Below are 57,671 nucleotides of genomic sequence, written 5' to 3' on the forward strand. Positions count from 1 at the left end.
GTAAATTGCCTATATCACCATTACTGAGTGCGTTGCTGAAAAAATAACCTGCGGGCGCCATAACCGCGAACAGTGTTACAAACAGCAGCGTGTTTCTTTTACTTTGTTTGTTGGTTAACAGGACAGTTGCCAGTGCAAAGGCGGCTGGAATGTGGTGCAGGGCTATGCCGTAAACCAGCTGGTCCTGGTTGCCCTGTGCAAGCGGCATACCCTCTAAAAAGGCGTGCAGGCATAAGCTAACCATAATTCCCAGCGGAAATACTACGTGGTCATGCTTGGGCTTGTGCATGTGGCCATGCTCAATTCCGTCCGAAAATTGTTCCAGTACTATTTGGAATAAAAAACCTATCAATATGAAAACGCCAACCAGGTTATCATTACCATGATAAGCATCAGGTATTAAATGCAGTACGGTAATACCAAACAGGTAAGCCCCGCTAAATGCTAATACCAGCTTAAGGGTTTTATGGTTATCGCCCTTAAAAAAAAATACGGAGGTGCCGCCACAAAAGGCACTCAAAAACAATAAAACAATTTTCCAGGCAGCCATTAAAAAGAAGGTTGTAATTTTTTAAATAAAAAGGCAAACAGAGCACCTATCAGGGCGCCATAAATTGCACCGCAGGTTACATCAACAGGGAAGTGTACCCCAACATATACCTGGGCAAAACTAATAACACCGGCCCATAATATGGCCCAAAACCATATCCACCGCCATTTTTTGAAAAATATCAGGCATAAAAACAGAGCCATGGCAAAATGATCTGTAGCATGGGTTGACGGGAAGCTATAGCCCGTACCACAGGGTACACGGCTAATGTCTGTTTGTGAAACTATGGGGTCGCGGCAGGGGCGCAGCCGTTTCACATTGTATTTGATGATGCTGGCGCTGGTAAAATCGGCAAAGCCGGCTGTAAGTGCCAGCAACACAATGATAATAGCGCCCGTTTTTTTATAACGGTATATACAAAAGCCGATGATGAATATATACAGCGGGATCCAGAACTTTGGGTTGCGCAGCAAAGGCATGATCCAGTCGAAAAAAGAGTTCGACAGGTAATGGTTTATAAAATAAAATAAATGCCGGTCGAGTTGTAAAAGTTGTTCAGGCATTGCTGTTATTTATGTAATTGGTAAAGCCGGGCTTTGTAGTATTCATAGTTCAATCGTCAAAGTTATCAATTAGTTTAAAACAACATTAACGCCGTATGGTTAATGCTCATAAATAAAGAGATAATTTACAATACAACTACATAATGTAGCTTTGTTGCATTTAAAAACAGTGCGTAAATGCGGGTTTTAACAAACGTTTGCGTGAAATTAGCCCGAAAATTGTACATTTATATTCACGGCTTATCATTTAAATATTTTTACTTTTGCCACTCAAACCATAATTATTTTGACACTCATAAAATCTATTTCGGGCATACGCGGTACTATTGGCGGTGCCGCAGGCGATGGTTTAACACCATTGGATATTGTGAAATTCACATCAGCTTACGGAGCCTGGGCTGTGCAAAAATCGGGTATTAAAAAAATTGTTGTAGGCAGGGATGCGCGCATTTCGGGTACAATGGTAAATAACCTGGTTGTGGGCACGTTGCAGGGTTTGGGTATTGATGTTATTGATCTGGGATTGTCAACAACACCTACTGTTGAAGTGGCTGTTACCGGCGAAAAAGCTGCCGGTGGTATCATACTTACCGCAAGCCACAACCCCAAACAATGGAATGCCCTTAAATTACTCAATACCGACGGCGAGTTTATAAGTGATGCCGATGGTAAGCAGGTATTGGAAATGGCTGAGAACAGCGATTTTAATTATGCCGATGTGAACGACCTGGGCAAAGTTACGCTTGATGAGAGCTGGCTGCAAAAACATATTGACCTGATACTGGCATTGCCTCTGGTTGACGTTGCTGCTATCAAAAAGGCCAACTTTAATATTGTTATTGATGGCGTTAATTCTACCGGTGGTATTTTTGTACCGGCTTTATTGAAAGCCTTGGGTGTGGAAACCGTTCATGAGTTATATTGCGAGCCTGATGGTAATTTCCCGCACAACCCCGAGCCATTGCCCGAAAACCTTACCGCGCTGTCAAAAGAAGTGCTGGCAAAAAGGGCACATTTAGGAATAGCTGTTGACCCCGATGTTGACCGCCTTTGTTTTGTTTGCGAAGACGGAAACATGTTTGGCGAAGAATATACCCTGGTTGCCGTGGCCGATTATGTACTGAAAAACAAAAAAGGCAATACAGTATCAAACCTGTCGTCAACCCGTGCGCTGCGCGATGTTACTGAAGATGCCGGCGGCGAATACCATGCTGCTGCGGTGGGAGAAGTGAATGTGGTGAATAAGATGAAGGAAGTTAACGCCGTTATTGGCGGCGAAGGCAATGGCGGAGTAATATATCCCGAACTGCATTATGGCCGTGACGCGCTGGTAGGCATCGCCTTATTTTTGACCCACCTGGCTAAATATGGCAAGTCGGTTTCAAATTTGCGTATGTCATACCCGGGTTATTTTATTTCAAAAAATAAAATAACACTCACGCCGGAAATGGACATAGACGCCCTTTTAAGCAAGGTTGAAGACAAATACCGCAAACAACCTTACAGTACTATTGACGGACTGAAAATAGAATTTGATAAAGAATGGGTACATTTGCGCAGGTCAAATACCGAACCCATTATCAGGATATACTCCGAAGGTAACTCGGAAACGGTTGCAAACGGACTTGCTAATAAAATAATAGCTGATATTAAAGAGATTCTGCAGGTGAATTGATTTAGGTAGTTTATCAGCTTCCTGAAATTGATAGTTTGGATTTGCCTGCCTAATAATTGTTGAAAAGATGCGTGTTTATTTTGATAATGCTGCTACAACGCCGCTTGATCCGGAGGTTTTAAAAGAAATGTATAAAGTTATGGAGAGCCATTACGGTAATCCATCATCCATTCACGCGCACGGTCGTGAGGCCAGAACGCTGATTGAAAGGGCCCGTAAAACCGTAGCTAACTTATTACATACTTCACCGGCCGAAATATTTTTTACCTCAAGCGGTACCGAAGCTGATAATACAGCCATCCGCTGCGGCATTGTTGATCATAACATTACACACGCCATCACCAGCCGTATTGAGCACCACGCGGTAATCCATACACTGGAAGCGATGGAAAAATCGGGTATTATTAAACTGAGCTTTGTTGATGTTGATGAGAAAGGCAACATTGATTACAAACAGCTTGAAACCTTGCTGAAAGATAACGAGCGCAGTTTTGTATCAATCATGCATGCCAATAACGAAATCGGCACCCTGTCAGACATGCAGCGTATCGGTGATTTGTGCGAAGCGTACAATGCTATTTATCATTGTGATACCGTGCAAACCATGGGGCACTACAAGCATGACCTGGGTCAGCTTAAAACGCATTTTTTGGTTTGTGCCGGGCATAAGCTTCATGGCCCGAAGGGTGTAGGTTTTCTGCATGTTAACCATCGAATAAAAATAAAACCGTTTATTTACGGCGGCGCGCAGGAACGCAATATGCGCGGCGGTACCGAAAATATTTACGGCATAGTTGGCCTTGCGAAGGCGCTTGAACTGGCTTACGCCGAAATGGAACAGCACCAGAACTACATCCAGGGCTTAAAATCATACATGATGGGTAAGTTAACCGATCAGATACCGGGTATTAGTTTTAACGGCGAAACCGACGCTGATAAAAGCTTATACACTGTATTGAACGTTGCTTTCCCGGAAATGGAAATGGGCGATATGTTATTGTTTAACCTGGATATAGCCGGTATATCGGCTTCCGGCGGCAGCGCCTGCAGCTCGGGCACCGATATTGGTTCGCATGTGCTTACCGCCATCGGCGCGAGCAGTTCGAGACCATCGGTAAGGTTCTCCTTCTCTAAATACAATACCAAAGAAGAAATTGATTATACCGTTGCCAAAGTGCGCGAGCTTTGTCCGGTAAACGCCTGAGATATTAAATAAATTTATTAAAGCCCGCTATCCGGTAAAATAAGGATAGCGGGCTTTTTTATTGTATTATTTCTGTAAATGGAAATTTATTTTCTTATTTAGATAAAATTGAAACAATATCGCAATAGTATAGGTTTATTAAATAACAGCTAAAATAAAAACCTATGATTACGAATAATGAAGAAACCTGGGATGCCCAGGATAATAATCGTAACGATTTCGAAAATGTCAACGGTTCTTTCGCAGGACAAAACGAAGATGCCTTTAATAATAATGAACTCGACGATGATGAGTTGAAAGAGGACGAAGATGATTATACTAATGATCTGAAACCAACGTTTAATCAGGAAGACCTGAATGATGAGGATGCCGAATATGAGCAGCCCGACGAACTGCCCGATGAAGGCGACGATAACGAGATACCCGAAGAAGGTGAATCAAAAAAAGAAGGTACTGGTTATCAAAGACAATCGGAAGTAAACCAACCCGATAGGGGTGCCGATACCTCTTATAGCGAGCAGAACGACGTGACGCCGCCCAATAAAAAAGAATTTCCATCAGAAGGTCCGGCCAAAACAGATTTTGAAAGTCGTCCGCAGGGACGTACTACTAGCCGTATGCTGGGGCACGAGCCCGGCACAGAGGGAATATAAACCAATTTAACCTACACATTATAAACATAAATAGGAGGATAAAACAATGAACGACTATTTAAAACCCGATGACAATCGGAACAGTAACCAACAGAATTATAGTAAAATGCACACAGGTATCAGCCAAAATGAAAGATACATTGAAAAATATGGACCTCATAGAGGACATTTCAGAGTATTGCATGAAGATGGCAGCCTGGCCGATCTTCCTGATTCGCACGCGGAAGGCGGTGGGGCATTAGCTGGTTGCATCACCAAATAATAATGCTTTACTTATTTATAAAAAGAAAGGCTTTCCAAAACGGAAAGCCTTTCTTTTTATATTTTTATGTATCTAAAAATGTTTAATTAGCCATCATTTTAATAAACGACGCCAATTTTTCTTTCATTTCCCTACGATCAACAATAAAATCAAGGAAACCATGTTCCTGCACAAACTCTGCAGTCTGGAAACCTTTGGGAAGATCTTTCTTAATAGTTTCTTTAATAACCCTTGGGCCGGCAAAACCTATCAGTGCGCCTGGTTCAGCAATATTAATATCGCCCAGCATGGCGTATGATGCGGTTACACCACCGGTTGTCGGATCGGTAAGTAAAGATATATAAGGTATTTTAGCCTGCGATAATAAAGCCAGCTTGGCCGATGTTTTAGCCATCTGCATTAAAGAGAAGGCCGCTTCCATCATGCGGGCGCCTCCTGATTTTGATATCATCAGGAACGGAACTTTGTTAGCGATACAATAATCAATAGAACGGGCTATCTTTTCACCCACTACTGATCCCATTGAACCACCTATGAAATTAAAATCCATACAGGCAATTACCAGGTCCTGCCCGTCAATTTTGCCTGCACCGGCACGTATAGCGTCTTTTAACCCGGTTTTAAACTGGGTTTCAGTTAACCTGTCGGTATATTTTTTTGTATCTTCAAAATGTAACGGGTCGCCTGATACCAGATCAGGAAACAACTCGGTAAATTCGTTATTATCAAACAGTACCGCGAAATATTCTTTTGAACCAATGCGCAGGTGATAGCCACAATAGTGGCAAACATATTGATTTTCAACCTGCTCAGAATAATGCAGGGGTTTCTTACAATTAGGGCATTTATTCCAGATACCATCGGGGGCTTCCTTCTTTTCCTCAGTAGTCGTAATTATCCCTTTCAACTCTCGTTTAAACCATGCCATATCTATGTCGAGCTCTTTCAATTGACTACAAAGAAACGAAAAATATTAAACAACTGGTAAGTTAATAAATGATGAGTTATGCATTGAGAAAATATTTTTATCAAACAAAGTGTATAAATTACAGTATGTGAGGAAATAAAGGGTTAAATCGTAACAAATAATCAGATAGTTATACCTAAAACAAAGAAATTTTATAACTTCGAGGCCCAAACAAAAGCTCATGGATTTAAAAAATTATAAAGGTGTTCTGCACGGCGATCAGGTGCAGGAACTATTTGAAGTAGCTAAAAAGCATCAGTTTGCTTTACCCGCAGTAAACGTTATAGGTACAAATACCATTAACGCGGTTATGGAAACAGCTAAGCTGGTAAATTCCCCCGTAATTATCCAGTTATCAAATGGCGGCGCGCAATTTTATGCCGGTAAATCATTGGATAATTCAAAGCTTCAGGCTTGTATTTTAGGTGCTGTATCAGCAGCAAAACACGTTCATTTACTTGCTGAGCACTATGGTATTGCGGTAATTTTACATACCGACCACGCTGCAATGAAGTTTTTACCATGGATAGATGGTTTGCTTGATCATGGCGAAAAATTCTTTGCCGAAACAGGTAAGCCGCTTTTCTCGTCGCACATGCTTGACCTTTCTGAAGAGCCTTTAGAAGAAAATATCGAAATTTCTGCAAAATACCTGGCACGCATGGCCAAAATGGGTATGACACTGGAAATTGAATTAGGCGTAACCGGAGGTGAAGAAGATGGTGTTGACAACTCTGATGTTGACAGCTCACGTTTATATACCCAACCGGAGGATGTTGCTTATTCTTATGAGCACCTTTCAAAGGTTAGTCCGCGTTTTACAGTGGCCGCCGCTTTTGGTAACGTGCATGGCGTTTATAAACCAGGTAACGTTAAATTGCAGCCGGTAATTTTACATAACTCACAGGAGTATGTTAAAAAACATTTTGGTTTAACCGCCGAAAAACCGATCAACTTTGTATTCCACGGTGGTTCTGGTTCAACCCAGGAAGAGATCCGCGAAGCCATTTCTTATGGTGCCATTAAAATGAATATTGACACCGATATGCAATGGGCATACTGGGAAGGGATAAAAGATTACTATAAATCAAAAGAAGGTTACCTGCAGCACCAGATTGGTAACCCTGAAGGTGAAGATTCTCCGAACAAAAAATATTATGATCCGCGTGTATGGTTACGCAAGGGCGAAGAAAGCTTTGTTAAAAGGTTATCAGCAGCCTTTGAAGACCTTAATTGCGTTGATGTGAACAGCAAGTTATAAGCCGGAATTTACACGCAACAAAGCGTCAGTACAGTTGTTGTATTGACGCTTTGTTGTTTATAATTGTGTAATAAAATCCGACTATGAAAATCCCGAAAAAGAAAAATTTATTTGAACGTTTTGCCAATTGGGCAACTATTGCCACCGGAAGCTCCGCTGCATTTATAACAGCTATATCTGTTATTATTGTATGGGGTGTTACGGGGCCTATATTTAAATATTCTGATACCTGGCAACTCATTATCAATACAGGCACAACTATCGTAACCTTCCTGATGGTTTTCCTGATCCAGAAATCGCAGAACAAAGATTCAAAGGCCATACATTTAAAGCTAAATGAACTATTGGCCTCGCACCAGGGAGCCAGTAACCGTATGGTTGATATTGAGGATATTACCGAGAAAGAACTTGACCAGCTGCATAAGTTTTATGTACAGCTGGCCGCATTGGCCGAACAAGAGGACGATTTGACCTGTACGCACTCTATTGATGCCGCGCAGGAAAACCACACCAGTAAATTGGAAATACTAAAAACTAAACCGCATTATAATGCCCACAAACTTAAAAGTAGAAAAAGTAACTGAACAAGCCGAGCTGGATAAAGTATTTGCCGTAAGGCGTGAAGTTTTTGTAGTTGAACAGCATTGCCCACCCGAGCTGGAATGGGAGTTTGAAGAAGAATCAAATCATTTTTTAGCCACAGTTGATGATGAACCGGCAGGAGCATGCCGTTGGAGAAAGACTGACAAGGGGTATAAATTAGAACGTTTTGCCGTGCTGCAAAAATTCCGGGGATTTGGAATAGGGCAGGCCCTGGTACAGGCGGTGTTAAATGATTTGCCTGCCGATGCCGGTTATGTTTATCTGCATGCACAGGTACAGGCTGTATCGCTGTACGAAAAATTCAATTTTGAAAAAACAGGTCCAGAGTTTGAGGAAGCCGGCATCAGGCATTATAAAATGATCAGAAAATAAAAAACCGGAGGATGCAACCATTTCGGGGCGATGATCGTCTTGAGGTAGTTACATTAATAAAACCTTATGAAAATCCGCAATCTGGTATCATTTAAAACCTTGTTAGCCTGTTCACTTAGCTTCATTGCTTTGCTTGGTAATGCGCAGGATAAAACAAAAACCATCGGCAATAAATCCCGCTCAGGAACAACTAATAATAGTTTTAATATTGTGCAGGGTGGCCAGGTAGGTATTAAGATGAACGCGGGCCGTAAACCGGTTGAATTGCTAAAGCTTACTTTTCATGTTGACAATTTGGGTAAGGATACCATCCCATTTAAAGTTAATGTGTATACCATGGGTGATAAATTGCCGGAGGATGACAACCTGATCAAGGAAGAAATAAAAGGATCAATAGTAAGGGAAAATGGTCCCAATACCCCGTTAATCAGTAATCAGTTGATCAGTGTTGACCTTTCAACTTACAAAATTGGGGTCAAAGGAGAGATAGTGGTTTCTGTTGAGTTTTTACGTACAATCCTTGGAAAAAACCTTGGCTTTTCATGTGGTTTGCTCAATGGGGGCACTTATTATAAAAAAGGCCCGGACGCCGAATGGAAAAAAATGCCAATAATTGGTGCTGATTTTAATGTACTTGTAAAGAAATTGAAACAGGATTAGTTATACATCTCCTGCTCATCTGTATAGTATGTTTTGCGCGTGCCGTCTTTTATTTTAATTTCTGAACCTTTGGGGCTGTGCGTTTTCTTTGAATTATGGATTTGCATAAAATCCCGTACCTCGCCATTAATGATGTCGGGATTGGCATGTAGAATAGCCTTTTCTGCATCCTTCAGCACTGAGTGAATGGCGCTAACCAGATCTTTTATTTTATCAGCGGGTATTTTGTTACCGGCCGAAAACGGTGAGATGCCTGCATGCCATAAAATTTCATCAGCATAAGCGTTGCCTATACCCCTGATGATCTTTTGATCAAGCAATATAGTTTTAATGTTTGTTTTGGTTTTTTGAAGCTTCGCCGTTAAATAATCAACGCCAGCTTCCTTTGACAGCGCATCTGGTGCTCCCTTATCTTCGGGATTGAGCGTTGGGGTGGCAATGCCCTGAAAATCTGTTAATACCAGGCCGTCGCCGTCGCTAAAGTGTAATTCAATAATGGCGTACTTATTTTCGTTTTTGCTCTCAAATAAAAACAGCTTACCATGCAGCATCAAATGCAGCCCGAGTACGTCGCCTTCAGAAAATTTCAGGTGTAGCTCTTTGCCCTCACGATATACCTTATCCAGCTTTTGACCTTCCAGCTTATCCTGAAGCTCTTTGTGCGTTACATTGAGCTTTTTGGCATTAATAATGGCAACTTGTTTAAGTGTTTTTCCGGCCAGTTTTTTGTCAAGATTGTGGCTGAATGCTTGCAGATCGGGTAATTCGGGCATGGTGTTTCTTGTTTAAATAAAGAAAACCAAATATAATACGATTAGTTTTAAAACAAGATCCGGTTAAGCGCTTGCCCGACCAAAGCCTACGGTGTCGCGGTACAATTGCGGCGACACATTGGTTTTAAAAAATCTGCTGAAATAATACTCGTCATCATAACCCAGCTCGTAGGCTATTTCCTTTATGGGCTTATTGGTTAAGTACAACTCGCGTTTAGCTTCAATTATAATGCGCTCGGCAATCAGGTTGCTGATGGTTTTGTTAAAATAGGCCTTAGTAACTCGGGCTAAAGCCTTGGCAGATATATTAAGCAGGTCGGCATAATCACTTGCGCTGTGTTTAGTTTTATAATGCGTTTCGATGGCTTCTTTCAAATCGTGCAATATAAAAGGTTCCTTGTTTACCTTATCTGGGTCCTGGTCAAGGGCCTGCTGTGCTGATTTTAAACGTGAAGCGGTAATCAGGAATATTTTAAGGTATGACACCAATATTTCGTACTGGGCCAGTGCCTTATTCTGCATTTCGGTCTTTATCTGGCTCAGCATCAAATTAAAAGTAGCGGCGCTGGCCTCGTCAATTTTAACATAGGGCGGATGATAAATATTGTCGAACAAAATGCCGCTGCACGATACCTCTTTATGATGTTTATGGATACAAAAAAAATCAGGATGGAATTGTATAACTACGCCGCTTAGTTTATTTTCGGTCGACAACATAAAGGGCTGATAAGGGGTAAACGCAAGTAAATTATCTTCCTCGAAATCATACTCCGAAAAATCAGATTTTAGTTTACCTGAACCTTCTTTGATCCATATTACCGAAAAATAATTATTACGCTGTAAATGGTCAAAATAACTATTACCTTCAAACCAAAACAATTTAAAGGCAAGGTTTCCCTTAACCGGGTCAATCATTGTAAACGTGTTCTGTATGTCTGTCATTTATTTTTTTGTAGTTGCGCTTTAAGCGCCGCATTTTCTGTTCTTAATTTATTAATATATTCATGCTGCGCCGTAAATTCATCCTGAATTTCTTCCAGTGTATATCTGGCGGTTATATGTTGCGGACAATTCCAATCATAGCCTTTTACCTTGAACAAAATAATTCTTTCGGGTTTGAATTTATAGTCAGCAGGAGCAAGTTTATCAAAAAGTTCGGTATTATCCTCTATAGATAACACGCTGGCCTCGGCAAATATTTTTAACCTCGCTTTGGCGGCCTGGTCAAGCAGGAACAGTGATACCTTATTATTGGTAGCTAAATTACCGGTTGATATATATTGCTTATTACCGCCAAAATCAACAAAGCCCAATGTTTCCTGATCAAGTACTTTCAGAAACCCCCTTGGGCCGCCGCGAAACTGGATATACGGATAACCGCTTTCGCTGATGGTAGCCATATAAAAATTATCCTGATGGGCTATAAACTCGGTTTCACTTTCGGTAAAGCCGTCGCTGTACCGATGTGCCTCCATGCGGCTGTAACTTGCCCGGCTGCCATATCGCTCCTGGAAACTTTTTACAGCATCGGTAAATGCAATTTTTGAATAGTTCATGATAATTAAAAATTTAATTGAAAACAAAGCAAAGGCCATTGCAAATGCTTTGGCCCCTACTGCTACTTATCATCATTAAAAATATTATGCTTCAACAGGTTGCAGTGCTTTAGCTGCAGGGAAATCAACTTCGGTATCGGCTGTGTTGTTAAAGTAGTTGGTTAATATGTTTAAGGCAACATGACCAACTATTTCGCCAATCTCGCCATCGGTAAAGCCGGCGGCTTTTACAGCATCAACATCACTATCATTTACCAGGCCTTTTTTGGCAAGTAAAGTATTGGCAAACTTAAAAGCTGCTTCAGTTTTAACATCGGCGAAGCTGGCACGACGTGCATTCTCAATAGTTGATGCATCAATATGTACCAGTTTTTCGCTGATGTAAGCATGTGCAGCTACACAGTAATCACAGCTGTTGTTTTCTGATATAGTTAATGCCAGCAGCTCGCCTGTTTTGGCACCCAGTGCACCATGTGACAGGGCACCACTCAAATTAAGATACCCTTCTAAAAGGGCAGGTGAGTTACCCATAGTACGCATCATGTTGGGTACCACGCCTAATTTACCTTGTATAGTGTTAAATAATTCTTTTGTTTTTCCAGTTGCTTCGCTTGGATCTATTGCTTTTAAACGTGCCATTGTAGTAATTTTTTGTTTGTCGTTATTGACAATACAAAGTTGCATACTACCGCCACGCTGTAACATGGATGAATTACGTTAGTACATGGACAATTTTCCCAACCACTCAAAATAAGAATTTCTGGTACCGGGTAATAGCCGTTTCAACAGCTTTAGTTTGGGTCTTATTAAGTTTGCCGAATAGGTTTAATGTAATATCGGCAGTTGTTTTTTTAAGGGTTCGTCGCCATGTACCAACTACCTGGTCGTCAACTATTATAGGTTGCTCAAAAATAACGTGGCGTGCCTGTTCTAAATATGGAGGTTTAACAAGGGCATCGCGATGTTTATAGGCAATAGCAAACTCATCATACATGGGTAGTAAATGAGCTTTCGGATTTTTAGGAATAATTAAGTCCTCATGATCAGGCATCCAATATGTTTTGCCTTCTATAACTTCATTAATAAGTCCTGCTTTTATATTTTCCAGACCGGTAGTGGCATCAGTGACGGTGAGCCCGCTCCAGGCTGCAAAATCATGTACGGTTGCCGGACCCCGGCTATTGAAATACCCAGCTGCGAGTTTAGTCAGTGCTTCTTCATGTTTTAATGGAGAGTAGGCTGGTGCGCGATCATCAAGCAAGGCATAGGTAAACTGTTTTCCTACACGCTTGCCGCTGCATATTACCTGGTCAAGTTCGGCCTGCATCAACAGCATGGTAAACCTCAACTCATCTGTGGCAATTCCCGCTTTTTGCAATACATCAACAAGTTCGGGGCGGGTAAGCTGCTTATCGCCCTCCAGCGCTTTTGCCAGGGTATTATTGCTTTTATTAAATATAGCATCATCTACTCCGAATTTTTTATACATACCGGCATTGGCGGCTTTGATACGCGGGGCAGTAAGGTTAAGTATCCAGCGTATATCCTGGGGTAAAACAAAATGCCATGTTGGCCTTAACAGGTGCGTGCGCAATATTTTACCATCACCTATGGCTTGCTCAATAAAGTTTTCGTTTGCGATTTTCATCCGCAGTCCTATGGCCCATTTTGCGCCGGCGTAGTCCTGGGCTTGCATAGCCACCATGTATTTTACAACATCTTCGGGCGTTTTAAACTGCGGGTTATGAATTTGCTGATTATAGATTCGCAGGCTGGCCAGGTGGTGATCTTTCATAACGGTTTTAACGGTTAAATTATAAAGTTAAAATTAAAGCCCGAAAATGACAGCTGATTGTCAGCAGTAAAAACTATCTTTTTTTATCCCAAACTAATATGAGATAATGAAGACGGGAGTAAATAGTCAAGTCATTGTAACAAGTTTATAGTTGGCAGGTTGATTAGCGCAGTGTTTACTATTGCTTAACCTTTGTTTAATACTAAGTGTCTTATTTCGCCGCATGAAATTAATCATGCGCTCATTAGTTCTTTTATCTCATGAATTTTAAGAAATATCTATTCATACTACTGAGTTTTACCGTTTTTTATACTTACGGTCAACAAGCTGATCCGCATTATAAACTTATCGGCGATAATATTATCCAGACTAAAAATTACTACCTGTTAACATTGTTGCAAAATAACGCTGCTGCGAAACAACTGGTAAGCAATGATGCAGAATTAGCAAAGCTAACACAAACCAAGCTTGATAATATCAAATCATCACTAAGCACCTGTAAAGACGCTTTATGTTTTACTCAAACCGTTAAGTTTAGTGACGACGAAATAAAAACCGTAAGCGAAAGGTTAACCAGTTTGTATAAAGCCGATAACGCTTTGGGCAACCTGGTTAAGCAGCATTTAATACCATCCGGTACTTATATGCAATACCAAAGCTTGTCGCCGGTACAGATGCTGGTTAAGGCCTGGGAACAGGATGCCAAAGCGGTCAATTATGCTATTGAAGTTTATGCCGAAGGCAGAAAACCCAACTATCCGGCTATTGATTCCATCAGTTTTAATGTAAAAAGCAGGGGGTACCTTAACCTGCTTTATGATGCATCAACTACGATATGGGATGAGACCAAACATACTAAATTGTTTTTTATCCCGACTATGAATTATGCTTTGCACAGCCTGGAGATAAATGAAAGGGATGATGCGGCCAATGATGAGCCGATGATTTTGAAGGATAACAAAAACGCTTACAACAGGATAAAAACCATTAACTGGGCAAAGTATAAATATACTATGATACTGATACCCGGCGCCGGGCCTGATGTTGCAGGCGTTGCGTTAAGTGCCGAGGGTATGCTGCGCTGCAGAGTGGCTGCATTAAGATATTTTGAAGGGCTGGCGCCTTTTATCATGACATCCGGCGGTAAAGTACATCCATATAAAACTAAGTTTTGTGAAGCGGATGAAATGAAAAAGTACATGGTCGAAAAACTGCATGTCCCGGAAAGCGCCATTTTTGTTGATCCGCATGCCAGGCATACTACTACCAATATGCGTAATTGTGTACGCATGATATTCCGTTATGGTATGCCTTTCAGCAAGCCATGCATTACATCTACCGATAAATCACAAAGCTATTTTATAGAACACATGGCTGGCAGGTGCGAGAAAGAACTGGGCTATGTGCCATATACTTTGGGCAAACGCCTGTCAGAAACCGAACAGGAGTTTTATCCGGTTCTTCAATCCCTACAGATTGACGCAGACGAGCCGCTTGATCCATAGGATGTGGATTGATTATTCATTCCGGTTAATATTATTTACGTAGGATATTATTATCATGAAAAAAATATTATTTGCTATAACAGCGATTGTATCATTGGGCCTGATGTCGTTTTTATATGATACGGTTCAAATGAATATAGTACGTGCTGTAACCATTGATTCATTGGGGGCATGTCAGGGTATATCGTATCAGAATGGTAGGATATTTTTATATGGCGACAGAGAGGTAGGCATGATACGTGAATTTAAACTGGTAGGGGATAGCCTTACTTATATCAATAAACAATATAAACTTACTAAAGACGGACAGGATGTGATTAATCACCCCACCGGGCTTGCCTACAATGGTAGCGGACCGGTTTTTATGGGTAACTCCATTCGGTTGAATAAAGAAGGAACTCAATGGAAAGCCGTAATTTATTGTATTGACTGGAAAGGCTTACAGAAAACAGGTACTCTTGACGGTAATATCATTAATACTGTTGATGACGATGCCTGCATACAAGGTACAAGGCCCGAATATGTGAAATATAATAATAAGTGGTATGTGGCCACCGCAGATTATGGCGATCATGGCAATGAAGTGAGGTTATATGATCCAGCTGCATTGAAGAAAGCAAGTAAAACGAGTGAAAAAGGTGTGCTTTATAAAAAGTTTACCTGTACGCCCTGGGTGCAAAACCTGCATTGGATAGCATCAAAAGGCGTGCTTGTACTTATTCAAAACCAAAAAGAAGGCCGCATGTGGCGCTTTACTTATGTTGATCTTAAAAAATCAATTGAAACGGGTACCCAGCAAGTAATTAAGGAAGTCAATATAGACGGGAAACAGGACGAGTTGGAGGGTTTTTCTTTTTTAGGAAGTGCGGATAAAGGCATAGCTGTATCTTCTTCGCGCAAAAACAATGTAACATTTACCAATACATCCTGGTAAAATTCTTCTTGTATCCCTGTATTTTTCCTGTAGATAAGGGGCTGGGTTGTTGACGTCTGGTAAACTTTGTGTAGTTAATATAAACTTAACAAACAGACATCATTGATTTAAGATGATTCGGTTAGATTTGGCTTTTCTTTAACAAATCCTCAATAAATATTATATTTTATTGTAAATAATATATAATAAGGTAGTTGCTAAAACGATATTTTTTAATCCCTAAAGTGCTTGCCTATGTAATGAATGTTTTATAAAACTCAAAAGCCGGTTAAAAGAACCGGAGAATACCCTCATATTCTTCCGGTCCGGAATTAATTGTCAAATAACTGGAAAAGCGGTTGCAATGCTTTCAGTAGTTACCATTAACAATCAACATTTAAATATATGTATAAAAAGATTATACGCAATCTTTTAAAAAGAGATCTTGTGATGATACAAGCTCTTTTGATCGTATTGTTTGCATTTTTACAACCCGCACATGCAAGCAATATCAAAACAACCACGCAGCTTAACAAGCTTGCCGAAGAGCCTGTAAAAATATCAGGTACCATAACTGATGAAAAAGGCTTACCCTTGCCTGGTGTAAGTGTTTACGAAAAAAAGTCACATAAAGGTACAGCATCAGATATCAACGGTAAATACAGCCTCAATGTTGAACAGGGATCAACCCTTGTTTTTGCCTTTATTGGTTACACCAACCAGGAAGTTGTTATTGGCAGTCAAACACAATTGAATATTAAGCTGATGCCTTCAACTAATATTCTTAACGAGGTAGTTGCCATTGGTTACCAAACCGTACGTAAAAGCGATTTTACCGGTGCCATTGCCAGTGTTAAGGCCGAAGAGTTAAACTTAACCGCACCAACCGTAGGTCAGGCGCTTGTTGGTAAGGTAGCCGGCGTTCAGGTATCGCAGGTTAGCGGTTCGCCTTACTCAACCACTAAAATTAACGTACGTGGTGTTGGTTCATTCTATGCCAGCTCAGACCCGCTTTATGTAATTGATGGTTACGCAGCCGGTAACGATTTATTTATCAACCCGGATGATATCGAATCAATTGACATATTGAAAGATGCCGCATCAGCGGCTATTTATGGTTCAAGGGCTGCTGGTGGCGTAGTGCTCATTACAACCAAGCATGGTTCAAAAGAAAACAGTAAAGGTAAGTTTGAATACGATGCCCAGGTTGGTATTAACGGGTTAGCAAAAAAGGTTAATCTTTTAAACTCTGATCAGTTTGCACAATTGGTTATAGACGGCCGTAACAACTCTTATCATGACCTTTGGATAACTACAGGCCATACCTGGAACGATGCCATGTACTCTGACCCTAATGATGTACGTATTAAAAACGTAGGTAACGCCGGTTCAGTAAGTGTTCCGCCATATTTGTACGATTTTGCAACACAATCGCTCATTCACCAAACAGTTAATACCGACTGGCAGGATGAGTTATACCGCCACCCCGTAACACAAAGTCATAGCCTTTCGTTTTCGGGTAATTCAAATGGTACACAATATTACTTCAGCACCGGCTATCAGGATCAGCCAGGTATCATGTTAGGTACCGGGCAGAAAAAAATCAACTTCCGTGCTAATGTGGATGGTCAGATTGGTAAAAGGCTTAAAGTAGGTGCCAATATAGCATTTACCCAAACCACTAACCAGGAGTCACAAGATGGTCGTTGGGATCATAGCCCTGCATTTGGTGCATTAATCTATATGCCGTTCTTTCCTGCTTACAATCCAGATGGTAGCATTTCTACAAACGTGGCAGCTTCACAATCAAATGCTTACGCTTATCAGTCAATTGAAAACCCAATAGCAACTGCTACTTTAATTAAAATTAACCGCGTTGGTGACAGGGCAACTTACAATGCTCATGCTAACTATTCTATTTTAGATGGTTTGTCATTTAATGCCAACCTGGGCATGCAAACGTACGCCGAAAACTATAACTATTATTTACCAACCAATATTAGCAATGGTGTAAACCCGCCGGGTTCGCCTCAATCTATACAGGCGGCAAAAGCTATACGTCAAACTATAAACTACCGTGATCAGTTAGGTGAGTTTACCCTGAACTATACTAAACAATTAGGTAAAAACCATTTTGATGGCTTATTAGGTTATACCGCTCAAAAAACCACCAACAATGTGCTTACCTTACAAGGTACAGGTTTTCAGGATGACAATATACCTAACCTGAGCGGCGCCAATCCAACTCAAATAACGCTTATTAAATCTGGCCCACCTGAAGGTGTCCAGGCAACCGGAGACGACACCTATACATTACTGTCATATCTTGGTAGGGTAAGTTATAATTATGACAGTAAATACTTCCTGTCGGCTTCATTCCGTACAGACGGATCATCACGTTTCGGTGCCAATGTTAAGTATGCAAGTTTCCCATCAGTATCTGCAGGCTGGAACTTGTCTGACGAACCATTTTACCATAGCTGGCTTGGCGATCAGTCAACCGTTAAATTACGTGCAAGCTGGGGCTTAAGCGGTAATTACAATATTGGTAACTATAAACAACAGCAGTATTTTAACGCGCCATCAAACGCGGTATTTGGTAAAGGAGCTACAGCTCCAGCGCTTACTGCCGGTGGTATTGCCGACCCGAATTTAACCTGGGAATCAACCTCACAATATAACTTTGGTGCCGATTTGGGTTTACTTAAAGGTCGCCTTTTCGTTATTGTGAATTATTACCTTAGTCATTCTTACAATCTGTTATTCCAGAAACCAATATCGGCTATTTCAGGAAGCACAAGTGTACTTGCTAATTTAGGGCCCGACTCTAAGATAAGCAATAAAGGATTTGATGTTCAGCTTGACGCCAAGGCGATAGCCACTAAAGATTTTAACTTAAATTTAAGTGGTAATATATCCATCAACCGCAACAAAGTATTGAACCTAGGTAATAGCAATACCATCCTTACTGCAGGAGCTGAACGTTCATACTTAACCAACGTTACCCAGGAAGGACAACCTGTAGGTATGTTTTATGGCTATAAAGTTGCCGGTATGGTTACCCAGGCCGATCTTGCTAACATAGCTACCGACAAAGCCAACTATAATGCGGCTACACAATCTTATCCGGCTGGTTATAAAATTAAAGGCCCACCTATCTCTACAGCTTCAACCACTCCGATACAGGCCGGTGACCTTTATTTTAAAGACGTTAACGGCGATGGTATAATTAATGCCAAGGATGCCGGCGTTATAGGTACCCCGTATGCTAAGTTTACTTATGGTTTTGCTATAAATGCAACATACAAAGGCTTCTATTTCAGTTCATCATTTGCCGGTTCTTATGGCAATCAGATAGTTGACGGACAGGATTATTACCTGTACAATATGGAAGGCTCGGGTAACCAGTATGCAGATGTTGCCGGTCGTTACCGCAATGCTGCCGATCCGGGCCAGGGAAGTGTTTATCGTGCATCACGCGGTAGTACCCAAAGTAACAGTACAAGGCTATCAACCTTTTACTTACAGAGCGGCTCTTTTTTAAGAAATACCAATATGACATTGGGGTATACGCTTAAATCAGATTTTATAAGCCGTAACCTGGGTTTACAATCACTGCGAATATACGGTGCGGTTAACAACGGTTTTACCATTACTAAATATAAAGGCTATAACCCTGAGGTTAATTATAACTATACCTATAGCGGTTCACAAAATACAAACCTTAGCCCGGGCATTGATTATGGTGTTTACCCGCTGGTACGTTCATATAATTTGGGTGTTAAAGCTACTTTTTAATTAAAAACTAATTCTGAAGCAAATGAAGAATATAAATATAAAGTTATTTTGCCTGGTAGCGTTATTTGCGCTGGGTTCATGCAAAAAAGACTTTTTAGAACAAAGCAACCCGGATGCTTTAAATATAAGCAAGTCTTTTAAAACCGAAAATGACGTATTATTAGCGGTTAATGGTTGTTACGCGCTGTTAAGAAGCGGTAATACAATAGGCGAAGGCAGTGATCTGTGGACCGACCAGCGCTCTGATGATACCGGTACAAATGACAATCAATCAAACGCCGGCGAACCTTTTGGGTTCAATAACTTTTCATTAGTGCCTACCAACAGCTACTTGTTTTCACATTGGAGTGCTATGTATGCAGTTATTGCTAACTGTAATATTGTATTATCAAATATTGATAAGGTAACTTTTGCAAAACCCGAAACTAAACAGAAATACAAAGCCGAGGCTGAATTTATACGTGCCTTGATATATTTTCACATGGTTAGGGAATGGGGAGATGTACCATTGGTTACCAAGCAGTTTACAGACCCCGATGAGGTTACAGCGAACACAGGGCGTAACCCACAGGCAGCAGTATATGCACAAATAATTACCGATCTAAAAGATGCCGTTAATAGTCCGCTGCCGGCTACACAAGCCACAGGAACTATTGGTCGTATATCATTGGCTGCTGTTAATACCTTGTTAGGGCAAGTGTATTTAACCATGGCTACTACGATTGATGCAGCCAATAAAACTGCAGACCTGAATAGCGCATTGGCAAGTCTTACTGCCGCTTATAACTCCAAAACCTTTGGCCAGTTAAAAGATATTCCATATACTGATGTATTTGATGTGGCTAAAAAATCTACCTGCCCTGAACTTATCTGGCAGATAGTGAATATCCAGGGCGACCCTAATTATTATTCAGGCATAGCAGCCAGTAGTCAGGCTAAAGGCGAAACCATTAACTCTCTAAAAACATCAGGTGGTGCAGGTTATAATGTAACCCATGACCTTGTAAATGATTATGAAGCTAATGATCCCCGTGGTGCATTTTCAATTAAATTTGCTAATGATGCTACTGTTAAAGATTGGTTTGTAACCAAGTTCAGAGACGCAAGTTCCGGAGCAGGTACAAACGGTTACGGAGGTAACGATTGGATACTGATGCGTTATGCTGATGTGATCCTGATGCTTGCCGAAGTTAATATGTATTTAGGCAATAATGGCGCTGCTATTCAATATCTTGACATGGTACGTGACAGGGCTGGTATGCCAACTTACGAGGTATCTTCGCAAAACGTCGATTACGCAAAAAAATATCCCACGCTTAAACTGGCCATATTACACGAACGCCGTGTTGAATTGGCTTTTGAACACCACCGGTTGTTTGACTTATTGAGAACCTTTACTACTGACGAATTGGTAGCATATTTTCACAGTAAAAACCAGGCCGATTTTGGTTCGGCACTGTTAACCAATTTCACTACCAAGGACAGGTATTTCCCTATTCCTTTCAATGAAACTAAGTTAAATCCAGCTAAAATGTATCAAAATCCAGGCTATTAATTAATAGTTATGTAATATAAAAGGAGGGCCTGGGTAACAGGCTCTCCTTTTTTGTTTTAAGGGGCGGATAGGCTATTTTCTAAGTTATGCGGTAGTGATATTTGGATCCTGGCTTTATTAAAAATAGCTTACGCCGCTTGGTATTTACAGGCAATAACCGCCATAGCCCAGCCACAATAAGGATTATCTTTATTCAGATTTTTGAAATATTAATCGTTTATCTATCTTAGAGGTAATTAGCCGGGACTAATCAACTATGAGCTAAATTTCTATAAAGTACGTCCAATCAGGTGCTTTAATTATATGATAACAACCTTGTTTGGTTGTGTAAAAGCCTGTATATGCTGGTAGCTATAATGAAAATTCTTGTTTTTTTGTGCATCCTGATTATACCGTTGCGTGGGCCATCCAGAAGACGGGAATCTTCCCTAAATCAGCCTCAAAGTGAAACTGAGTATTCAAATTACGCTATAAATGAAAATGGCGGCCTGGAGATGATTGATAAGGAAAATGAAATATAATGAAGTACTACTTTTTCCGGGATTGGGCTAAAAGCTCGTTTTGAGCTATACGTGTAAGTATAATTTTCTTAATAAGCTCTACCGGCAGCAATTCATCAGGAGTAAAATGTAATGTTGAGCCGGAAACCTTAATATCTTTAAGCTCTTCCTTTAAGCTTTTTACAAGCCCCGGGTTCATGGTATAAAAACTGCAGTATTTTTTATTCGTCCCGATGCCCACCAGCATGTAAAGATACTTATAGCAAGGCAACTGATAGCTGATAGACTCAGTTGCCCGCGGTGCGGTTGCTAATATAATGGAGCGCAGTTGCTCAAGTGTAGCCCTAAACTCCGGCGGCTGCTGCGCTATGTACTCTTGGGCAGTACGTGGTGTGGGGAAACCTGAACCTCTCATTTTATAAATATAATGAAAATCAGCTGCATATTAAGGAACAGGCTATTGTTCGTAAGCTTGCTTTAAAGCTTTAATATCAAGTTTTTTCATTTGCATTAAAGCGGCCATTACGTTGCCGGCCTTCTTTTTGTCTTTGCTGTTTATCAACTCGAGTATAATCGACGGAGCTACCTGCCATGACAGCCCGAATTTGTCTTTAAGCCAGCCGCATGGCCCTTCTTCACCACCATCGGCTGTTAGTTTTTCCCAATAAAAGTCAATTTCTTCCTGGGTTTCGCAGTTTATATATAGCGATGCCGCCTCAGTTAGTTTAAACGAAGGGCCGCCATTCAGGATCATTATTTCCTGTCCCTCAATTTCAAATGTAGCAACAAGCACACTTCCGGCTGGCATAGGTTGTCCTTCGCCATAATAACTGATGTCTAAAACCTTTGAGCTTTTAAATAAAGAAGTATAAAAATTAATAGCCTCTTCAACTTTTCCGTCAAACCACAGGCAGGGGGTGATCTTTTTCATGATAGTTTTTCCTTTTAATTTGTTTTACGTTTTGATTATTTAATAAACCAAAGTTAAGTGACCTCATAGTTATTGAACAGGGGTGAATATGACAATATACAGGGGGAATTGCGTATTTACAGGTAGGTACACAAAAAATAAGGCCCGGTTCTTTAATGAACCGGGCCTTATATATCCGTAAAGGATAAATACTAAAGCTTAATCGCTTTAAATTATATAAATTAAGCGTTTTTTGATTTTTCGCCAGCGTATGGTAAAGAAGATATAAAGGTAACCATTCCTAAACCAAAAGTGATAAATCCAGCATAAACGATGCCTGCAGATGCGTCAATTCCACTAACAGAATCTCCAGGATTGTATGCATGGTTTGGAGTAAAAGCGATATAACCGCCTACAATTAATATACCTATAGTTGTGATTAAAAGTCCTATTGTTCTTTTCATATTCAGTGATGTGAATCTTTAATGCCGCAAATGTATAAACTTTAATGTAATCAACAAAAAACCCGATGCTTAAATATCGGTTTAATGCTAATATTTTTGTGATATTTATATTCTTAGGGTTTTATCTTTTAATTACCGCGAGTTATACTGGTTAATATAGTGGTAAGCTTACAAAATAAATACGGTCAAAACAGGTGTCGGATAATCCAATTTTGTAAGTTTGAATAAGCATTTAAACATTTATCATGAGTATAAAATATGTTATTAAAACGACTTTGTTAATAGCTGTCACCTGGTTTTCTTCCTGCAAAGATTCCGGTTCGCAACAAAACGCTGATTTAAGTTTAAGTAGTTTTTTAAAAGATACTACCCTGGGTGTAAAATCAGGAGGGGTGCAGTTGGTCTCCATCAATACCTCCAAAGGAAAATTTAACGTGTGGACAAAGAAAATCGGTAATAATCCTAAAATTAAACTATTGCTGTTGAATGGAGGACCGGGCGCCACTCACGAGTATTTTGAATGTATGGAAAGCTTTTTACCTGCCGAGGGTATTGAGCTGATATATTATGACCAGTTGGGAACAGGCAATTCCGACAATCCGAAAGATACTGCTATGTGGAGCCTGCCACGGTATGTGGAAGAAGTAGAGCAGGTAAGGCAGGCTTTAAAACTTAATAAAGATAATTTTTACCTGCTTGGGCATTCATGGGGTGGAATACTTGCGCTCGAATATGCCTTTAAATATCAGCAAAATTTAAAAGGGTTAATTATCTCTAATATGATGGCGAGTTGCCCGGATTATGGTAAATATGCTAATGACGTATTATCCAAACAATTTGATCCTAAAGTATTGGCACGTATAAGGGCAATTGAAGCTAAAGGCGATTTTAATAATCCGGAATATATGCAGCTATTATTACCGAATTTTTATGCTAAGCATATTTGCCGTTTCCCGCCAGATCAGTGGCCCGAACCTTTAAACCGTTCTTTAGCAAAAATTAATCAATCTTTATATGTTACCATGCAGGGGCCGAGTGAATTTGGTATAGCAGGCAAATTATTGAATTGGGACCGCAAAGCCGATTTGCCTAAAATTTCAGTTCCGGCATTGAGTATTGGAGGGAAATATGATACTATGGATCCGGAACACATGAAATGGATGGCTACCAAGTTTCAGAATGGCAGCTATCTGTACTGCCCAAATGGTAGCCACATGAGTATGTATGATGATCAGCAAACCTATATGAGTGGTTTAATTAAGTTCATTAAAGGTATTAACGAAGGGGAGAAAAAGATCACTTTATGATTTAAAATGACGTTAAATATTATGGGCCTTTTTAGTGAGGGTATTTCAGCGCTCGCTGCCTTTTTTAATGGTGCTGTTGCGTACAAACAGGAACGACATTAATGCACCTAAAAGAGCTAATGCCGCGGATATTTGCATCACCCTGGCATAAACAGTAATAAAACCCGATTGGTATAGTTTTTTTATCGCTTTTTGCTTTTCAGCGTTAAACCCGGCGGGCACTTTAGCATCGCCCAGGTTAGCGGCCTGTGCCATTATTACTTGTTTTTCCTTAGTATTTAAAGGAATATCATGAATTTGATTTTGTAAAGCTCCTGTAAAAAACAATACAGCCAGTGACCCCAAAACGGCATTGGCAAAAACGTTGGCTATACGGGTGAGTGCATTGTTTACACCCGACGCCGTACCCGAAAAATGATCACTTACAGAACCCATCACAGCAGCAGTAAGCGGTGCTACGGTAAACGACATTCCTGTGCCAAAAACCAATATGCCTGGGAAAAATGTTGTCCAGTAATCACCCGCGCCATTGGTTTGCTTTACAAAAGATAAGATCAGTAAACCAATTCCGGCAGTGGCCGGGCCGCCTATCAATAAAAACCTCGGGCCATATTTATCTGCCAGGGCTCCCGAAAAACGGGCCATAGATATCATCAATACAGTAAAGGGCAAAAAAGTAAGCCCCGATTGTAACTGGGTATAACCCTGTGCCTGAACCATGTTTAACGACAGGAACAGCATGCCCGCGCCAAGGCCGGCATAAAGGAAAAACGTAAGCAGGTTTACCCCGGTAAAAGTTAAATTGGTGAACAAGTTTAACGGCATCATAGGGTGCTTGCTTCGGCCTTCTATAAATATAAAAACGCCCAACAATATAATCCCCGCGCTCAACGTAATGTATACCTGCCAGTTATTTAAGCCAACTGCCGGTACACGCAAAAAGCCAAAGGTAAGTGAGGCCAATCCCAGGGCTATAGCCACAGCTCCGGGGAGGTCTAATTTTTGGTCACGGTCTTCGTCTCGGCTTTCCGCTACCTTTTGCCAAAGGATCAACAGTGCCACAATACCTATCGGCACGTTAATAAAAAATATATAGCGCCACAAACCGGCATCGCCAAAAGCGCCGCCCAATATAGGGCCGCCTAAAGTAACAACCGTAGTAAAGGCCGACCATGTACCTATTGCCTTGCCGCGTTCGTTTTCATTGATCGAAGAAGAAATCAGCGACAGGCTGCCAGGTATCATCAGCGCGCCGCCAATGCCCTGCAGCATCCGGAAAACGATAAGCAATGTAACACCCGGAGCAAATCCGCAGGCAGCAGATCCCATTAAGAAAATAAAGATGCCCGCCATGAATATCTTTTTCCGCCCCAGTTTATCGCCCAATGATCCGCCTATCATAATGAGCGAGGCAAGCATAAGCAGGTAAGCGTTCAGTATCCAGAAGAGGTCGGTGCCGGTAGCATGTAAGCTCTGTTGTAACGATGGTAATACTACATTAAGTGCTGTACCGTCAATAAAGGCCATTGCCGATGCCATGATTGATGAAACCATGATCCATTTACCGGCCGGACTTTTAAGCGCGACTGTTGCCATATTATAAGGTTATACTATAAAGGTAACAATGTGCCGGGATAAAAAATGTTAAAAGTTTGCGCAGGTAAAGGCTGTTAAGTATGGCCCTAATAAAAAGTGAAAATAAATTTGCGTAAGTGATTGCTTACATATTATATTTGTAAGGAAATGCTTACATAATATAAAAGAAGTGATGAGAAGAGATGTATTCCAGGCCATAGCCGACCCAACACGCAGGGAAATTATTAACCTGGTGGCGTTTAATACGATGAACCTAAATGCTATAGCCGAAAAATTTGATGTGAGCAGGCCAGCAATTTCGCAGCACATTAAAATATTAACCGAATGCGGCCTTATCGTTATTAAAAAGAATGGGAGGGAGCGGTATTGTGAAGCTAAGCTTCAGCAGTTGAATGAAGTATATAAATGGATAGAGCGGTACAGGAAATTCTGGTCAGAAAGATTTGATGTACTTGATGATCTTTTAACAACGCTGCAGAATAAGGAGAATAATGAGAAAAAAGCCAGAGGCGAAAATAAATCTAACATAGGTGAGTAATTAAAAATTGTAATTATGAAAAATCAAACAGAAATTATTGCAGAAGATGGCAAACAGGAATTGTTTATTATGAGGGAGTTCAATGCCCCACGTGAACTGGTTTTTAAAGCGTTTACTGATCCGGAGCTTTTGGTACAATGGCTTGGATGCGATGCGTTAACCATGAAAACAGAGCGTAATGCTGAGGGAAAAGGTGCGTCATGGCGCGATATTTTTACCGATCCTGATGGTAATGTGTTTGGCTTTCATGGGGTTTGCCATGAGTTTATGGCGCCGCAATTAATTATCCGCACATTTGAGTTTGAAGGGCTGCCCGAACCGGGGCATGTTTGTCTTGAAACATTACGGTTTGAAGTATTACCAGGCGACAGGACAAAAATTTCTGTTCAGTCTGTTTTCCAGTCGGTAGCCGACCGAGATGGTATGCTGCGATCAGGTATGGAAACAGGTGTATTTGAAGCACACGACCGTCTTGACGCATTATTGGCCAAAGAGTTTGTGAACTAATGTTGTACATTCTCGTTATATACACAGGCCCGCTGCGAAACAACGGGCCTGTTTTATTTAAAAGTATAAAAAGGAAAGCTTCTAAGAGCGACATCAAATCAGAAAATGTCTTTTAACTACCCATTAAATGACGAAGGTATAAGGTTGGGTTATCCAGAAATGATTTGGTGAGCGAAAAATGCTCGGTATCTTCATAGTCGGTTTCATTTACGCCGCTTTCATCAAACTGGTAAATAGTTGCGCCGGGGTAGCAAATAAGTATAGGGGAGTGTGTAGCTATCAGGAATTGAGCGCGGCCGCTTTGTTCAAGTTCATTTATGACCGCCATAAAGGCGAGTATCCTTGCCGGCGACAAGGCCGCTTCGGGCTCGTCAAGAATATAGATACCCGACTCAAACTGGTTATTAAATAATGAAAGGAACGATTCCCCGTGCGATTGCTCATGTAACGACCGACCGCCATAAGCCTGTAAAATACGGGGGCTATCCACAGCAAGTTCATCAATATAGGAAGCGAAATTGAAAAAGCTCTCGGCCCGCATAAAAAAACCTTCGCTAATGCGACGTGGTGTCCAGCTGAGCTGCAAGCCGCGCGCCAGCGCCGATTCATAACCTTCAAACCGGTATCCGGTATTGGGATTGTGGTTCCGGTTACCCCCTCTGAGATTGAACCCGCATTGCTCTGCAATACCTTCCAGCAGGGTAGACTTCCCTGACCCGTTTTCGCCGACAAAGAATGTTACGTTACTTTTAAGTTCGAGCTGTAACCCCCTGTTAAGGCTTGGAATATTTTGCAGAAAACTGCCATTCCGTAAAGCCGGAAGAGATATTTGTGATAAAAATGGCATAAGTTATTGCGTATTGGTTCTAACAAATTTACAATTCTGGCATGATTTGCCCGGTTGTTTGTATTTTTTGTTGACCATGACCTGTATTAATTACCGTTCGGATAATTTAGATTTACCGTTCTCGACGGCATGTTATTGCCCGGAATTACGCAGTGAATCACCGTTAACGCAAGGTCAACTGATTTGATAACTATCAGGTTGTGATTGAAACTTCAGGTATTCTAATGGTGTTTTGCCGGTATAGGCTTTAAAGTCTTTTAGAAAGTGGTTTGAATCATAGTATCCATTTGATATTGCTATTTGCATCAAATCGACATTCTTACTCTCAACCAATTCAAGGTACGCATGAATAAAGCGTTGGAGCTGGATGTATTCTTTAGGTAAAAGCCCGATATGCTGCACAAAACTCCTTTCCAGCCACTTATAGTTTACGCCAACATCATTGATCACGCTTCTTACAGAACTTCTCCCTTTTATTTTATGGATATAATCCAATGTTTTATGTAAGGTTTCAGGCGTGTTGGTCTCCGGAAAAGAATGCTGAACATATTTTCCGATAAATGCTACCTTTTCTTCAATGGAATTGCGTTCGAAAAGCTCCTCTACACTGAAGTTATTGTTCCTGGCAATATGTTCAAATGGGGCAACTGGGTTATATCTGAAATATTGGGCATTTAAATCAAATAACCGGTAGAAAGCACCCGGATAGAAACGAACTATAAAAACCTGGTCTGTATTATTATTGTATTTTACATAAACATTCTTAATGGAGCCGGTACTTGCCCACGCAGCTTTAATTTCGAATATATCCCTTTGTCCGGTTACCTCTACCGTGTCTTGGCAACTTTGCAAAAATACAAGCACAGGAAACCCATCATTAAAAATAAGTTGTGTATTATCATTTAGATCTCTGGCGAAAACATAAAACCCCTCTATAATAGATTCAAGCTCTTTTGAAGGACTAATTCTATAGCCGGACGCATTAAATTCCCCTAATTGTATCTTCTTCAGATAATTTATTGGCATGAGGCAAATTTATGGGAAAAATGTTATTGGCCGGAGAATAATGCCATGTCTAATATTTACTATGAGCACAGTTTAAATGCCTATAGCTTTGCAAAAAACTGAATGACATTAATTTATGGTTATAAAAACGGAAGAAGAGCTGCAGGGTATGAAGAGGGTGAGTGAGGCTGTTGCACTTACCTTGCAAAAAATGACTGCATATACTCAGATAGGCATGAGTACCAAAGATATAGACGAATACGGAAGACAGCTATTAGGGGCCCTTGGTGCAAAGTCTGCCCCATATGAAACCTATGGTTTCCCAGGTTATAGCTGCATTAGCGTTAACAAAGAATTTGCACATGGTGTTCCGTCAGATAAAGTCAGGCTGAAAAATGGAGACATCATTAACATTGATGTATCGGCAGAATTAGCGGGCTTTTGGTCTGATAATGGGTGCTCATTTGTTGTTGGGGAAGATATTCAGGGCGTGCAACACTTGGTAGATACTTCAAAAGAAATATTACTTGAGGCGATTGCTCACATTAGCGGGGGCGTAAAAATTGCTGATATCGGGAACCTGATAGAAACCAAAGCCAAAAAAGCAGGATATATAGTTATCCGCGATTTAGGTGGCCATGGGGTAGGGCGAAGTTTACATGAAGAACCCAGCGGGATAATGAATTATTATGACAGACATGATAAATTCAGGCGATTTAGAAAAGATTCTGTTGTGGCTATTGAAACATTTATCTCTACCAAATCTGCTTTTATTGAAACTGCGGCAGATGGCTGGGCTTTTTCAGGCAGTAAAGGCGGATTTGTAGCCCAGCATGAACACACGATATTGGTAACATCCAGCAAACCAATAATCCTTACAGCGGCGAATGGGATAACGACATGACGCCCGAAATAGCTCAAAAAAATCTTAAAATATTGTAGAGGGGAGGATGTACCGGTCAGTAACAACTGAGTTATTGAAAAGCGGCAGGGCGTTATTTAACTTATTTTAACAAGCGACAAGCTTTTCATTAATTAACTTAGGGCTATTCAACACCTAACGCTATGATAATAAGAATTTGGGCATGCATGATCTTTATTATGCTTACCCGCACAGCAATTGCACAGGAGAAAAGCCTCTATGATTTTCCTGCTCCAAAGGGTTGGCAAACCGAAAAAATCAAATTCCCTATTAATTTTGCGCCGGCGATCCCATTCGCAGGTACGGAGGATTTACACTTTACACCGGGATGGAGTAAACCCGAAAGTGATCAATATTGGTCTTATGTTTTTGTATGGTTCCTGGACGGAAAAGTAAAACCCACAACCGACGACCTCGCTAAATACCTTGAACAGTATTATACTGGGCTTTATATGACCAACCTGGGTAAGAAGTCAAAGCCAGAAACGACGTTTACATCAGTAAGTATAAAAGACAATTCCAAAAAAGGTAAAGATCAATATTATAATGCAGAGATTAATACGCTTGATTTTTTATCAGGAAAACCATTAAAGTTGCTGGTACGGCTGGATGTGCGGTCACTGGGCCACAAGCATACGGCGGTGCTTTTTCAGGCATCACCCAAGGCGTATGGGCATGGCGTTTGGAATACCCTAAGTGCGGTTATAGATGGCTTTAAGGTTAATCGCTAATTCCGCCAACTTTCACAGCGGCGATGGATATAAACGTTATCGGTTATTTATCTAAGTTATGTAATATAGCTGTTAATTCATCCGGGCGCTGCATCATTACATTATGTTCACAATTAATTGTTTCAACGTGCCAGTCCGGATGATTTTTCAAAGTTTCGTATTGTTTTTTGAAAGGAGTGCCTTCCCATCCGCTAAGATAAATAAATGTTCGGTTACGAATCTGCTCATAATTTCCATTCACTTGTAAACTTTGCATGAATGTGGCTAAAGGATGCGATCTTCTCCGACTATCTGATCCCGGCCGGGTCGCAACCATAAAACCATCATTTTCTGCTCCGGTTGAGAAAAGATTTCGGTAATCATCACTCGTGAGCTTCCAGCATGAATCGCCATTTTTTGGAACATAAGCGTCAATGTAAACAAGCGCGTATATCCTTTCAGGTATGCTATCTGCTACCCCGGTGATAACCATTCCGGCGTAACTATGCCCACATAATATCACATCAGTAATATCCCTTTCAACTATAAAATCAATTACGAATTGAATGTGTGTGGTCAGATTAATGATCTTATCCTGTTCAACAGGCTCCAGTTCAAGCCCGGGTAAGGTTAATGCCAAACACTCCTTTTTAAATTCTTCTAATCTTTCAGTTATCGGATCAAATGCCCATGCTCCATGCCATCCGCCCGGAATAAATAGGTATGTCTTTTTATTCTCATTAATCATCATTTCAAATTTAGAAAATTGGATTAATTGTAAGCATAATATTATATGTTATCAATATAACATTCAAAGAAAAGTCGCTGCCCTAAAAACAACAGCGTCTTTATTACTGCTGACTCTCTTTACTTTTAAAGTCCGTGATGGTCTTTCCATCATAACGATATACCCATCAAGCGGAAGAGGTTACGTTTTTGGTTCAGACTTGATATTTTCTTTTGAGAGGTCTGTTTTGCCCTTTCCAGGAAGTGCTAAAACAGACCTCAACAATAAAGTATATACAGGAAGGCATTTTATCATTAGTATTACGTCAAAAATTAAAAGTTTTTGTGGAGTTTGGAATTTTCAACATCCTCTATTTGGTATGGCATAGATCACGTTGCCTGAAACAGATAAATTGAAGCCCATATTCTTTATAGAAGGAAGTAACAATTTCCATGTTTTGCCCATGTCAGATGATCGGAATATACCGTCTGGACGACCACATATTAAATATTTACCCACTTGTTTGATGGATAAAATATTCAATGAAGATTGATGCCCGCTTATTTTTGTGATTAATGAACTATACCAGGAAGGCTGAAGTTCTTCACCTATGGCATTCCAGGTTTTTCCACTATCCAGTGAAATGTGTACGCTGTTTGTTTGGGTTATTGTGTTATAAACTATAGCAGCAAATCCTCCATTGATACGTTCCACGGCGATGCCAGCGCCCCCTTCACTAATCACACGATCCCAGTTTTGACCATCATCGGTCGATCTTAATATTCCCACTGTGCTGGTAGATAGAAGTACACCGTTTGACTCTACCAATTTCATTGAACCGTCTCCAACATGCACTTGTTTCCAGGTTTTTCCACTGTTAGTGGATCTAAAAAGGCAGTTGTTGGAGCCAATGAAAACTGTACCTCCGGCAGTTTCAAAAACGGTGCGTACTTCTCTCTCTTTATAATTCTTGTACATCCAATCTATCGTTTTGTCTATGCGCACGGCTTGCTCTTGAAAATTCGTGTACAGGGGTGACCAATCACTCGTTCCATTTATTTTTTGTAAAAATTGTCCCCTGAAATTATATGCAAATATCCCATTCTTGCTGGGGGCAATGTCACGCTGTGTACCAGGGAAAATCTCTTTTGTCCAAAAATGAGTTGTGGAATTTGGTTCACTGTGATAAATCCCATTGCCGGCACGTAAATAGAGCCCACGGTTATTTGTAAATAAACCACGACTCCACACACCCTCTCTCTGCAATTTTTCAGGCAGCCCTTTGCTAATGTCCTGCCATGTTTGTCCGCCATCAGTAGACCTTAAAACAATGTTTTCAACCCCTGATTTAGTCTTTGTTGTTTCCTCCAGCGTTTTCTTTTCTTTTAGCACAAAAGAATTTAGTAGAAATAATACCAGGAGGATAGCCGGAACAAATACAAATAATCTTTTCATTTTTTTTAAATTTAAAGTAAAACATATTGATTAATAATTAGCGGAAGTAGCAGGTTGGGCAATACAGATTATTTCTGCCCTCCTTTACTTTTAAAATCAAATAATCTGGCTGTATAGAACGTTTCTTTTATTTTTCATAACCTATCAAAATTGATTCACCGAAATTACTTTGATATTTTTCAGCCTGAAGAACCAGGATTGTAAATAAAAATGTAAACTTTGTAAATTAAAATCTTGACACTATGCTTGATAGCCGAAATCTCCTGTACGGGAAGCGTAAATACCTGTTCGGATTGATACTGCTTTTGTTTATCTCTGTAATCGGCGTGGCTTTTAGTATGACCGGCAGCGAAGATTTTGCTATCGCCAGAAGGGAAGTGTTGCTCCGCAGGATAGGAGATGAACTACTTACACAGTCAGGTGACAGTAAATCAAGAGTGCTCCCGGTAAAAAAGATAGCAGAAAATGAATACCAAATCAGGTTTGAAAATAATCTTACTTTTCAACCGGACTCCCTGGTAAACACTACCCGGCGTTTGTTAGCCAAAGACCCGCTCACACGTGATTATGTTGTTAATGTTCTGAACCGTGGCGATGCCAGTGTAGCCTATGGATTTGCTATATCCGGAAATAAAAAAGATGATATTGTAGCATGTAAAGGAAGAAAGCAACCGAAAGCATCTTATATGATCAATATTAAATTTAAACCAACAGGAATAAATATAGCAAAGAATGGATATCTGCTGGGCAGCCTGCCATTTTTAGCATTTGTGGGTTTTATTTTTTTTAGATCTGTTAAGCCGCGGAAAGCCTTACGTGACGGTCAGTATACTGACAGGTTAACTTTAGGTGAGGTTTTGTTCGATGCGAAGAATCGTAAGCTCATCATAAATGGAAATACCATAGACCTTACCGGAACTGAAACGCGTATACTACGGATTTTAGCGCTGTCTCCCAATGAGACCATAGAGAGAAGCCGGCTGCAAAAAGAGATCTGGGAAGATGAAGGTGTTATTGTGGGGCGCAGTCTGGATATGTTCATATCAAAACTCAGAAAAAAATTGGAATTGGATTCAAATATCAACATTGTTGTTATACGCGGCAAAGGATATAAGCTTGAAATTAACACTTAAACAACAAAGCCCCGATATTTCTGTGCCTGTTGCACAAGAAAGCATGAGGGCTAAAGTTAACGGGCAAATGACCAAAAGGTTGTTTGCCCGTTTCTGTTGAAGGGGAGCAGAGTCGCTATAAAGGCATTTGTAGTTCTGTGAAATCGAGTTATAAGATTATAAAACGGATTATCAAGACTCCCCGATGGTTTTGTTTTGCTATTTTTATTTGGCGAGGGCTTTAGCTTCAGTAGTTTTTTGAGGTTATAAGCAACGGCAGCCATAATCATACACTTGTTTGCCATCGCAATACCCTTTGTATTTACTTTTTTCATTCCGGTGAAATTGACCAGGGTACCTAATACCGGCTCGACGGTACCTTGCCTTACTTTCCGCATCTTCCGGCCTTTGCTGCTTTGTACACGCTGCTGCATCTGCCTGTATATATCCTTAATGGCAGACTCTCTGATGACCTTTGTACCTGTAGATGGATTGGTGCAGCTATCTTTGAGAGGACAAGTCGCGCAATCGCTAACCGAAGTTTTATAAAGCTTATGCAGGCCATTGCCTTTGGCTCTGAAATGTCGGAAGGTAAGGTATTTTCCCTGTGAACAGATATACCGGTCATGCTCTTTATCATAGGTGAACCCTTCCCTGTCATCTTTGTAGCCTGAGCGGTTGGGTATATACCCTTCGATCTGATGTTCGATCAACGCTAAGAGCCCCGGCTCACTGCTATAGCCTGAATCCGCCAGGACTTCATGCACTGTCAATCCATTCTCTTTAAGGGTGTTTACCGTCTGCGTTAATATCTCGGGGAGACATTGCCCATCGCCTTTATCGGCATGGAATGCTTGTATGTGGGTAATTACGTGATTTGAGGTATCCACACTCACCTGGCTTAGGTAATTTAAGGCCAATACTTTGCCCGGCTTGTAAGATATGCGGGCATCAGTGTCGGATGGGCTTACCCTGGCTTGATTTACCGGCTTGGGTTTTTGTTTGGCAGAAGCCTGGCTGGCTGAAAGATGATCAGGCAGGTGAATGATATTATCCGAAGATAGCTTTTCAGTGTGTGCATCCAACTCCTTGCCATAGCCTGCAGCATCATCCAATATCTGACGTTCGACCACACTGGACAGGGCGGCATTGGCTTTCACCAGCACACTATCTACAGCCTGTCGCCGACCAGCGACCAAACCGTTATCGATACATTGTTTCAGTACCGTTTTGAAAATGGCAGTAAACGTTTCCTCCCCGTAAAGTTGGCGTGTCCGGCTCAGGGTGGAATGCCATGGTAGTTCTTCATCCAGGTCATAGCCGATAAAATAAAGAATATCCATGCGCATCCGTGATGTGATGATAATACGTCGGTCGCTATTCATGTTTTCCAGATAACCCACCAGCATCAGTTTAAAGAACACGACAGGGTCAATGCTCTTTTGGCCTTCGTTGCCATAATACTTCGCGGTCGAATCATAAAGGAAAGAGAGATCAAGTATGCTTCTTAACCGCCTGTAGAAATTGTCAGCCGGAACGTAATCGGAAAGCTGAAATCGGATGAATAGCTTCTCCTGGTAATCTTTTTTGCCTTGCATGCCTTTAATATACAAAACAAATAGCTGATTAACAAATACTTATAAGAAAAAAACACAATTGCCAAATTAGCAATTGTGTTTTTTGAAAGACCGCTGTTAGTTGTGCAACAGGCACATTTCTATCGGGGCTTTGTACCGAGCTTGGGAAATTGTTTGAACCAATTTTGATATTTTTTGACCGAAATGGAGAAAGTTGTAAACCGTTGATTTGATAATAATATCCCATTGCCGGCACAAACTAAATGTTTTTAAGTTAAGGAAAATCCTCCAGAGGGGTATCGGTTTGTAGCAGGATATATAATGATAATTACATTGGTTACACCCCTAATAATCCAGGTGGTGGCGGTGGACTTTCACCTCCTAAGCCACAATAGCCATGCAGTGTGTCTGAAACTATTAATATTAAAACGGATACTTTATCAAAGCACTTTCCGTGTGCAACAAAATGATCATCTATCAATTATCGACAATTGGAGCATGTTCAAATTTAGTCACACCCTTCGTTACCCCGCAAAAACCAAATATTACCCCGGGCCACGCTTAATAGCAACATGTTAGCTGTAAACGGTTAATCCTCGTCGCCGGTGGCGTTCTGTGACGAAAGGATGTAATATGCACCTTTGGTTACGATCTTGATATCTTTTGGTAACGAAGTCACCAGCTTGACTTCGGTATAGCCCAGGTCGGCCGCACCCGACACGACCTCGGCCTGGTCAAAGGCGAAAGTTTCACCCTGGGTTTTCTTCAGGTAATAGATATATTCCTTACCGCCCGATTTGACAACAGCATCAGTAGGTACAGCAGCAACATCCTGCTTACCGATATTGATCAGCGCCGATACGTACATGCCTTGGATCAGGTTATTCTTGGCAGACTGTTCGATTACTGCGTGTGCGATGATTGCTTTGCTGTCATTCTCAAAGGACTGGTTGACGCCGTAGATCTTCCCCGTGATCTCGCGGTTGTTCTGATTGGTCAGAATGAAGTTCACCAATTGGCCAGGCTTCACTTTGAATAAGTCTTTCTCATATACCACGAGGTCACAATGTACTTTTGAGTTATCTACAATGTTCATCAGTGATCGTGCCGGTTCTGCATAGGAGCCGGTTTGTATATCGATCTTGCCGATAATGCCTGAGATCGGCGCAAACACCGGTATCTGCGTAATGAACCTGCCCTTAGTTGCATTTGCCGGGTTAATACCGACCTGTTGCAACTGCCGGGCGAGCGCTGCCACTTTGGCCTGCTCACTACGGTACGCGCTTTCTGACTGTTGAAATACTTTGCCCACACCGGCATTAGCGGCGTTCAATTCTTTCTGCCGTTCATATTCCTTGGTGGCATAAGCCAGGCCGGCTTCCGCCGACATATAGTCCTGTTGTAACTGGATCAGTTGATTGTTTTCAATAGATGCCAGTTTTTGCCCTTTATTAACATGCTGTCCTTCCAAAACGAATACCTGGTTCACCACACCGCCCATCAGTAAGGTCACTTCCGCGCGGTTTTGCGGCGGCACTTCCAGTTGGCCACTGGCTTTTACCACTGATTTGAGGTTTTTTTGTTCGATGGTGCCAAACCGGATGCCTACAGCATTCAATTGGTTCTTGGTGAGCGTAATACCCGTTTCCGTTTTTGACCTTACCTTTTCCGTCGATTCAGGTTGTTCCTCTTTTTTGGGCTGCTGCGAGCAGGACAGCAGGCCGGTAACCACTGTCAAGCCCAGATAGATAATGATTTTATATTTATTGATTAATTTCATGATTATTTGCCTCCTTGATTGGTCAGGTAATTCAGTTCGATAACAGCTTGGTTGTAGTCGCGTAATGCAGTGAGATAATTCAGCCTGATGCTGAGCGCCTGGCCCATATTCTGGATGAACTCCACATAGCCGATCTCGCCCTTGCTGTAAGCAAAACGGGCGATGCGTACTTGCTCAGCCGCTTGTTTCAGGCCGCTTTCGTCGTAGTAATCTAAGGCGGCCAGGTATTTTTCAAGTTCTTGTAATTGCTGATTATACTGTTTGTTTAATAAAAGTGTAGCGTTCTGCTGTTCTGCTGCTGCGATCTGCTGGCCCACACGGGCCGCCTTCACCTTGCTGCGTTGTGCGCCAAAAAATAATGGTACGGCTACACCCACTTGAAACCCGCCGATGCGTGTGCCGGGAAAATAGTTTCGGTCGATATTGGCAGGGTTGAATGCACCGACCAAAAGTTGCTGATTATAGCCGATCTTCAGATCAGGCAGATAACGGCTTTGCTCGGCTTTTACCTGTGCATCAGCCAGGGTGCTGCGCTGCCGGTAATAATCCAGCTGTGGGTTTCGTGCAATTGCTGATGTATCGGCACCGCCATTGGTCACCAGTTTTTCAAGCGGAGCATCGACCGCGTCCGGTAATTCAGCAGTCGCCATCAGTTGTTGTAGCTCCCTGCGAGCAATCAGTACATCTGCCGCCGCCTGTTTGCCTGCCAGTGTCGTTTCCTTATAAGCGTTTACTGCCGATAGCTGTTCGAGGTAGGAGGTTTCCCCAGTCTTGTAGCGCAATGCAGCACGTTCCGAAAACTGCTTGTATAAGCTATCCTGGCTTTGCAGTTGCTTCCGTTTGTTACGTGCATGAGTTAGCTGGTAATAGGCGATCGTTACCTGTTTGACCAGTTCGCGCTCCGTGAGCACCCTTGCCTTTTCACTGACAGCGGTCTGTGCTTTCAGCACTTTCTTTTGCGCCGCGTAATAGGTTGGGAATGCAAAGCTTTGGCTGATGCCTAAACTGTTGTCAATATTGCCGCCCGAGGTCGGGTCTTGCGTTAGGTTGATGTCTGTTTTAGCCAGATCGAAAGCGGTGCCTTGCAAGGCCTGGCTTTGGCTCACTTCCAGTGCCGAACGCCGCAACTGTGGGTTGGCAGCTTTAGCACGGCTGATGGCTTCTTCCAAAGTAAGCGGTTTGCTTTCCTGGGCTTGAACATTACTGCTCATCAATAAGCCGCCTGCCAATAAGAAAATGGTGATTGTTTTTAGAGCCGTTCCCATGGTGTTAAAATTTTTAACGGGGTGATCTTTTGTGAATAGAATATAAAGGACAGGTAATACCAGCAACGTTAGTAAGGTAGCAGAGATTAAGCCGCCGATCACTACCGTAGCTAAAGGCCGCTGTACTTCCGCACCGGCAGTGCTGGAGATCGCCATTGGCAGAAAACCCAATGAAGCTACTGCCGCGGTCATGATCACGGGACGCAAACGCACTTCAGTGCCTTTTTTTACCCGCTCAATAATGTCGCTCACGCCTTCGGCAGCAAGTTGATTAAAGTAGCCGATCAGTACAATACCGTTCAATACGGCCACACCGAACAAGGCGATGAAACCAACGCCGGCGCTGATACTAAAAGGCATCCCGCGTAGATAAAGCGCGGCCACACCGCCGACAGCGGCTAAGGGTACTGCCGAGAAGATCAGCAGTGTTTCGCGCACCGAGCGGAAGGTAATGAACAGCAATACCAGGATAAGCAGTAATGCCACCGGTACGGCTACCGCCAAACGGCCTTTGGCTTCCTGCAAGTTCTGGAACTGGCCGCCGTAAGTAGTGTAATAACCGGCAGGCAGTTTTAGTTTACTGTCCAGCAGTTGTTGTATTTCCTTAACGGTGCTTTCTACATCACGGTCACGCACATTGAAGCCTACGTAGATCCGGCGTTTGCCATCCTCTCTACTGATCTGCGCCGGGGCATCTTCCAGCTTAATAGTGGCCACCTGGCTTAGCGGCACTTTATTGCCGCTGGGTAATGGCACGTAGAGGTTCTCAATGTTTGTGATGTCTGAACGCAGTTCGCGGCTCAGGCGTAAAACGATCTCAAAGCGTTTTTCGCCCTCGAAAACCACACCGGCCACTTTTCCGGCGAAGGCGGTGCTCAATGCTGTATTGACGTCTTCGATGTTCAACCCGTATTGGGCGATCTGGTGACGGTCATAAGCGACAGTCACTTGCGGCAGGCCGCTTACTTTTTCGATCATGGGTTCGCTGACACCTTTTACGCTGCGGATCAGCTTGGTTGTTTGTCTGGCCTGCGCCGTCAGTATGTCCAGGTCATCGCCATATATTTTAATAGCCACATCCTGCCGGATGCCGGTCATTAGTTCGTTAAAACGCATTTGCATTGGTTGGGTAACCTCCACATTAATACCGGGAATATTGGCCAACGTTTCTTTGATCTTTTCCATCATCTCTGCGCGGTTTTCGGCAGATGTCCAGTCATCTTTATCTTTCATGGCCAGCATCATGTCGCCCCGCTCGAACGGCATCGGGTCAGTTGGCACCTCGGCACTGCCGATACGGGTAACGATCTGGTTGATCTCCGGGAACTTTTGTTTGAGTAGCCTTTCGGCCTTGCCAAATGTCTCGATCACCTGGCTTAGTGATGTGCCTTGCATCATAGATATTTCTACAGTCAGGTCGCCTTCTTCCAGGGTCGGGATGAACTCGCCGCCCATACGGGAAAAGCCCCAAACGGCTAAAACCAGCAGCACAACAGACAATGTAACCGTCAGTTTCTTAGCATGGAGCACTGCGTTCAAAACAGGTGTATAGATGTGGTGCAGGCTATGTACCAACCGGTCAGATATATTCCACTTGTGTTCGGTCTTTTTGCTGAGGAACAAAGCGCTGGCCATAGGCACATAAGTAAGCGAGAGGATGAACGCACCTAAAATGGAAAAAGCTACCGTTTGGGCCATTGGCCTGAACATTTTTCCTTCAATGCCTACTAATGCAAAAAGCGGCAGGTAGACGATCAAGATAATGATCTCGCCAAAAGCGGCGCTGTCCCTAATTTTGGATGCCGCTGCATATACCTCACCGTCCATTTCTTCCTGGCTAAGCTGGGGTTTATGACTAAATTGCCTGTTGCCGGTTATGCGGTGCACAATGGCTTCCACAATGATGACCGCGCCGTCCACGATCAGACCGAAGTCTATGGCACCCAAACTCATCAGGTTGCCCGATACACCGAAGATGTACATCAGTGTTACCGCGAACAGCATGGCCAATGGTATCACCGAGGCAACCACCAAACCTGCCCGCCAGTTGCCTAAAAGCAACACCAGCACAAAGACGACGATTAGGCCGCCCTCGATCAGGTTGCGCTCTACCGTGCCCATCGCGCGACCTACCAGTTCGGTACGGTCAATAAAAGGTTCAATAACCACGCCTTCAGGCAGTGACTTTTGCACCTGTGCCATGCGCTCTTTCACGCGCTTGTTCACTTTGTTAAAGTTCTCGCCTTTGAGCATCAGTACCACACCGGCCACCACTTCGCCCTGGCCGTTGCGGGTGACGGCACCATAACGGTTGGCGCTGCCATATTGCACTTTAGCGATATCGCCGATGACTACCGGCGCATCGTCGCGAATTTTCACCACGATATGCTCAATGTCTTCCAGCGTTTTCACCTGGCCCAGGCCACGAATAAAGTAGGCGTTGCTGCGCTGTTCGATGTATGAGCCGCCGGTGTTGGCATTGTTGCGTTCGAGCGCGTTAAAGATATCGGTAACCGTGATATTGAGGCTGTTCAGTCGCTCATTATCGATGGCCACTTCGTATTGCTTTACATAGCCTCCCCAGCCGCTGATCTCGGCTACACCGGGGAGGCCCGCCAGTTGGCGGCGAACGATCCAGTCCTGCATGGTACGCAGGTCAGTCGCGGTATATTTCTTTTCGTAGCCCGCTTTGGGATGGATCACATATTGGTAAATCTCTCCAAGGCCGGTGGTAATAGGTGCCAACGAAGGTGCGCCAGCATCTTTGGGGATCTGTTCTTGTGCCTCCTTCAGTCCTTCGCTGATCTGTTGGCGTGCCCAAAAAATATCGGCGTTGTCTTCAAATACCACGGTGATCACCGATAGGCCCGAACGGGAGATCGAGCGTTTTTCGATCACCCGCGGCACATTGGCAATAGCTAGCTCAATGGGTGAAGTAATATATTGTTCCACTTCCTGCGCACCTAAAGTGGGTACCTGCGTGATGATCTGCACCTGGTTGTTGGTGATGTCCGGCTGGGCATCAATGGGCAGGCGGGTTGCGCAATAGATACCCGCTGCCACGAGTAATAGTATGGATGCGCCTACGACCAGTTTATTCCTGATCGAGAACGCAATGATCTTATCAAACATGAAATTCTCAGATTAATACGTAAATAATAGCTCAGGGCATAGCAAAGCCAGTCCTAAGCGTATAATAAAAAATAACGTATTAAGCGAGTTGGGGCGGTTGCCAGATATTAAGGCTTTGTTTGCGAAGTGCAGGAACTGCCAGTTCAGGATAGCTTGACTTAAATTGCTGGATCAATATACAAACAGTAATCTCTTCGAGCTTCAGCACCCGTGAACTCGAACAGCAAGAACAAGTGCAGAACGGCGGGCAAGCCTCTTGCGTATCATGATTATTGGTTTGATTTACGCTATATAAGGTTGCCTGGGTAATTTCCGGGCCAAAGTCATCCTTATCCCGGCATGGAAGAATCGCCAGGACTGTCATGTAAAGGCATAACAGGATACTTAATGACCTCATTAAAAGCAAAGTTAGGTTTATCCATTGGAAATAAAAATTCAATATATGATAAATTGAAGATCGTTTCCGGGAGCAAGGGTATGCTAAAACGCGAATATTGACGAAAAAGCTGATTATTACTAAATGTCATTAAGTTAAGAAAAACCCTCCAGAGGGGTACAGGTTCGTAGCAGTATATATAATGATAATTACCGTGTCAGAGGTACGGAACACCGAAGTTGTGTACCGCCTGTCAATCTCTTAACCTAATGATATTTCGCGTGCACCGGCGGAGGCGGGGGCAATTTTTTCCATTAAATTTACCCCTTGTAATTGGGGTCAAACTCCACAATCCATTCAATGCCGTACTTGTCTCTGAACATTCCGGCGTATGTTCCCCAGGGACTGTCGCCAATCGGTCCTTCAACTCCTCCGCCTGCTGACAATCCGTTAAATATTTTGTCTGCTTCTTCACGGCTTTCAGCGCTCACATATATTTTAGATCTGTTTTCACTTTCGCTTACCCGTCCCATAAATTCGGGCACATCATTAGCTATCAACACGTTGTGCTTGCCAATAGGTAAACCAATATGCATTATTTTGTTTTCTTCATTTTCTGCTACCTGAAATTCAGGGCCAGACAGATCCTTGAAGCGGACGATCTTTGTGAACTCTCCGCCAAAAACTGATTTGTAAAAGATGAATGCTTCTTCGGCATTGCCATTGAAGTTGATCCAGGGATTAATTGTTCTCATAATTTTAGTTTTTAAATTGTTAAGTTTTTTTCTTTCGGCTGTAAGATATAAATAATCAATGTGTTGATTTGTGTTCGATTTTAATACCCTTCCGTGGTTTGAACCTTTATTTTTAAAAATAAGAATCTGAATTTCAATTAGTTGGACTCAATTTTAATGTTTGGATAATTAGTTAAATAACTGGAATAAAGCAATAAAACCCGCTAACAATCAATATGTTATCGGGTTTCGTGATGCAATTTGTACCGAGTAAGGGAAATTCTTTGAACCACTTATGCGGTTTTTGGATGTTTTGGAGAGCGTCGAAAGTTATTACTGGATCTGATAAATTCTCCTAACCTTAATATTATAGCAATTGCTAATGAAACAAAACTTATGAATAGGGTTGTATTTAAATTTCAAAAAATCTACAGAAAGATTGATTCCAGAAATTTCTCTGTAAGGTATGGGAATCTAACTCTACTCAAGATCCTTTTATCCATTCAGAGCGGGAGCAGAACCTATCGTTTAATGCCCCAATATACCTGTTTTTCTACCGATTTTCTAAAAGGCGCACTAATTCCGCATATGGGAGATATTTTTGTAATTTTGTCGATCATATAAGTCTCTTACAGTCAATATTAAGTGACCGTAATAATTGAATCCTACTTTTACCTAATGGTAAATTCCAAGCAAAGTCATTTTATTATTTTGCAACAATGAAAGAATTGATAGAATACATTTTGCAATTTGGGAATCTGAACCAACAGCAAATTAACCTTATAACAAGTAATGTCATAGAAATTGAACTTCGCAAAGATGAATATTTTTCGGAAGCAGGAAAAATTTCGCGACAAGTCGGATTCATTGTGGAAGGGATTGTTCGAGGCTGTTATTACAACAATAAAGGCGAAGAAATTACACGGTGTTTTATACCTGAAAATAACTTAGTAGTTGATTATTTAAGTTTTGAATCAAATTCGGCTTCTGCTGCATACTTACAAGCCAGTACTGATTGCAAACTTATTGTATTTTCAAAGCAACTTTGGGACGAATTGTCTTTAACAATCGTTGGTTGGGACATCATTAAAAACAAAATGATTCAAAAGTGTATGTACCAACTATTCAATAAAAATCCTATGATTTCAAAAGATGCTACCACACGTTACCTGGAATTTTTGGATAATTATCCATCACTTGTTAACCGTGTGGCGCTTTCTCATATTGCATCATACTTGGGAGTCACGCAGCAATCATTGAGTAGAATACGAAAAAACATTCGCTAGAATCACTTTTTACCAAATGGTAAATGACTTCATTTTTAATAGAATCATCTTTGCATGGTAAATTTAAAAATAAAGAAAAATGAAATCAGCATTCATAACAGGAGCAAACAAAGGTATTGGCTTTGAAACTGCCAAACAGCTATTGCAAAAAGGATTTTACGTTTACATCGGAAGTAGAAATTTAGAAAATGGCTTACAGGCCGTAAAAAAATTGGCAGCCGAAGGATTGGTAAGCGTTGAGGTCATTCAGATCGATGTGACTGATGATGATTCGGTAAAAAATGCACGAATTGAAATCGGTAAAAAAAAAGACGTTTTGGACATATTGATTAACAACGCGGGAATTAATGCTGATGGCATTGCAGAAGATGCTACGGCAGCAAGCATAGAGAATTTCAAAAAAATCTATGAAACTAATGTGTATGGAGTGGTGCGAGTGACAACCGCATTCATTGATATATTAAAAAAATCAAAAGAGCCACGCATCGTAAATGTAAGTTCAAATATGGGCTCTCTAACACTTCATAGCGACCCGAATTCTCCAAATTACGGCTATAAATCTTTTTCAGCTTATTCTTCTTCTAAATCGGCTTTGAATATGTATACCATACATTTGGCTCATGAACTTCGTGATACGTCATTCAAAGTAAATGCTGTTTGCCCAGGTCTTACAAAAACCGACCATACCAACTTTTTTGGTGGCAATGTTGAAGTTGCTGGAAAACGCATAGTAAAATACGCTCTGTTAGATAAAGACGGAATATCAGGCAAGTTCATCAGCGAGGAATTAGAACCGGAAACAGGCGAAATTCCTTGGTAATAATAAAATAGATAGAGCGAACGGACAAATAAATTACCTGTAACAAGGTATTAGCAGAAATAAGGCTGAAGTGCAAACTTCAGCTTTTATGTTTCCATAAAACTTTTTGTACATTTCCAAACTGAAATTATTGAGCACATACTCAAAATAAAAGCTAGTAAGCTGCAAAATTAACTTAGAATATAAGCCTTAAGTTTCAAACCTAAACCCAAGAAAGAGAGCGGGAATCGAACCCGTTAAAAAATTAATAGACAGATAGTCATAGAGATAATCATGTGTCTCAAAACTATAATTATTACATGTTTTTAATATAAAAAAAGCTAACAGTCAGTATGTTAGCTTTTTTTATATTTCATTTCGTACCCAGCAGCAGGAATACTTTCAACATTTAGAAAGCTTTTTACGGCTTATAGAGCCAATAATTCAAGATTTGAAAGTCAAGGGATTCATAAAATAGTCGTTTTATCAGGAGACTTTATGACATAAACTGTGAGTGATTTTATAATTACCGGGTTTGAATTGAACCCGAAATTTGTAAGTGTCAAAAAAAGTAGTTGCTAAACTGAGACTAGTTAATTAAATGTATTCAAATTCGCTATAATCGTATTGCTCTTTTTTATATGATGTAACTAATTTATCAAATCTATCGTTCTTTTTGTCGCTGCCAAACTTGCAGAAAATTCTTTTTAGGGATTGATTTTCTAAAACTGGAATTAAATTCTCTGGTTCTTGATTTTGAGCTAATACATAAATAAACTCTTCAAGAGCAGGAGCAGTTTTCAAAGTTGAAAGATCAGTAAGCTCTTTTAAGTTCTCAAGATAGATTCTTTTCAGAGAAGTTAATTTGCTGAAACTTGGAAGTCTTTGCACTTGCTTCAATGATTGAATAAATAAATTTTGAAGTGTAGTTAGTTCTGAAACAAAAGATAAGTCTTTCAAATCTCTTATTTGCCACAATTCCAAATACTTTAGTTTCGGCAATGTTAATAACCCATCAAAATTTTTAATACCGCCAATCTTAATATCTACCGACCATAAATCCTGTAGCCCTATTAAATAATCAACATTATTAGTGGATATTGAACGTAATATGATTTTCTTCAGTTTATGTAGATGCTGAATTACTTCTATCCCTTTCTGTTGTCCTTCTAAATATAAAAATTCCAAATTTGAAAATTTTCCTATTATATCGATCTTGGGTTTCTTCGACTTTGTTTGATGAAGATAAAGCTCTTTGATTTTAGGATCAATGTATTCTAAAAAGTCAAAGTTATCTAAATTGAAAATCCCCAATCCAAGCACATCCAAATTTTTAAGTTTGGTTACGCTTTCAATCCCTTTTGCTTCCATTAAGCAGTCGGCAGAAATTTTTCTAAGCGAAGGAAGTTGTTTAATAAATGTTAAATCACAAGTTTTTCCATAGTGCCCGTATACTCTAAATAAGATATCGGGCCTTTTAGAAAATATAATTGTTTCTAATAGCATTATCTCTTTATTAGTTAACGGATCTGCAATCTGAATAGATTTTGTTTTTGGATTACTGCTTAACCTTTCGAGATCATTTTTAGATACCCCCGTAGAAATTTCGTATTGGCCTCCTATTTCCCTAATTGTACGTATGCTCATTAGAATTGATGCTTTATAGTTGAAAATGTTAATTCCATAAAATTAGAAAGATAAATAGGATTTCGTTAAACAAAAAACCCTCTCTACGTAATGTAAAGAGGGTTTTTAAATATTACAGTAAAGTTGAGTACTACCTAACTTTTCCTGTACCCAGCGCCGGAGTCGAACCGGCACGGTTTCCCACAGGTGTTTGAGACCAGCGCGTCTACCAATTCCGCCAGCTGGGCATGCTATGTTGTAAGTGGTATTCCTTACAAGCGGGCTGCAAATGTATCTAAACTCTCTTTAATTCGCAACAGATATTTTTGTCTGTAGTAAATTTCTGCAATTTCAATGCGCCTGCTTTCCTGCGCGGTATGGTCTAAATGCTCATAATCTTTGGTCAGTACATGGATTTTATCGTTAATATCACCCTCAATAGCAAGCACTTCCGAAGTTATTTCCGCCAGTTGCCCGGCATCGTCAACTTCCATCAGGCGTTCATTAATATCCATCATTTCCATTAAAAAATCTGCCGGAAGCTGTGGTTTTGCACCCTCCGATACCAGGTCGTGCAGCTTTAAAATGTACTCCATTCGGCGCGCCGGGTCGGAAAGTACCTGGTAAGCCTTGTTGTTTATGGTTGATAATTCCAGTATTTCCTGTTGTTTAGCCTCTTCTTCACCGGCGTAAAAATCGGGGTGGTACTGTTTGCTCAGTTCATAAAACTTTTTCTTCAGCGCAGCCTGATTAATATGGAAAGATTCGGGAAGGTCATAAAATTCAAAGTAGTTCATAATCAAATTAAACACGAATTTCACGAATAAAAACTAATTAGCACTAATCGATGTACTTTAATTACCAAAATATTATAGAATGTATGATTGATTCTATCAATTAGAGTAATATCCCGCCGTTTGTGAAATTTATGCCCATTCGTTGTAATTCGTGCTTATCACTATCTTTGCTTCTTATACCATAAATAAACTATGTTGTTTGAACAGATACGGCAAAAGCCGTTTTTTATATTAGGTCCCTGTGTAATGGAAAATCAGGAACTGCTATACCAGGTGGCCGAGAAAGTTGCCGAAGCCGGACAAAAGTATAACGTGCCGGTAATCTTTAAATCGTCGTTTGATAAGGCTAACCGCACATCTATCCATTCATACCGTGGCCCGGGCATTGAAAAGGGAATGGAAATGCTGCAAAATGTTAAAGAGCGTTTTAATCTGCCCGTAACAACCGACATTCATGAACCTGTACAGGCTGCAATTGCCGCCCAGGTGGTTGATATATTACAGATCCCGGCATTTTTGTGCCGTCAAACAGATTTGTTGGTGGCTGCCGCCCATACCTGTAAAATAGTAAACGTAAAAAAAGCCCAGTTCTTGTCGGGTCAGGATATGTTTTATCCGGCTCAAAAGGTAATTGAGGCAGGCAATACGCAGGTTATACTTACCGAGCGTGGCAACATGTATGGTTACAATAACCTTGCTGTTGATTTCAGGAATATTTACGATATGAAAGCCTTTGGTCACCCGGTTTGTATGGATTGCACCCATTCGGTACAAAGGCCTGGTGGTGCCGGTGGCAAAACCGGTGGCGACCGTACCTTTGTACCCATGATGGCATTGGCGGCTAAAGCTTTTGGCGCCGACGGCTACTTTATGGAGATACACCCTGACCCGGACAACGCTCTTAGTGATGGCCCTAACATGGTTAAGTTACAGGATCTGGACAAGGTTTTAGCACCGCTATTGTCCTGATGAGTAGGTTTTACGTATTACGTTTTCGTAATAAGTGATTTGATTTAAAATAAAACGTGTAACGTATTACGCAGAAACGTAAATGAAGCATATTGCTAAACGGGTTTTTGATATTGAAGTTGAGTCGCTGCAGCATGTAGCCGATTTAATTGATGATGAATTTACAAGGGTAGTACAGACCATATTGAATACTACCGGCAAAGTTGTAGTAACGGGTATTGGCAAATCCGGCCTCATCGGTAAGAAAATTGCGGCTACATTGGCCAGTACTGGTACACCCAGCTTTTTCCTGCATCCGGGAGAAGCCTTCCATGGCGATTTGGGCATGGTAGGGGCCAACGATGTGGTGATGCTGATATCTTATTCGGGCGAAACTGAAGAGGTGCTAAGGATCATCCCTTTTTTAAGCTGGAATAAAAATGTGGTTATCGGTGTTACCGGCAATCCCAATTCAACAGTTGCCAAAAACAGCCATTATCATCTCAATATAAAAATAGTACGTGAAGCCTGTCCGCTTGAATTGGCCCCTACATCATCAACTACTGCCGCGCTGGTAATGGGCGATGCGCTTGCTATTGCCTTAATGGAATCGCGCGATTTTAAGCAGCATGATTTTGCACGTTTTCATCCCGGAGGCAGCCTGGGGCGTAAATTGCTGGTTAAGGTAAAAGACCTGATGCGTATCGATAAACTGCCTTTTATAAACGAAAATGCATCGTTTATGGATTTGTTGTTAAACATGTCGGCCGGGCGTTTGGGTATGGTAATGGTAGGGGATGCAACTTATATAAAAGGAATAGTTACCGATGGCGACCTGAGGCGTGCTTTATTACAGCATCCCGATACATCAACCCTAACGATTACTGAAATAATGACTGTAAACCCGGTTATTATTGACAGTGAAGAATTTGCAAGCCAGGCCGAGCAATTGATGATCGAAAAAAAGATAACTACCTTACTGGTTGGCTCTGCTCAAAACAGAACTGTTAGTGGCATTTATCAGATATATGGTCAGTAAGGCATAACGCTTTACAAAAATTAAGTTTATTTATATTTACATTCTATCTACCTCTACTGAAAAAAATGTTTGATCAACCATTAAATCAATCTGTCAAAAAATTTACTCCTCCTGCAAATGTCCGCATCGCGATTATTGGTTTAGGATATGTAGGCTTGCCGCTAGCTGTAGAGTTTGCCCATAAATTCCAGGTAAAAGGGTTTGATATTAAACAGAACCGCGTTGATGAATTGAACAACGCATTTGATCGCACACTCGAAACCGAATCGGCTGTACTTTCAGCTGTATTAACAACTGATACAACAGCGGGCAATGGACTTATATGTACATCAAACGTTAGTGACATTGCATCATGCAATGTATATATAGTTTCGGTACCCACACCTACAGACCAGTACAATCGCCCCGATCTTCGCCTTTTGATAAAAGCCAGCCAGAGTGTGGGTGGTGTGCTTAAAGCCGGCGATGTGGTAATATATGAATCAACGGTATATCCGGGCGCTACCGAGGATGTTTGTATCCCGGTATTGGAGCAGGTATCGGGATTAAAATACAACCGTGATTTTTTTGCAGGTTATTCGCCCGAACGCATTAATCCCGGTGATAAAGTACATACTCTTACCAATATTTTAAAGGTAACATCGGGTTCAACACCTGAGGCGGCCGATTTTATAGACGGGCTTTACCGTACCATTGTTACTGCCGGTACACATAAGGCGCCCAGTATGAAAGTTGCCGAGGCCTGCAAAGTGATTGAAAACTCCCAGCGCGATATTAATATTGCCTTTGTAAATGAGCTTGCCAAGATATTCAACATTATGGATATTGATACCCACGCCGTTTTAGAGGCAGCCGGAACCAAATGGAATTTTCTGAATTTTAAGCCAGGACTGGTAGGTGGTCATTGTACCGGGGTTGATCCGTATTATCTGGCACAAAAGGCGCAGGAAGTAGGCTATCACCCCGAAATTATACTGGCAGGCAGGCGGCTTAATGATGGCATGGGAAGTTATGTAGCCCTTGAGGTGATAAAACTCATGGTCAGGAATGATATTTCTGTTAAACGCGCCAATGTATTGGTGCTGGGTTTTACATTCAAGGAAAATTGCCCCGATGTGCGCAATACCAGGGTGATTGATATTGTGAACATTTTAAGCGATTATGATGCACATTGTGAGATATATGATCCATGGGCTGACCCGGCTGAGGTAAAGCAGGAATATAATGTAACCACCATAAAAGACATGGGTAAACTGCGGGGAAATTACGATGCTATTGTTGTAGCCGTAGGACACCGGGAATTTTTGGATCTGGACTATCATAAGCTCCGAAAAAACGAATCATCTGTAATTTATGATATCAAAGGGGTTTTGGATAAAACTATCGCAAACGGTCGTTTGTAAATCAATTTACCACTATTAAAATTAACGATTGTTTTACCCATTGGTTAACTGCTAAATCGCTTAAATATTTTATATTTGGTTTTGTTTAAATTTCTTAATTTTTAATTTTGCGCTCAGTAACATGACATTTTCGTAACGACTCGGATATTCAATTATCAGATTGTTATATATAAAATAAATATGCTAATTTTAGCAATATATATCTACTACAATAAGCTCTAATACATGATTCACAGATACGCTACTTTTATTAAAGCAGTGAACCTTACCATAGATTATATTATACTTAATATGAGTATGGTAATTTCTTACTTCATCGAAGACAGATCGTATATTTTTTGGATTAATAACAGAAAATATCTGCCCATTGTATTGGTGTTCAATTTAATTTGGCTGTTATCGGCCAATATCACAGGTTTATATGAACATGTTTTAAATAAAGATTCGATAAAAACCTACCGTGGTGTAATTAAAACCTATCTTTTATTTGTGAGCTTTATATGCTTCACCATTATTATACTCATAGGTACCAAAGCTTATTTCATTACCCGGGAATACCTTTTTTACTCACTGGCTTTATTTGGCTTTTTATTAGGATTATGGAAACTGGTGTTCCTGACCATACGCAAAAGCGACCGTGCCTCATTAATTGATACCCGTGCGGTAATTATTGTCGGCGGTGGCAGGATAGGGGCCGACCTATACAGCTTTTTTAAACAAAACCCTGAGCGTGGTTATAGCCTGGTTGGTTTTTTTGACGACAACCCCGAGCAGGTAAGGGATAAACGCCTTTATTTGGGTGGCACCGATGATTGTATAAGCTATGTGCTCAACAATAAAGTTGATGAGATATTTTGTACACTACCCAATTCAGAAGCATTAACAATTGAAAAACTGATGCTCGATGCGGATAAAAACCTTATCAGGTTTAAGTTTATACCAGAGTATTATGATTATGCCAAAAAACCAACCTTTATACAAAGTTTTGGGCATATCCCGGTAATCTCTGTACGCCCCGAGCCATTAGAGAATATGCTTAACCGGTCAATCAAGCGGTTGTTCGATGTATTATTTGCTTTGTTTATTATCCTGTTTGTTTTCAGTTGGCTGTTTCCTATACTGGCCTTGCTGATAAAACTGGAATCAAGGGGTCCAATATTTTTCGTGCAGGAACGTTCGGGCCGAGATAATAAACCATTCAAATGTTACAAGTTCCGGAGCATGCGTGTAAATCACGACTCTGATAAAAAGCAGGCAACCCGTGGAGATTCGCGTATAACCAAAACCGGTGCATTTATCCGTAAAACAAGTATCGATGAACTGCCCCAGTTTTTCAACGTGTTACTAGGCAATATGTCTGTAGTAGGACCAAGGCCTCACATGATCAGCCATACCCAACAGTACTCACAGTTGATAGATACCTTTATGGTAAGGCATTTCCTTAAACCAGGCATCACCGGCTGGGCGCAGATAAAAGGACTAAGGGGCGAAACCCAAACTACCCAGGCCATGCTTGAGCGCGTGGAAGCCGATGTTTGGTACCTGGAAAACTGGTCGTTCCTGCTGGATATGAAGATCATCTTCCTTACCGTTTGGAACGTGGTAAAAGGAGAAGAAAACGCCTTTTAACATGCCTGTTTTTCACGATCAGCTCAATCGTGCAGTAAACATTCCAGATGTACCCAAAAGGATTGTATCCGTCGTACCTTCACAAACCGAATTGTTGTTTGATCTCGGGCTTGATACCGAAGTTATTGGTATTACCAAATTTTGCATTCACCCGGAGCACAAATTTAAAACCGTAACTAAGGTAGGGGGCACCAAGCAGTTAAATATTGAGCAGATAAAGGCGATGCAGCCCGATCTGATCGTTGCTAACAAAGAGGAAAACGACCGTAGCCAGATAGAAGAGCTGATAAACGTTTACCCGGTTTGGATAAGCGACATTAACAACCTGGATAGTGCGCTCGACATGATCCAATCGGTAGGGTTAATCACCAGCCGCGAAGCGGCAGCAAAAACATTACGTGATGATATCAGTAACCGGTTTAACGCACTCAGCTTACCCATTTTAAACCTGCGTGTAGCCTATTTTATATGGCGCAAGCCCTATATGGTAGCCGGGAGCGGTACTTTTATAGATAGCATGCTTAACGTGTGCGGGTTAACAAACGCATTCCAAACCGCCCGGTATCCTGAAATAACCGCCCATGAGTTAATAGCTACCAAGCCGGATGTAGTCTTTTTATCATCAGAACCATACCCGTTCGCCCAAAAACATATTGATGAATTTAAGGAAATGTTACCCGGAACCAGTGTGATATTAGTTGATGGTGAAATGTTTTCCTGGTATGGGAGTAGGCTGTTATATGCCTCGGCTTATTTTACCACGCTGATAAATAATATAACATAAAATTAATGGCAAAGAAATGAGGTAGATAGCTAAAAAATGAAAATTATGTTTTATTTATTAGCAGTAAACACTATCTTTGCGACCTGTTAAAAATCCTAATGCGGAAGTGGCGTAATTGGTAGCCGCACCAGACTTAGGATCTGGCGCTTCACGGCGTGGGGGTTCGAGTCCCTTCTTCCGCACAACAGTAAAAACCCGGTCAATTTGATCGGGTTTTTTGTTTTATATTCGTTACAACTTCGAAGTAGAAAAGAGCATACGATTTGTAATCTAATTATGGTGTGCAAGCCCGCAACGCTGATGAAATGCTTACATGAATTATATTAAATATAAATGGACAAACAACCGCTAAAAGATTTATTTAAGAAAAGTCAATTGCTGTCTGACGGGGCAATAGAGATAATGGTTGAAGAATATGAAGAAAGGCACTTTGCCAAAAATGAATTTTTTTTAAAGCAGGGTAAAATAAGTGATTCTGTCCAATTGGTTGAAGGGCTTATGCGGGCATATACTTTTGACCATGAAGGAAACGAAGTAACAACCAACTTTTTTTCAAAACACCGGGCAGTTTATGATCCGGCTTCATTTTTCCTTCAAATACCCTCTATGGAAAACATACAGGCGGTTACAGAGTGCCTGGGATACACTATTTCTTATGAAAAGGTTAATAAGCTGTTCCATTTGCTGCCCGAGTTCAGGGAATTTGGCCGGCAGATGCTTGCAAGGGAATTGGTTAGGTCTAAACAGCGTACATTAGCCATGATCAACCAGAGCGCAGAAGAAAGGTATGCTAATTTAATAAAGAATGATTATGCTATCCTTCAAAACGCCCCGCTTAAACATATTGCATCGTATCTGGGTATTACAGACACCTCACTTAGCCGCATAAGACGGGATTTTTCAAAGAAGTAACCTTATACTTGCGACAATAAAAAATATAAACCAATCATCATGATAGGTAGATCCTTCATGGAAACTTTTAGCTGTTTTAACGCATAAGAAAGCTGATTTTCTACCGTGTGTTTGCTAATTCCTAATTCCTTAGCTATTTCATCATTACTTAACTGCCGGATCTTACTCATATAAAATATTTCACGGCAGCGTTTAGGAAGTTCCTTAAGGTGTCCGTTTAACACGTGCTCAATGTCAAGCTCATTTAGCTTTGCCTGACCTAAATTGAAAACAGGGCTGGAGGCATCTTCAACATAACTTTCGTTGTATTCAAGTTTCGAGAGTTTTGTCGCTTTTATATATCTAAATACCTCATACCTGGTAGTGGCATTCAGGTAACTGGCAAAATGTTCAATCTTTAACCATCTCCTTTTATTCCAAATAATTAAAAAAACGTCATGAACTATTTCTTCACACGCATTATTATCTTTAATATAATGGGACGCGGTTTTGTATAAACGCAACCAGTATCTATTGTATAGCATAGCAAAAGCCTGAGAATCTTCTTTCAAGATAGCTTCCCATAATTCCTGGTCGCTTAAGGTTTCGTTTAACATTTAATTGGTAAACTAAAATAGATACAATATTTTGCAAATGATCACATTAAATCGGATGAAATTTAATTGCTCTGATAGTCAGCTTGTTATATAAAAATAAATTATTTATCAATAATTTATGGGAGCAATCACCAATAAAAGCACTCTATAACTCAAAAGCCAGTTATCATCCATGACTAAAGAGGAATACATCATTCTGTTTGAAAAGCACCTGTCAGGCAATACCACTCCTGAAGAGGAGGAGTTGTTATTGAGCTATGATGATGGATTTAACATTCAGGATTTCCATAATGACCAGAGGATAGATAACCAGCAGCACATTCATCAAAAAATCTTCAATAAAATAGAAAACAGTCGAAATAAGTCTGTCAAAAGATTAGCGCCCTCGTTATGGTGGGCTGTTGCTGCTTCGGTACTGCTGGTCATATCAGTCGGATTGTTTTTTTTAAACAAGCATGAGGCCAGCGAGAGCAGGTATAAATCAAATAATTTAGTCAGTTCTTTCAAACCCATAGTTCCGGGAGGAAATAAAGCCATTCTAACGCTATCCAACGGATCAACCATCAATCTAAATGAGGTTTCTAACGGTATTATTGAAAAAAACGAACAGGTTGCTATAAAAAAAGAAAAAAATGGGCAATTAGTTTATTCTTCTGATACCGGCTTGCCCGATAAAGGTGACAAGATATCATTTAACACAATTAGCACACCGCGGGGCGGGCAGTACCAGGTTATTTTGCCCGACGGAACCAATGTATGGTTAAATGCAGCATCTTCATTGAGGTACCCGGTTAAATTTACAGGAGCAGAAAGACATGTGGAACTAAGCGGCGAGGCTTATTTTGAGGTTGCCAAAAACAAGAACATGCCTTTTTCAATCAATACCAACAACGTCAATATAAAAGTATTGGGTACACATTTCAATGTAATGTCTTATGAAGATGATTCATCTGTAAAGACAACGCTGCTTGAGGGATCTGTATTGTTAAGTAAGCTGAATCAACAGGCTTTGCTTGTTCCCGGCCAGCAAGCTGATGTGGCACGCTCGGGTGAAAAAATTAATGTGACTTATGTAAATACGGATGATGCCGTTTCCTGGAAAAATGGATATTTCACATTCAGGAAAGAAAGTGTTGTGAGCATTATGAAAAAAGTTGCCAGGTGGTATGATGTGGAGGTAGAATATCAAAACGATATGAGCAACGTAAAATTGGGGGGCTCAATTTCCCGTGGAAAAAACATAAAAGACTTGTTAAATAAAATACAATTAACAGGGGCTGTTCACTTTAAAATAGAAGGAAGGAGGATTATTGTGAGGTCATAATTTTTACCTATTAGTTAGTTATAAAACAAACCAGGAGCGTTCGAACCGCCCCTGGTAATCAGCAGTGTGAGAAGCTGAGTTAGTATAACTAAATACCAATTGCGTCGAAACAATCAATTATTTATTAAACCTAACATTCAAATGTATAAATTTTTTACTGCATTTATATGCAGGGCTTTATCCTGTATTCCCTATAGATTTCTACTCGTAATGAAATTGACTATTGTTATCTGCATGGTGGCTTTAATCCAGGTATCGGCCTCCAGCCGCGCCCAAAACATAAGCCTGACGGTCAAAAACGCTTCTATAGAAAAAGTATTAGACGAGCTGACAAAACAAAGTGGGTATCATTTTTTGTATGATGTTCAATTAATAAGCAAAGCAAACCCTGTAACGCTTACGGCCAGGGGTGCCCCTTTAAAACAAGTGCTTTCACAATGCTTTTCAAATCAGCCTTTTACTTATGTTTTTGATGGAAATGATGTTATTATCAAAGTAAAGCCCCCTAATACAGATCAAATACAGCCAATTTCTATAACGGGTAAAGTCGTCGATAATAAAAACCTTCCTATACCCGGGGTAACTGTCAAAATAAAAAACACCCGAAACGGAGTTGTCACCAATGGCGAGGGCATCTATAAGATTTCAGTTCCTGATGAAGATGCGGTACTTGTTTTTTCATTTGTGGGATACACGACCCAGGAAGTTCCGGTTCAAAAAAGTAACAACATTGACGTTATACTCCAGGAAGAAAACAGCAAACTCAGCGAGGTGGTGGTAGTAGGATACGGCACACAAAAACGGGCAGACCTTACCGGGGCTATTTCATCAGTAGATGTCAAAACGCTTGATGGAACACCCCTCAGATCGGTAGATCAGGCGCTGCAGGGCCGCACATCCGGTGTTCAATTTACCCAAAACTCAGGTATGCCCGGGGCCGGGTCTGCCATGAGAATAAGAGGCGGTAATTCTGTATACGGCAGTAATGAACCGCTCTATGTAGTTGATGGCATTCCGGTATTTGCCGATCAGGGCGATAATGGAGCCAGTGGTTTAAACCCGCTTAATGCTATAAATCCTGCCGACATAGCCTCAATAGATGTGTTAAAGGATGCATCTGCTACGGCTATCTACGGTTCAAGAGGAGGGAATGGAGTAGTTCTCATCACAACAAAAAGAGGTAAAAAAGGAGCAGCAAAAGTGAGCTTCGATTCTTTTTACGGCATTCAGTCCATACTTAAAAAATACTCGCTTTTAAATGCCGCCGAATTTGAAGCTTTTGCCAATGAAGCTACGGTAAACGAAGGTGGCTCACCAGTTTATGATCTTACACAGGTACCACCTACAACCGATTGGCAATCATTGATATTTCGCAAAGCGCCCATTCAAAATCACCAGGTATCGGTATCGGGCGGTGAGGATAAAACACGCTTTTTTTTATCTGCCAATTATTTCGGCCAGGACGGGATAGCCAAATCATCTGATTTTAAACGTTATAGCCTGCGCGCCAATCTTGACCGCGATCTGGGTGAGAAATTCAAGATAGGCAACAGTTTAACCATCAGCAATGTACGAACAAATCAGGTAAGTGCCGGCTCGTTATTTACAATGGCCACATTACAGCCTGATTTGCCTGTTTATCAGCCCGACGGTTCTTATACCAGTTCAAATAAGCAAGGAACAAACTTTGATAACCCCATCGCTTTGTTAAATGGATATCAAAACTACACCAATATATACCGTACGCTGGGAAACATATATGCGAGTGCCGAAATTATAAAAGGACTTACGGTGAAAACGCTTTGGGGTGTTGACGTCATTTACAATAGAAATGATGTTTACCTGCCGCAATCTGTCTATTCGGGATCCCAGGTTGGTGGTCAGGCAACTATATCCAGTAATCAAACATTTACATGGCTAAACGAAAACACTGTAAGCTATAAACTGAAATTAAAGCAACATAGTTTTGACCTGCTTGGTGGTTTTACACAGCAAAATTCCGTATACCAATCAGTAGACGCCGGGGCTCAATCGTTCTTAAATGATAATTTAGGGACTAATGCCTTAAATACAGGGGCACTGGTAACGGCACCAGCTTCCAGTAAAACCCAATGGTCGCTGTTAAGTTTTTTAGGGCGCATAAACTACAGTTTTAAAGGTAAATATTTAGTAACGGTTACCGCCCGGGCCGACGGTTCTTCACGTTTTGGTAAAAACAACAGGTATGGGTTTTTCCCTTCGGCAGCATTGGCTTGGCGCATGGAAGATGAGTCTTTCATTAAAAATCTTAATCTTTTTAGTACCCTTAAATTGCGGGTAAGTCACGGCATTACCGGCAATCAGGACGGTATCGGGAATTTCCCGGGTCTCGATTTGCTCGGTACGGCAAATTATACCAT

52 protein-coding genes and 2 tRNA genes (2 of these 54 running past the window's edge) are annotated in these 57,671 nt (G+C 41.1%); 29 read left to right on the forward strand and 25 right to left on the reverse strand.

All coding sequences use genetic code 11. The annotated features are described in order from the left end of the window. Both SNE25_RS17865 and SNE25_RS17870 read right to left on the reverse strand, forming a co-directional pair. Window positions 1–550, reverse strand: the 5' portion of a protein-coding gene (locus tag SNE25_RS17865; protein WP_321560353.1) for a ZIP family metal transporter. 167 nt of this gene lie to the left of the window's left edge; the window shows 550 of its 717 coding nt (coding positions 1–550); the start codon lies at window positions 548–550; its stop codon lies beyond the left edge, outside the window. After that, entirely contained in the window at window positions 550–1,113 is a 564-nt protein-coding gene (locus SNE25_RS17870) for a phosphatase PAP2 family protein (RefSeq protein ID WP_321560354.1), read from the reverse strand. The genes SNE25_RS17865 and SNE25_RS17870 overlap by 1 nt, the downstream gene beginning before the upstream one ends. Before the next feature lie 286 nt (window positions 1,114–1,399). Between SNE25_RS17870 and glmM the strand changes: the two genes are divergently transcribed. From glmM to SNE25_RS17890, 4 genes are all read left to right on the forward strand, one after another. Then, window positions 1,400–2,788, forward strand: a complete 1,389-nt coding sequence (gene glmM, locus SNE25_RS17875) for a phosphoglucosamine mutase (RefSeq protein WP_321560355.1) — start codon at window positions 1,400–1,402, stop codon at window positions 2,786–2,788. Window positions 2,789–2,855: 67 nt separating this feature from the next. After that, window positions 2,856–3,992: a cysteine desulfurase family protein gene (locus SNE25_RS17880; RefSeq protein WP_321560356.1), complete on the forward strand. Its 1,137-nt coding sequence runs from the start codon at window positions 2,856–2,858 to the stop codon at window positions 3,990–3,992. A gap of 164 nt (window positions 3,993–4,156) precedes the next feature. Continuing rightward, entirely contained in the window at window positions 4,157–4,645 is a 489-nt protein-coding gene (locus SNE25_RS17885) for a hypothetical protein (protein ID WP_321560357.1), read from the forward strand. Between the two features lie 46 nt (window positions 4,646–4,691). Continuing rightward, window positions 4,692–4,907, forward strand: a complete 216-nt coding sequence (locus tag SNE25_RS17890) for a hypothetical protein (protein WP_321560358.1) — start codon at window positions 4,692–4,694, stop codon at window positions 4,905–4,907. An 82-nt stretch (window positions 4,908–4,989) separates the two neighbouring features. On the opposite strand, the gene accD is transcribed toward SNE25_RS17890, so the two are convergent. Continuing rightward, the gene (gene accD / locus SNE25_RS17895) at window positions 4,990–5,835 is read right to left on the reverse strand and encodes an acetyl-CoA carboxylase, carboxyltransferase subunit beta (protein WP_321560359.1); all 846 of its coding nucleotides are present in this window, start codon (window positions 5,833–5,835) and stop codon (window positions 4,990–4,992) included. Between the two features lie 220 nt (window positions 5,836–6,055). On the opposite strand from accD, the gene fbaA reads away from it, so the two are divergent. The 4 genes from fbaA (at window position 6,056) to SNE25_RS17915 (ending at window position 8,770) form a co-directional block, all read left to right on the forward strand. Beyond that, a complete protein-coding gene (gene fbaA, locus SNE25_RS17900; RefSeq protein ID WP_321560360.1) occupies window positions 6,056–7,135 on the forward strand; it encodes a class II fructose-bisphosphate aldolase in 1,080 nt (359 codons plus the stop codon). Window positions 7,136–7,218: 83 nt separating this feature from the next. Then, window positions 7,219–7,719, forward strand: coding sequence for a low affinity iron permease family protein (locus SNE25_RS17905; RefSeq protein WP_321560361.1), 501 nt, complete (start codon window positions 7,219–7,221; stop codon window positions 7,717–7,719). Beyond that, the gene (locus SNE25_RS17910) at window positions 7,685–8,110 is read left to right on the forward strand and encodes a GNAT family N-acetyltransferase (protein ID WP_321560362.1); all 426 of its coding nucleotides are present in this window, start codon (window positions 7,685–7,687) and stop codon (window positions 8,108–8,110) included. Before SNE25_RS17905 ends, SNE25_RS17910 begins: the two co-directional genes overlap by 35 nt. Window positions 8,111–8,176: 66 nt before the next feature. Next, window positions 8,177–8,770 (forward strand): hypothetical protein, encoded by a 594-nt coding sequence (locus SNE25_RS17915; protein WP_321560363.1) that lies wholly within the window; start codon window positions 8,177–8,179, stop codon window positions 8,768–8,770. Here the strand turns inward: SNE25_RS17915 and SNE25_RS17920 are convergent. The 5 genes from SNE25_RS17920 to SNE25_RS17940 form a co-directional block, all read right to left on the reverse strand. Then, a complete protein-coding gene (locus tag SNE25_RS17920; protein WP_321560364.1) occupies window positions 8,767–9,543 on the reverse strand; it encodes a DNA-formamidopyrimidine glycosylase family protein in 777 nt (258 codons plus the stop codon). The genes SNE25_RS17915 and SNE25_RS17920 overlap by 4 nt on opposite strands. A 63-nt stretch (window positions 9,544–9,606) precedes the next feature. Next, window positions 9,607–10,485, reverse strand: a complete 879-nt coding sequence (locus SNE25_RS17925; RefSeq protein WP_321560365.1) for a helix-turn-helix domain-containing protein — start codon at window positions 10,483–10,485, stop codon at window positions 9,607–9,609. Continuing rightward, a complete protein-coding gene (locus SNE25_RS17930) occupies window positions 10,482–11,099 on the reverse strand; it encodes a pyridoxamine 5'-phosphate oxidase family protein (RefSeq protein WP_321560366.1) in 618 nt (205 codons plus the stop codon). The genes SNE25_RS17925 and SNE25_RS17930 overlap by 4 nt, the downstream gene beginning before the upstream one ends. 84 nt (window positions 11,100–11,183) lie before the next feature. Further along, window positions 11,184–11,738: a carboxymuconolactone decarboxylase family protein gene (locus tag SNE25_RS17935; protein WP_321560367.1), complete on the reverse strand. Its 555-nt coding sequence runs from the start codon at window positions 11,736–11,738 to the stop codon at window positions 11,184–11,186. Between the two features lie 106 nt (window positions 11,739–11,844). Next, entirely contained in the window at window positions 11,845–12,894 is a 1,050-nt protein-coding gene (locus tag SNE25_RS17940) for a winged helix DNA-binding domain-containing protein (RefSeq protein ID WP_321560368.1), read from the reverse strand. Window positions 12,895–13,154: 260 nt separating this feature from the next. Between SNE25_RS17940 and SNE25_RS17945 the strand changes: the two genes are divergently transcribed. The 4 genes from SNE25_RS17945 (at window position 13,155) to SNE25_RS17960 (ending at window position 20,665) form a co-directional block, all read left to right on the forward strand. Beyond that, window positions 13,155–14,399, forward strand: a complete 1,245-nt coding sequence (locus SNE25_RS17945; RefSeq protein WP_321560369.1) for a YdcF family protein — start codon at window positions 13,155–13,157, stop codon at window positions 14,397–14,399. 55 nt (window positions 14,400–14,454) lie between these two features. Further along, complete coding sequence (locus SNE25_RS17950; protein WP_321560370.1) at window positions 14,455–15,333, forward strand: hypothetical protein; 879 nt, start codon at window positions 14,455–14,457, stop codon at window positions 15,331–15,333. A gap of 384 nt (window positions 15,334–15,717) precedes the next feature. Continuing rightward, entirely contained in the window at window positions 15,718–19,110 is a 3,393-nt protein-coding gene (locus SNE25_RS17955; RefSeq protein WP_321560371.1) for a SusC/RagA family TonB-linked outer membrane protein, read from the forward strand. A 22-nt stretch (window positions 19,111–19,132) separates the two neighbouring features. Then, complete coding sequence (locus SNE25_RS17960) at window positions 19,133–20,665, forward strand: RagB/SusD family nutrient uptake outer membrane protein (RefSeq protein ID WP_321560372.1); 1,533 nt, start codon at window positions 19,133–19,135, stop codon at window positions 20,663–20,665. Window positions 20,666–21,193: 528 nt separating this feature from the next. Here the strand turns inward: SNE25_RS17960 and SNE25_RS17965 are convergent. The 3 genes from SNE25_RS17965 to SNE25_RS17975 form a co-directional block, all read right to left on the reverse strand. Beyond that, a complete protein-coding gene (locus SNE25_RS17965) occupies window positions 21,194–21,580 on the reverse strand; it encodes an iron chaperone (RefSeq protein WP_321560373.1) in 387 nt (128 codons plus the stop codon). 42 nt (window positions 21,581–21,622) lie between these two features. Next, entirely contained in the window at window positions 21,623–22,096 is a 474-nt protein-coding gene (locus SNE25_RS17970; protein ID WP_321560374.1) for a VOC family protein, read from the reverse strand. 221 nt (window positions 22,097–22,317) lie between these two features. After that, window positions 22,318–22,539 carry a hypothetical protein gene (locus SNE25_RS17975; RefSeq protein ID WP_321560375.1) on the reverse strand — a complete coding sequence of 74 codons (222 nt, stop codon included), beginning with the start codon at window positions 22,537–22,539 and terminating at the stop codon, window positions 22,318–22,320. A gap of 245 nt (window positions 22,540–22,784) precedes the next feature. On the opposite strand from SNE25_RS17975, the gene SNE25_RS17980 reads away from it, so the two are divergent. Continuing rightward, complete coding sequence (locus SNE25_RS17980; RefSeq protein WP_321560376.1) at window positions 22,785–23,846, forward strand: proline iminopeptidase-family hydrolase; 1,062 nt, start codon at window positions 22,785–22,787, stop codon at window positions 23,844–23,846. 45 nt (window positions 23,847–23,891) lie between these two features. Here the strand turns inward: SNE25_RS17980 and SNE25_RS17985 are convergent, their stop codons facing one another. After that, window positions 23,892–25,442: an MFS transporter gene (locus SNE25_RS17985; RefSeq protein WP_321560377.1), complete on the reverse strand. Its 1,551-nt coding sequence runs from the start codon at window positions 25,440–25,442 to the stop codon at window positions 23,892–23,894. Between the two features lie 172 nt (window positions 25,443–25,614). Between SNE25_RS17985 and SNE25_RS17990 the strand changes: the two genes are divergently transcribed. Then, window positions 25,615–25,980: an ArsR/SmtB family transcription factor gene (locus SNE25_RS17990; RefSeq protein WP_321560378.1), complete on the forward strand. Its 366-nt coding sequence runs from the start codon at window positions 25,615–25,617 to the stop codon at window positions 25,978–25,980. Between the two features lie 15 nt (window positions 25,981–25,995). Then, the gene (locus tag SNE25_RS17995) at window positions 25,996–26,487 is read left to right on the forward strand and encodes an SRPBCC family protein (protein WP_321560379.1); all 492 of its coding nucleotides are present in this window, start codon (window positions 25,996–25,998) and stop codon (window positions 26,485–26,487) included. Between the two features lie 112 nt (window positions 26,488–26,599). On the opposite strand, the gene SNE25_RS18000 is transcribed toward SNE25_RS17995, so the two are convergent. Both SNE25_RS18000 and SNE25_RS18005 read right to left on the reverse strand, forming a co-directional pair. Next, window positions 26,600–27,334 carry an AAA family ATPase gene (locus tag SNE25_RS18000; protein ID WP_321560380.1) on the reverse strand — a complete coding sequence of 245 codons (735 nt, stop codon included), beginning with the start codon at window positions 27,332–27,334 and terminating at the stop codon, window positions 26,600–26,602. A 174-nt stretch (window positions 27,335–27,508) separates the two neighbouring features. After that, the gene (locus SNE25_RS18005) at window positions 27,509–28,360 is read right to left on the reverse strand and encodes a helix-turn-helix domain-containing protein (protein WP_321560381.1); all 852 of its coding nucleotides are present in this window, start codon (window positions 28,358–28,360) and stop codon (window positions 27,509–27,511) included. Window positions 28,361–28,475: 115 nt separating this feature from the next. Between SNE25_RS18005 and map the strand changes: the two genes are divergently transcribed. Next, entirely contained in the window at window positions 28,476–29,243 is a 768-nt protein-coding gene (map, locus tag SNE25_RS18010; RefSeq protein WP_321560382.1) for a type I methionyl aminopeptidase, read from the forward strand. A gap of 161 nt (window positions 29,244–29,404) precedes the next feature. Then, window positions 29,405–29,992 (forward strand): hypothetical protein, encoded by a 588-nt coding sequence (locus SNE25_RS18015; protein WP_321560383.1) that lies wholly within the window; start codon window positions 29,405–29,407, stop codon window positions 29,990–29,992. A 43-nt stretch (window positions 29,993–30,035) separates the two neighbouring features. On the opposite strand, the gene SNE25_RS18020 is transcribed toward SNE25_RS18015, so the two are convergent. Both SNE25_RS18020 and SNE25_RS18025 read right to left on the reverse strand, forming a co-directional pair. After that, window positions 30,036–30,722: an alpha/beta fold hydrolase gene (locus SNE25_RS18020; RefSeq protein ID WP_321560384.1), complete on the reverse strand. Its 687-nt coding sequence runs from the start codon at window positions 30,720–30,722 to the stop codon at window positions 30,036–30,038. Window positions 30,723–31,058: 336 nt separating this feature from the next. Further along, a complete protein-coding gene (locus SNE25_RS18025; RefSeq protein WP_321560385.1) occupies window positions 31,059–32,153 on the reverse strand; it encodes a WD40/YVTN/BNR-like repeat-containing protein in 1,095 nt (364 codons plus the stop codon). A 242-nt stretch (window positions 32,154–32,395) separates the two neighbouring features. Here SNE25_RS18025 and SNE25_RS18030 point away from each other — a divergent pair, with 242 nt between their 5' ends. Continuing rightward, window positions 32,396–33,286, forward strand: coding sequence for a winged helix-turn-helix domain-containing protein (locus SNE25_RS18030; protein WP_321560386.1), 891 nt, complete (start codon window positions 32,396–32,398; stop codon window positions 33,284–33,286). A 56-nt stretch (window positions 33,287–33,342) separates the two neighbouring features. On the opposite strand, the gene SNE25_RS18035 is transcribed toward SNE25_RS18030, so the two are convergent. From SNE25_RS18035 to SNE25_RS18050, 5 genes are all read right to left on the reverse strand, one after another. Then, complete coding sequence (locus SNE25_RS18035) at window positions 33,343–34,863, reverse strand: IS1182 family transposase (RefSeq protein WP_321560387.1); 1,521 nt, start codon at window positions 34,861–34,863, stop codon at window positions 33,343–33,345. A 568-nt stretch (window positions 34,864–35,431) separates the two neighbouring features. Beyond that, entirely contained in the window at window positions 35,432–36,622 is a 1,191-nt protein-coding gene (locus tag SNE25_RS18040) for an efflux RND transporter periplasmic adaptor subunit (RefSeq protein WP_321560388.1), read from the reverse strand. 2 nt (window positions 36,623–36,624) lie between these two features. Then, window positions 36,625–41,019 (reverse strand): CusA/CzcA family heavy metal efflux RND transporter, encoded by a 4,395-nt coding sequence (locus tag SNE25_RS18045; RefSeq protein WP_321560389.1) that lies wholly within the window; start codon window positions 41,017–41,019, stop codon window positions 36,625–36,627. A gap of 79 nt (window positions 41,020–41,098) precedes the next feature. Further along, window positions 41,099–41,416, reverse strand: coding sequence for a DUF6660 family protein (locus tag SNE25_RS31915; RefSeq protein ID WP_407666942.1), 318 nt, complete (start codon window positions 41,414–41,416; stop codon window positions 41,099–41,101). Between the two features lie 299 nt (window positions 41,417–41,715). Next, entirely contained in the window at window positions 41,716–42,150 is a 435-nt protein-coding gene (locus tag SNE25_RS18050) for a VOC family protein (RefSeq protein ID WP_321560390.1), read from the reverse strand. A 698-nt stretch (window positions 42,151–42,848) separates the two neighbouring features. On the opposite strand from SNE25_RS18050, the gene SNE25_RS18055 reads away from it, so the two are divergent. Then, window positions 42,849–43,415 carry a Crp/Fnr family transcriptional regulator gene (locus tag SNE25_RS18055; RefSeq protein WP_321560391.1) on the forward strand — a complete coding sequence of 189 codons (567 nt, stop codon included), beginning with the start codon at window positions 42,849–42,851 and terminating at the stop codon, window positions 43,413–43,415. A gap of 79 nt (window positions 43,416–43,494) precedes the next feature. Then, window positions 43,495–44,235 carry an SDR family oxidoreductase gene (locus tag SNE25_RS18060; protein WP_321560392.1) on the forward strand — a complete coding sequence of 247 codons (741 nt, stop codon included), beginning with the start codon at window positions 43,495–43,497 and terminating at the stop codon, window positions 44,233–44,235. A 576-nt stretch (window positions 44,236–44,811) separates the two neighbouring features. On the opposite strand, the gene SNE25_RS18065 is transcribed toward SNE25_RS18060, so the two are convergent. The 3 genes from SNE25_RS18065 to hscB all read right to left on the reverse strand — a co-directional run bounded on the left by SNE25_RS18065 (window position 44,812) and on the right by hscB (window position 46,637). Further along, window positions 44,812–45,861: a leucine-rich repeat domain-containing protein gene (locus SNE25_RS18065; RefSeq protein WP_321560393.1), complete on the reverse strand. Its 1,050-nt coding sequence runs from the start codon at window positions 45,859–45,861 to the stop codon at window positions 44,812–44,814. A gap of 147 nt (window positions 45,862–46,008) precedes the next feature. Next, window positions 46,009–46,088 (reverse strand) — tRNA-Leu (locus SNE25_RS18070). Window positions 46,089–46,112: 24 nt separating this feature from the next. Continuing rightward, window positions 46,113–46,637, reverse strand: coding sequence for a Fe-S protein assembly co-chaperone HscB (hscB, locus tag SNE25_RS18075; RefSeq protein ID WP_321560394.1), 525 nt, complete (start codon window positions 46,635–46,637; stop codon window positions 46,113–46,115). Window positions 46,638–46,829: 192 nt separating this feature from the next. Here hscB and kdsA point away from each other — a divergent pair, with 192 nt between their 5' ends. The 7 genes from kdsA (at window position 46,830) to SNE25_RS18110 (ending at window position 53,352) form a co-directional block, all read left to right on the forward strand. Next, on the forward strand, window positions 46,830–47,606 hold the full coding sequence (gene kdsA, locus SNE25_RS18080; RefSeq protein WP_321560395.1) for a 3-deoxy-8-phosphooctulonate synthase: 777 nt from the start codon (window positions 46,830–46,832) through the stop codon (window positions 47,604–47,606). 82 nt (window positions 47,607–47,688) lie between these two features. Then, on the forward strand, window positions 47,689–48,624 hold the full coding sequence (locus SNE25_RS18085) for a KpsF/GutQ family sugar-phosphate isomerase (protein ID WP_321560396.1): 936 nt from the start codon (window positions 47,689–47,691) through the stop codon (window positions 48,622–48,624). A 65-nt stretch (window positions 48,625–48,689) separates the two neighbouring features. Further along, window positions 48,690–50,027 carry a nucleotide sugar dehydrogenase gene (locus SNE25_RS18090; protein ID WP_321560397.1) on the forward strand — a complete coding sequence of 446 codons (1,338 nt, stop codon included), beginning with the start codon at window positions 48,690–48,692 and terminating at the stop codon, window positions 50,025–50,027. A gap of 225 nt (window positions 50,028–50,252) precedes the next feature. Next, complete coding sequence (locus SNE25_RS18095) at window positions 50,253–51,656, forward strand: undecaprenyl-phosphate glucose phosphotransferase (protein WP_321560398.1); 1,404 nt, start codon at window positions 50,253–50,255, stop codon at window positions 51,654–51,656. 1 nt (window position 51,657) lies between these two features. After that, entirely contained in the window at window positions 51,658–52,440 is a 783-nt protein-coding gene (locus tag SNE25_RS18100; protein WP_321560399.1) for an ABC transporter substrate-binding protein, read from the forward strand. 100 nt (window positions 52,441–52,540) lie between these two features. Beyond that, window positions 52,541–52,622 (forward strand) — tRNA-Leu (locus tag SNE25_RS18105). Window positions 52,623–52,773: 151 nt separating this feature from the next. Beyond that, window positions 52,774–53,352: a Crp/Fnr family transcriptional regulator gene (locus SNE25_RS18110; protein WP_321560400.1), complete on the forward strand. Its 579-nt coding sequence runs from the start codon at window positions 52,774–52,776 to the stop codon at window positions 53,350–53,352. 2 nt (window positions 53,353–53,354) lie between these two features. Here the strand turns inward: SNE25_RS18110 and SNE25_RS18115 are convergent, their stop codons facing one another. Then, window positions 53,355–53,948: an RNA polymerase sigma factor gene (locus tag SNE25_RS18115; protein WP_321560401.1), complete on the reverse strand. Its 594-nt coding sequence runs from the start codon at window positions 53,946–53,948 to the stop codon at window positions 53,355–53,357. A 172-nt stretch (window positions 53,949–54,120) separates the two neighbouring features. On the opposite strand from SNE25_RS18115, the gene SNE25_RS18120 reads away from it, so the two are divergent. Both SNE25_RS18120 and SNE25_RS18125 read left to right on the forward strand, forming a co-directional pair. Then, window positions 54,121–55,272 (forward strand): FecR family protein, encoded by a 1,152-nt coding sequence (locus SNE25_RS18120; protein WP_321560402.1) that lies wholly within the window; start codon window positions 54,121–54,123, stop codon window positions 55,270–55,272. Between the two features lie 210 nt (window positions 55,273–55,482). Continuing rightward, window positions 55,483–57,671 carry the 5' portion of a TonB-dependent receptor gene (locus tag SNE25_RS18125; protein WP_321560403.1) on the forward strand. The gene runs 1,060 nt beyond the window's last position, so 2,189 of the gene's 3,249 nt are visible here — the first part of the coding sequence; the start codon lies at window positions 55,483–55,485; its stop codon lies beyond the right edge, outside the window.

Source organism: Mucilaginibacter sabulilitoris, from assembly GCF_034262375.1.
Classification (GTDB): domain Bacteria; phylum Bacteroidota; class Bacteroidia; order Sphingobacteriales; family Sphingobacteriaceae; genus Mucilaginibacter; species Mucilaginibacter sabulilitoris.

Coding starts and splice junctions, on each gene's coding strand:
- SNE25_RS17870 (WP_321560354.1), bottom strand. CDS start 1,113: ATGCCTGAACAACTTTTACAACTCGACCGGCATTTATTTTATTTTATA.
- SNE25_RS17880 (WP_321560356.1), top strand. CDS start 2,856: ATGCGTGTTTATTTTGATAATGCTGCTACAACGCCGCTTGATCCGGAG.
- SNE25_RS17885 (WP_321560357.1), top strand. CDS start 4,157: ATGATTACGAATAATGAAGAAACCTGGGATGCCCAGGATAATAATCGT.
- SNE25_RS17890 (WP_321560358.1), top strand. CDS start 4,692: ATGAACGACTATTTAAAACCCGATGACAATCGGAACAGTAACCAACAG.
- accD (WP_321560359.1), bottom strand. CDS start 5,835: ATGGCATGGTTTAAACGAGAGTTGAAAGGGATAATTACGACTACTGAG.
- fbaA (WP_321560360.1), top strand. CDS start 6,056: ATGGATTTAAAAAATTATAAAGGTGTTCTGCACGGCGATCAGGTGCAG.
- SNE25_RS17905 (WP_321560361.1), top strand. CDS start 7,219: ATGAAAATCCCGAAAAAGAAAAATTTATTTGAACGTTTTGCCAATTGG.
- SNE25_RS17910 (WP_321560362.1), top strand. CDS start 7,685: ATGCCCACAAACTTAAAAGTAGAAAAAGTAACTGAACAAGCCGAGCTG.
- SNE25_RS17915 (WP_321560363.1), top strand. CDS start 8,177: ATGAAAATCCGCAATCTGGTATCATTTAAAACCTTGTTAGCCTGTTCA.
- SNE25_RS17920 (WP_321560364.1), bottom strand. CDS start 9,543: ATGCCCGAATTACCCGATCTGCAAGCATTCAGCCACAATCTTGACAAA.
- SNE25_RS17925 (WP_321560365.1), bottom strand. CDS start 10,485: ATGACAGACATACAGAACACGTTTACAATGATTGACCCGGTTAAGGGA.
- SNE25_RS17930 (WP_321560366.1), bottom strand. CDS start 11,099: ATGAACTATTCAAAAATTGCATTTACCGATGCTGTAAAAAGTTTCCAG.
- SNE25_RS17935 (WP_321560367.1), bottom strand. CDS start 11,738: ATGGCACGTTTAAAAGCAATAGATCCAAGCGAAGCAACTGGAAAAACA.
- SNE25_RS17940 (WP_321560368.1), bottom strand. CDS start 12,894: ATGAAAGATCACCACCTGGCCAGCCTGCGAATCTATAATCAGCAAATT.
- SNE25_RS17945 (WP_321560369.1), top strand. CDS start 13,155: ATGAATTTTAAGAAATATCTATTCATACTACTGAGTTTTACCGTTTTT.
- SNE25_RS17950 (WP_321560370.1), top strand. CDS start 14,455: ATGAAAAAAATATTATTTGCTATAACAGCGATTGTATCATTGGGCCTG.
- SNE25_RS17955 (WP_321560371.1), top strand. CDS start 15,718: ATGTATAAAAAGATTATACGCAATCTTTTAAAAAGAGATCTTGTGATG.
- SNE25_RS17960 (WP_321560372.1), top strand. CDS start 19,133: ATGAAGAATATAAATATAAAGTTATTTTGCCTGGTAGCGTTATTTGCG.
- SNE25_RS17965 (WP_321560373.1), bottom strand. CDS start 21,580: ATGAGAGGTTCAGGTTTCCCCACACCACGTACTGCCCAAGAGTACATA.
- SNE25_RS17970 (WP_321560374.1), bottom strand. CDS start 22,096: ATGAAAAAGATCACCCCCTGCCTGTGGTTTGACGGAAAAGTTGAAGAG.
- SNE25_RS17975 (WP_321560375.1), bottom strand. CDS start 22,539: ATGAAAAGAACAATAGGACTTTTAATCACAACTATAGGTATATTAATT.
- SNE25_RS17980 (WP_321560376.1), top strand. CDS start 22,785: ATGAGTATAAAATATGTTATTAAAACGACTTTGTTAATAGCTGTCACC.
- SNE25_RS17985 (WP_321560377.1), bottom strand. CDS start 25,442: ATGGCAACAGTCGCGCTTAAAAGTCCGGCCGGTAAATGGATCATGGTT.
- SNE25_RS17990 (WP_321560378.1), top strand. CDS start 25,615: ATGAGAAGAGATGTATTCCAGGCCATAGCCGACCCAACACGCAGGGAA.
- SNE25_RS17995 (WP_321560379.1), top strand. CDS start 25,996: ATGAAAAATCAAACAGAAATTATTGCAGAAGATGGCAAACAGGAATTG.
- SNE25_RS18000 (WP_321560380.1), bottom strand. CDS start 27,334: ATGCCATTTTTATCACAAATATCTCTTCCGGCTTTACGGAATGGCAGT.
- SNE25_RS18005 (WP_321560381.1), bottom strand. CDS start 28,360: ATGCCAATAAATTATCTGAAGAAGATACAATTAGGGGAATTTAATGCG.
- map (WP_321560382.1), top strand. CDS start 28,476: ATGGTTATAAAAACGGAAGAAGAGCTGCAGGGTATGAAGAGGGTGAGT.
- SNE25_RS18015 (WP_321560383.1), top strand. CDS start 29,405: ATGATAATAAGAATTTGGGCATGCATGATCTTTATTATGCTTACCCGC.
- SNE25_RS18020 (WP_321560384.1), bottom strand. CDS start 30,722: ATGATGATTAATGAGAATAAAAAGACATACCTATTTATTCCGGGCGGA.
- SNE25_RS18025 (WP_321560385.1), bottom strand. CDS start 32,153: ATGAAAAGATTATTTGTATTTGTTCCGGCTATCCTCCTGGTATTATTT.
- SNE25_RS18030 (WP_321560386.1), top strand. CDS start 32,396: ATGCTTGATAGCCGAAATCTCCTGTACGGGAAGCGTAAATACCTGTTC.
- SNE25_RS18035 (WP_321560387.1), bottom strand. CDS start 34,863: ATGCAAGGCAAAAAAGATTACCAGGAGAAGCTATTCATCCGATTTCAG.
- SNE25_RS18040 (WP_321560388.1), bottom strand. CDS start 36,622: ATGAAATTAATCAATAAATATAAAATCATTATCTATCTGGGCTTGACA.
- SNE25_RS18045 (WP_321560389.1), bottom strand. CDS start 41,019: ATGTTTGATAAGATCATTGCGTTCTCGATCAGGAATAAACTGGTCGTA.
- SNE25_RS31915 (WP_407666942.1), bottom strand. CDS start 41,416: ATGAGGTCATTAAGTATCCTGTTATGCCTTTACATGACAGTCCTGGCG.
- SNE25_RS18050 (WP_321560390.1), bottom strand. CDS start 42,150: ATGAGAACAATTAATCCCTGGATCAACTTCAATGGCAATGCCGAAGAA.
- SNE25_RS18055 (WP_321560391.1), top strand. CDS start 42,849: ATGAAAGAATTGATAGAATACATTTTGCAATTTGGGAATCTGAACCAA.
- SNE25_RS18060 (WP_321560392.1), top strand. CDS start 43,495: ATGAAATCAGCATTCATAACAGGAGCAAACAAAGGTATTGGCTTTGAA.
- SNE25_RS18065 (WP_321560393.1), bottom strand. CDS start 45,861: ATGAGCATACGTACAATTAGGGAAATAGGAGGCCAATACGAAATTTCT.
- hscB (WP_321560394.1), bottom strand. CDS start 46,637: ATGAACTACTTTGAATTTTATGACCTTCCCGAATCTTTCCATATTAAT.
- kdsA (WP_321560395.1), top strand. CDS start 46,830: ATGTTGTTTGAACAGATACGGCAAAAGCCGTTTTTTATATTAGGTCCC.
- SNE25_RS18085 (WP_321560396.1), top strand. CDS start 47,689: ATGAAGCATATTGCTAAACGGGTTTTTGATATTGAAGTTGAGTCGCTG.
- SNE25_RS18090 (WP_321560397.1), top strand. CDS start 48,690: ATGTTTGATCAACCATTAAATCAATCTGTCAAAAAATTTACTCCTCCT.
- SNE25_RS18095 (WP_321560398.1), top strand. CDS start 50,253: ATGATTCACAGATACGCTACTTTTATTAAAGCAGTGAACCTTACCATA.
- SNE25_RS18100 (WP_321560399.1), top strand. CDS start 51,658: ATGCCTGTTTTTCACGATCAGCTCAATCGTGCAGTAAACATTCCAGAT.
- SNE25_RS18110 (WP_321560400.1), top strand. CDS start 52,774: ATGGACAAACAACCGCTAAAAGATTTATTTAAGAAAAGTCAATTGCTG.
- SNE25_RS18115 (WP_321560401.1), bottom strand. CDS start 53,948: ATGTTAAACGAAACCTTAAGCGACCAGGAATTATGGGAAGCTATCTTG.
- SNE25_RS18120 (WP_321560402.1), top strand. CDS start 54,121: ATGACTAAAGAGGAATACATCATTCTGTTTGAAAAGCACCTGTCAGGC.